At 74.8% G+C, this 55,761-nt stretch carries 52 protein-coding genes (2 of these 52 running past the window's edge); 23 read left to right on the plus strand and 29 right to left on the minus strand.

What is annotated here, in order from left to right:
- Window positions 1-213 carry the 3' end of a papain-like cysteine protease family protein gene (locus tag IE305_RS27785; protein WP_229891610.1) on the plus strand. 648 nt of this gene lie to the left of the window's left edge, so 213 of the gene's 861 nt are visible here — the last part of the coding sequence; its start codon lies off the left edge, out of view; it ends in the stop codon at window positions 211-213.
- Window positions 214-225: 12 nt separating this feature from the next.
- Window positions 226-1,104 (plus strand): hypothetical protein, encoded by an 879-nt coding sequence (locus IE305_RS27790; protein ID WP_190132538.1) that lies wholly within the window; start codon window positions 226-228, stop codon window positions 1,102-1,104.
- A 63-nt stretch (window positions 1,105-1,167) separates the two neighbouring features.
- Here the strand turns inward: IE305_RS27790 and IE305_RS27795 are convergent, their stop codons facing one another.
- The 5 genes from IE305_RS27795 to IE305_RS27815 all read right to left on the minus strand — a co-directional run bounded on the left by IE305_RS27795 (window position 1,168) and on the right by IE305_RS27815 (window position 4,673).
- A complete protein-coding gene (locus IE305_RS27795; RefSeq protein ID WP_190132539.1) occupies window positions 1,168-1,404 on the minus strand; it encodes a hypothetical protein in 237 nt (78 codons plus the stop codon).
- A gap of 137 nt (window positions 1,405-1,541) precedes the next feature.
- On the minus strand, window positions 1,542-2,309 hold the full coding sequence (locus tag IE305_RS27800) for a response regulator transcription factor (protein ID WP_190132540.1): 768 nt from the start codon (window positions 2,307-2,309) through the stop codon (window positions 1,542-1,544).
- A gap of 233 nt (window positions 2,310-2,542) precedes the next feature.
- Window positions 2,543-2,779, minus strand: a complete 237-nt coding sequence (locus IE305_RS27805) for a hypothetical protein (RefSeq protein ID WP_190132541.1) — start codon at window positions 2,777-2,779, stop codon at window positions 2,543-2,545.
- A 63-nt stretch (window positions 2,780-2,842) separates the two neighbouring features.
- Entirely contained in the window at window positions 2,843-3,694 is an 852-nt protein-coding gene (locus IE305_RS27810; RefSeq protein WP_190132542.1) for an NAD(P)H-binding protein, read from the minus strand.
- A 109-nt stretch (window positions 3,695-3,803) separates the two neighbouring features.
- Window positions 3,804-4,673: a class I SAM-dependent methyltransferase gene (locus IE305_RS27815; protein ID WP_190132543.1), complete on the minus strand. Its 870-nt coding sequence runs from the start codon at window positions 4,671-4,673 to the stop codon at window positions 3,804-3,806.
- A gap of 183 nt (window positions 4,674-4,856) precedes the next feature.
- Between IE305_RS27815 and IE305_RS27820 the strand changes: the two genes are divergently transcribed.
- Window positions 4,857-5,564, plus strand: coding sequence for a YoaK family protein (locus IE305_RS27820; protein ID WP_190132544.1), 708 nt, complete (start codon window positions 4,857-4,859; stop codon window positions 5,562-5,564).
- Between the two features lie 12 nt (window positions 5,565-5,576).
- Here the strand turns inward: IE305_RS27820 and IE305_RS27825 are convergent, their stop codons facing one another.
- The 3 genes from IE305_RS27825 to IE305_RS27835 form a co-directional block, all read right to left on the minus strand.
- Complete coding sequence (locus tag IE305_RS27825) at window positions 5,577-6,416, minus strand: GNAT family N-acetyltransferase (RefSeq protein ID WP_229891612.1); 840 nt, start codon at window positions 6,414-6,416, stop codon at window positions 5,577-5,579.
- Complete coding sequence (locus IE305_RS27830; protein ID WP_190132545.1) at window positions 6,409-7,761, minus strand: type III PLP-dependent enzyme domain-containing protein; 1,353 nt, start codon at window positions 7,759-7,761, stop codon at window positions 6,409-6,411. The genes IE305_RS27825 and IE305_RS27830 overlap by 8 nt, the downstream gene beginning before the upstream one ends.
- 235 nt (window positions 7,762-7,996) lie before the next feature.
- Window positions 7,997-9,658 carry a PucR family transcriptional regulator gene (locus IE305_RS27835; protein WP_190132546.1) on the minus strand — a complete coding sequence of 554 codons (1,662 nt, stop codon included), beginning with the start codon at window positions 9,656-9,658 and terminating at the stop codon, window positions 7,997-7,999.
- A gap of 232 nt (window positions 9,659-9,890) precedes the next feature.
- Here IE305_RS27835 and IE305_RS27840 point away from each other — a divergent pair, with 232 nt between their 5' ends.
- Window positions 9,891-10,136 (plus strand): DUF5133 domain-containing protein, encoded by a 246-nt coding sequence (locus IE305_RS27840; RefSeq protein ID WP_190132547.1) that lies wholly within the window; start codon window positions 9,891-9,893, stop codon window positions 10,134-10,136.
- A 48-nt stretch (window positions 10,137-10,184) separates the two neighbouring features.
- On the opposite strand, the gene IE305_RS27845 is transcribed toward IE305_RS27840, so the two are convergent.
- Together IE305_RS27845 and IE305_RS27850 are read right to left on the minus strand one after the other, a co-directional pair.
- Window positions 10,185-11,513 (minus strand): sensor histidine kinase, encoded by a 1,329-nt coding sequence (locus tag IE305_RS27845; protein ID WP_190132615.1) that lies wholly within the window; start codon window positions 11,511-11,513, stop codon window positions 10,185-10,187.
- Window positions 11,514-11,572: 59 nt separating this feature from the next.
- Window positions 11,573-12,301 (minus strand): response regulator transcription factor, encoded by a 729-nt coding sequence (locus IE305_RS27850; protein ID WP_190132548.1) that lies wholly within the window; start codon window positions 12,299-12,301, stop codon window positions 11,573-11,575.
- 95 nt (window positions 12,302-12,396) lie between these two features.
- Here IE305_RS27850 and IE305_RS27855 point away from each other — a divergent pair, with 95 nt between their 5' ends.
- Window positions 12,397-12,768: an arsenate reductase family protein gene (locus tag IE305_RS27855; RefSeq protein ID WP_190132549.1), complete on the plus strand. Its 372-nt coding sequence runs from the start codon at window positions 12,397-12,399 to the stop codon at window positions 12,766-12,768.
- Between the two features lie 58 nt (window positions 12,769-12,826).
- On the opposite strand, the gene IE305_RS27860 is transcribed toward IE305_RS27855, so the two are convergent.
- Entirely contained in the window at window positions 12,827-14,857 is a 2,031-nt protein-coding gene (locus tag IE305_RS27860) for a M6 family metalloprotease domain-containing protein (RefSeq protein WP_190132550.1), read from the minus strand.
- A 225-nt stretch (window positions 14,858-15,082) separates the two neighbouring features.
- Window positions 15,083-15,532 (minus strand): lectin, encoded by a 450-nt coding sequence (locus IE305_RS27865; RefSeq protein ID WP_190132551.1) that lies wholly within the window; start codon window positions 15,530-15,532, stop codon window positions 15,083-15,085.
- 231 nt (window positions 15,533-15,763) lie between these two features.
- Here IE305_RS27865 and IE305_RS27870 point away from each other — a divergent pair, with 231 nt between their 5' ends.
- Entirely contained in the window at window positions 15,764-16,153 is a 390-nt protein-coding gene (locus tag IE305_RS27870; protein ID WP_190132552.1) for a hypothetical protein, read from the plus strand.
- Window positions 16,154-16,169: 16 nt separating this feature from the next.
- Entirely contained in the window at window positions 16,170-17,021 is an 852-nt protein-coding gene (locus tag IE305_RS27875) for a DUF5995 family protein (protein ID WP_190132553.1), read from the plus strand.
- Here IE305_RS27875 and IE305_RS27880 read toward each other — a convergent pair.
- A complete protein-coding gene (locus tag IE305_RS27880) occupies window positions 17,018-19,894 on the minus strand; it encodes a patatin-like phospholipase domain-containing protein (RefSeq protein ID WP_190132554.1) in 2,877 nt (958 codons plus the stop codon). The genes IE305_RS27875 and IE305_RS27880 overlap by 4 nt on opposite strands.
- Window positions 19,895-20,073: 179 nt before the next feature.
- Window positions 20,074-21,075 carry a GntR family transcriptional regulator gene (locus IE305_RS27885; protein WP_190132555.1) on the minus strand — a complete coding sequence of 334 codons (1,002 nt, stop codon included), beginning with the start codon at window positions 21,073-21,075 and terminating at the stop codon, window positions 20,074-20,076.
- A gap of 196 nt (window positions 21,076-21,271) precedes the next feature.
- Between IE305_RS27885 and IE305_RS27890 the strand changes: the two genes are divergently transcribed.
- On the plus strand, window positions 21,272-22,396 hold the full coding sequence (locus tag IE305_RS27890; protein ID WP_190132556.1) for an FAD-dependent monooxygenase: 1,125 nt from the start codon (window positions 21,272-21,274) through the stop codon (window positions 22,394-22,396).
- Here the strand turns inward: IE305_RS27890 and IE305_RS27895 are convergent.
- The 8 genes from IE305_RS27895 to IE305_RS27930 all read right to left on the minus strand — a co-directional run bounded on the left by IE305_RS27895 (window position 22,380) and on the right by IE305_RS27930 (window position 31,467).
- Window positions 22,380-23,591, minus strand: coding sequence for a pyridoxal phosphate-dependent aminotransferase (locus IE305_RS27895; protein WP_190132557.1), 1,212 nt, complete (start codon window positions 23,589-23,591; stop codon window positions 22,380-22,382). The two genes, IE305_RS27890 and IE305_RS27895, sit on opposite strands and share 17 nt — an antisense overlap.
- 82 nt (window positions 23,592-23,673) lie before the next feature.
- Window positions 23,674-25,047: an aldehyde dehydrogenase family protein gene (locus tag IE305_RS27900; RefSeq protein ID WP_190132558.1), complete on the minus strand. Its 1,374-nt coding sequence runs from the start codon at window positions 25,045-25,047 to the stop codon at window positions 23,674-23,676.
- Window positions 25,044-26,048, minus strand: a complete 1,005-nt coding sequence (locus IE305_RS27905; protein WP_190132559.1) for a proline racemase family protein — start codon at window positions 26,046-26,048, stop codon at window positions 25,044-25,046. Before IE305_RS27905 ends, IE305_RS27900 begins: the two co-directional genes overlap by 4 nt.
- A gap of 41 nt (window positions 26,049-26,089) precedes the next feature.
- Entirely contained in the window at window positions 26,090-26,998 is a 909-nt protein-coding gene (locus tag IE305_RS27910; RefSeq protein WP_190132560.1) for a dihydrodipicolinate synthase family protein, read from the minus strand.
- A 37-nt stretch (window positions 26,999-27,035) separates the two neighbouring features.
- Window positions 27,036-28,505, minus strand: coding sequence for an FAD/NAD(P)-dependent oxidoreductase (locus IE305_RS27915; protein ID WP_190132561.1), 1,470 nt, complete (start codon window positions 28,503-28,505; stop codon window positions 27,036-27,038).
- Window positions 28,486-28,800: a (2Fe-2S)-binding protein gene (locus IE305_RS27920; RefSeq protein ID WP_190132562.1), complete on the minus strand. Its 315-nt coding sequence runs from the start codon at window positions 28,798-28,800 to the stop codon at window positions 28,486-28,488. The genes IE305_RS27915 and IE305_RS27920 overlap by 20 nt, the downstream gene beginning before the upstream one ends.
- 78 nt (window positions 28,801-28,878) lie before the next feature.
- The gene (locus IE305_RS27925; RefSeq protein WP_190132563.1) at window positions 28,879-30,030 is read right to left on the minus strand and encodes an NAD(P)/FAD-dependent oxidoreductase; all 1,152 of its coding nucleotides are present in this window, start codon (window positions 30,028-30,030) and stop codon (window positions 28,879-28,881) included.
- Window positions 30,031-30,096: 66 nt separating this feature from the next.
- Window positions 30,097-31,467, minus strand: coding sequence for an aminopeptidase P family protein (locus IE305_RS27930; protein ID WP_229891613.1), 1,371 nt, complete (start codon window positions 31,465-31,467; stop codon window positions 30,097-30,099).
- A gap of 145 nt (window positions 31,468-31,612) precedes the next feature.
- On the opposite strand from IE305_RS27930, the gene IE305_RS27935 reads away from it, so the two are divergent.
- The 5 genes from IE305_RS27935 to IE305_RS27955 are packed head-to-tail and all read left to right on the plus strand — an operon-like array spanning window position 31,613 to window position 37,319.
- Complete coding sequence (locus tag IE305_RS27935) at window positions 31,613-33,361, plus strand: ABC transporter substrate-binding protein (protein ID WP_190132564.1); 1,749 nt, start codon at window positions 31,613-31,615, stop codon at window positions 33,359-33,361.
- A 13-nt stretch (window positions 33,362-33,374) separates the two neighbouring features.
- The gene (locus tag IE305_RS27940) at window positions 33,375-34,313 is read left to right on the plus strand and encodes an ABC transporter permease (protein WP_190132565.1); all 939 of its coding nucleotides are present in this window, start codon (window positions 33,375-33,377) and stop codon (window positions 34,311-34,313) included.
- Complete coding sequence (locus IE305_RS27945; RefSeq protein WP_190132566.1) at window positions 34,310-35,296, plus strand: ABC transporter permease; 987 nt, start codon at window positions 34,310-34,312, stop codon at window positions 35,294-35,296. The genes IE305_RS27940 and IE305_RS27945 overlap by 4 nt, the downstream gene beginning before the upstream one ends.
- Entirely contained in the window at window positions 35,296-36,315 is a 1,020-nt protein-coding gene (locus IE305_RS27950; protein WP_190132567.1) for an ABC transporter ATP-binding protein, read from the plus strand. Before IE305_RS27945 ends, IE305_RS27950 begins: the two co-directional genes overlap by 1 nt.
- Window positions 36,312-37,319, plus strand: a complete 1,008-nt coding sequence (locus IE305_RS27955) for an ABC transporter ATP-binding protein (protein WP_190132568.1) — start codon at window positions 36,312-36,314, stop codon at window positions 37,317-37,319. The genes IE305_RS27950 and IE305_RS27955 overlap by 4 nt, the downstream gene beginning before the upstream one ends.
- 78 nt (window positions 37,320-37,397) lie before the next feature.
- On the opposite strand, the gene IE305_RS27960 is transcribed toward IE305_RS27955, so the two are convergent.
- On the minus strand, window positions 37,398-38,603 hold the full coding sequence (locus IE305_RS27960) for a M6 family metalloprotease domain-containing protein (RefSeq protein ID WP_229891614.1): 1,206 nt from the start codon (window positions 38,601-38,603) through the stop codon (window positions 37,398-37,400).
- Window positions 38,604-38,823: 220 nt separating this feature from the next.
- Between IE305_RS27960 and IE305_RS27965 the strand changes: the two genes are divergently transcribed.
- On the plus strand, window positions 38,824-41,211 hold the full coding sequence (locus IE305_RS27965; RefSeq protein WP_190132569.1) for a collagenase: 2,388 nt from the start codon (window positions 38,824-38,826) through the stop codon (window positions 41,209-41,211).
- A 64-nt stretch (window positions 41,212-41,275) separates the two neighbouring features.
- Here IE305_RS27965 and IE305_RS27970 read toward each other — a convergent pair whose 3' ends face one another.
- Both IE305_RS27970 and IE305_RS27975 read right to left on the minus strand, forming a co-directional pair.
- A complete protein-coding gene (locus IE305_RS27970) occupies window positions 41,276-42,439 on the minus strand; it encodes an amidase domain-containing protein (protein ID WP_229891616.1) in 1,164 nt (387 codons plus the stop codon).
- 128 nt (window positions 42,440-42,567) lie between these two features.
- A complete protein-coding gene (locus IE305_RS27975) occupies window positions 42,568-45,435 on the minus strand; it encodes a M4 family metallopeptidase (RefSeq protein ID WP_373311766.1) in 2,868 nt (955 codons plus the stop codon).
- A 195-nt stretch (window positions 45,436-45,630) separates the two neighbouring features.
- Between IE305_RS27975 and IE305_RS27980 the strand changes: the two genes are divergently transcribed.
- The gene (locus IE305_RS27980) at window positions 45,631-46,500 is read left to right on the plus strand and encodes a DMT family transporter (protein ID WP_190132571.1); all 870 of its coding nucleotides are present in this window, start codon (window positions 45,631-45,633) and stop codon (window positions 46,498-46,500) included.
- 28 nt (window positions 46,501-46,528) lie between these two features.
- On the opposite strand, the gene IE305_RS27985 is transcribed toward IE305_RS27980, so the two are convergent.
- Together IE305_RS27985 and IE305_RS27990 are read right to left on the minus strand one after the other, a co-directional pair.
- Complete coding sequence (locus tag IE305_RS27985) at window positions 46,529-47,365, minus strand: maleylpyruvate isomerase family mycothiol-dependent enzyme (RefSeq protein WP_190132572.1); 837 nt, start codon at window positions 47,363-47,365, stop codon at window positions 46,529-46,531.
- An 80-nt stretch (window positions 47,366-47,445) separates the two neighbouring features.
- Window positions 47,446-47,826 carry a peptidase inhibitor family I36 protein gene (locus IE305_RS27990; RefSeq protein WP_190132573.1) on the minus strand — a complete coding sequence of 127 codons (381 nt, stop codon included), beginning with the start codon at window positions 47,824-47,826 and terminating at the stop codon, window positions 47,446-47,448.
- A gap of 524 nt (window positions 47,827-48,350) precedes the next feature.
- On the opposite strand from IE305_RS27990, the gene IE305_RS27995 reads away from it, so the two are divergent.
- The 3 genes from IE305_RS27995 to IE305_RS28005 all read left to right on the plus strand — a co-directional run bounded on the left by IE305_RS27995 (window position 48,351) and on the right by IE305_RS28005 (window position 50,669).
- Window positions 48,351-48,500: a hypothetical protein gene (locus IE305_RS27995; protein WP_190132574.1), complete on the plus strand. Its 150-nt coding sequence runs from the start codon at window positions 48,351-48,353 to the stop codon at window positions 48,498-48,500.
- 151 nt (window positions 48,501-48,651) lie between these two features.
- Window positions 48,652-49,686 (plus strand): helix-turn-helix domain-containing protein, encoded by a 1,035-nt coding sequence (locus tag IE305_RS28000; protein WP_190132575.1) that lies wholly within the window; start codon window positions 48,652-48,654, stop codon window positions 49,684-49,686.
- 158 nt (window positions 49,687-49,844) lie between these two features.
- Window positions 49,845-50,669, plus strand: a complete 825-nt coding sequence (locus IE305_RS28005; protein ID WP_190132576.1) for an SAM-dependent methyltransferase — start codon at window positions 49,845-49,847, stop codon at window positions 50,667-50,669.
- A gap of 20 nt (window positions 50,670-50,689) precedes the next feature.
- On the opposite strand, the gene IE305_RS28010 is transcribed toward IE305_RS28005, so the two are convergent.
- On the minus strand, window positions 50,690-51,595 hold the full coding sequence (locus IE305_RS28010) for a helix-turn-helix domain-containing protein (protein ID WP_190132577.1): 906 nt from the start codon (window positions 51,593-51,595) through the stop codon (window positions 50,690-50,692).
- A 109-nt stretch (window positions 51,596-51,704) separates the two neighbouring features.
- Window positions 51,705-51,941 (minus strand): DUF397 domain-containing protein, encoded by a 237-nt coding sequence (locus IE305_RS28015; RefSeq protein WP_190132578.1) that lies wholly within the window; start codon window positions 51,939-51,941, stop codon window positions 51,705-51,707.
- A 202-nt stretch (window positions 51,942-52,143) separates the two neighbouring features.
- On the opposite strand from IE305_RS28015, the gene IE305_RS28020 reads away from it, so the two are divergent.
- From IE305_RS28020 to IE305_RS28040, 5 genes are all read left to right on the plus strand, one after another.
- Entirely contained in the window at window positions 52,144-52,638 is a 495-nt protein-coding gene (locus IE305_RS28020) for an ATP-binding protein (RefSeq protein WP_190132579.1), read from the plus strand.
- 161 nt (window positions 52,639-52,799) lie between these two features.
- Entirely contained in the window at window positions 52,800-53,681 is an 882-nt protein-coding gene (locus IE305_RS28025; RefSeq protein WP_190132580.1) for a hypothetical protein, read from the plus strand.
- The gene (locus tag IE305_RS28030; protein WP_190132581.1) at window positions 53,674-53,907 is read left to right on the plus strand and encodes a hypothetical protein; all 234 of its coding nucleotides are present in this window, start codon (window positions 53,674-53,676) and stop codon (window positions 53,905-53,907) included. The genes IE305_RS28025 and IE305_RS28030 overlap by 8 nt, the downstream gene beginning before the upstream one ends.
- Window positions 53,908-54,080: 173 nt before the next feature.
- Window positions 54,081-54,968, plus strand: coding sequence for a hypothetical protein (locus IE305_RS28035; RefSeq protein ID WP_190132582.1), 888 nt, complete (start codon window positions 54,081-54,083; stop codon window positions 54,966-54,968).
- A 217-nt stretch (window positions 54,969-55,185) separates the two neighbouring features.
- On the plus strand, window positions 55,186-55,761 hold the 5' portion of the coding sequence (locus tag IE305_RS28040; RefSeq protein ID WP_190132583.1) for an MmyB family transcriptional regulator. 312 nt of this gene lie beyond the right edge of the window; the window shows 576 of its 888 coding nt (coding positions 1-576); it begins with the start codon at window positions 55,186-55,188; its stop codon lies off the right edge, out of view.

Raw genomic sequence — 55,761 nt, forward strand, 5'->3', positions numbered from 1 at the left:
ATCGCCAACGGCCGGCCGTTCGCGGTCCGCATCGGCTGGACCTCCGGCGGCGGCCACATGAACGTCATCTACGGCTACGACAGCTCCAGCAACATGGTCGCCGTCGGCGACCCGTGGCCCAGCACCCAGACCTACACGTGGTGGAACTACTCCACCTACACCGGGAACTCCTCCTTCCGGTGGACCCACTCGCGCATCGGCATCCACGGCTAGGAGACGACCGCCATGTCCCGTTCCCTCACCCGGCGCGCCGCCGCCGTGCTCGCGGCCGCCGCTGCCGTCACCCTCTGCGGAACCGTTTCCGCGCAGGCCGACACCCCCACCGCCCCCGCCTCGGCGGACTACGCCGCCGCCCGGCAGGTGCTGGGCTCCGACCAGGTCCGCACCACCGTCGGACGGTTCCTGACCGCCGCCGGGAACCAGGCCGCGCCCGGCACCGACGGCGGCACGTCCGGTGGCGCCCGGCGCGGCATCGCCCAGACGCCGCAGTCGCCGCAGACGCCGCCGCGGTTCGACGTCAAGCAGCCCGTGCCGATGTACGAGCTCGCGCCCGGCTTCGTCACCGGCAAGGCCCGCCCCACGGCGGACGGCGCGCTGCGGCTGTCGTACCTCGCCGCCCGCGTCTCGGCCGCCGACGGCCACCAGGCCGCCGTACTCCTGGCACCGGGCGGCTCCGGCGGCTCCTGGCAGCTGGCCGGCATCCGTGACGGCGAGGCGGACATCAGCGCCGCCGAGCGCGGCACCGAGCAGGCCCGGACGTTCCTGGAGCCGCAGATCCACGCCTGGTACCGGCTGACCGGCGCGGGCGCGGTGGAGCCCCTCAACAAGGAGGCGTCCACCGCCCTCCAGGGCAGGAAGACCGTCAGCCTGGCCGCCTACCAGCAGCTCGTGACCAAGCGCTACGGCGACAAGCAGCCCGGCTCGGCCTACGACCGCAAGGGCATGGCCGGCGGCTACGCCCTGCCCGAGGACGGCACCAAGGCCACGGCCGCCGCCCCGGCCCGCGAGGCGGACTCCTGGCTCCCGGCCGCGTCCGCCGCGGCAGCCGTCGCCCTCCCGGGCGCGGCGGCGGTGGCCTTCCTCCGCCGCCGCCGGGCGGCCTGACGGGCTCCACACGAACGGCGGCCCGGCACCCCTGCACGAGGGGTGCCGGGCCGCCGTGCGTGGTCACTGGCCGTGCCGGCCGCTGTAGAGCAGGAGGAGGACGAGGACGAGCCCGGCGAGGATTGCTCCGCTGCCGGGCCAGGGTTTGGACTCGTTCGCCTGGATGCCGTCGCCGTCGGGGGCGCCGCCGCCGTGCACCTCGCTGCGGTGTCGTTCGCGCTCCTGCTCGGCCTGTCGCCGGTTGGCCACCTCCTCCCAGGTGATGCCGCAGGCTGCGCACCGGTAGCGGTAGCTGGACATGTCGTTCTCCTCCGGGGTGTCCCGGGCCGGGGTAGGGCCGCGAATCCGTAGGGCTCCCGAACCCTAGTGCGGGCCCGGCGGGCCGGGAGGGCGCTCGGAGGAGAGTTCCCTCCTTCGAGGGAGGAAGGGTGACGGTGTCACGGTGCGCCCGCCGGCGCGGCGGGCTTGATCAGGTAGCCCGCGCCGCGCCGGGTGTGGATCATCGGCGGGCGGCCCGCGTCGATCTTGCGGCGGAGGTAGGAGATGTAGAGCTCGACGACGTTGGCCCGGCCGCCGAAGTCGTAGGACCACACCCGGTCGAGGATCTGCGGCTTGCTGAGGACGCGGCACGGGTTGCGCATGAGGAAGCGCAGCAGCTCGAACTCCGTGGCGGTGAGACGGATCCCGGTGCCGCCGCGGCGGACCTCGTGACTGTCCTCGTCGAGGACGAGGTCGCCGACGGTGAGCACGGAGTCGGCGCGCACGGCGGCGACGGCGCGGGACCGGCGCAGCAGCCCGCGCAGCCGGGCCACGGCCTCCTCCAGGCCGAAGGGCTTGGTGACGTGGTCGTCGCCGCCGGCGGTGAGTCCGGCCACGCGGTCCTGGGCGGAGCCCCTGCCGCAGTCCCTGGCGGTGAGGAACAGCGCGGGCAGGCCCGGGTGGTGCTGCCGGAGCCGGCCGAGCACCGCCAGGCCGTCCGCGTCGGGCAGCGTCGTGCCGAGCACCACGGCGTGGGGCCGCAGCGCGCGGGCGGCCCGCACGGCCGCGGCACCGTCGGCGGCGGTGCGGGCCTCCCAGCCCTCGTGGCGCAGGGCGACGGCGAGCAGCTCGGCGAGCGACGGCTCGTCGTCGACGACGAGGATGCGTACGGGAGTTCCGTCGTCGTGCAGCAGCGGTGAGCGCCCGGCGGGCGCGGCGGTGGTCATGGTGGACGATCGTGGCGGCGGCGGGTGAGAGTCTCCTCTCAGGATTCTGTGAAAACGCTGAGAATTCCGGTGGCTGCGGGCCCGGTCAGTAGTGCCCGGGGCCGTTGGCGTCCGGGCAGACGACGACGCTGCCGTCGTCCTGCGCGATGAGTCCGCTGCCGCCGCACTTCGCACACGGTTGCTGGTTGCCCACGGTGCCCCTCCTGTCGTGTCCGGTCGTGCCCTGTCATGTCCTAGCGCGGGATGGTGAACGTGTGCTCGCATCCCTCGTACGTGAGCTCGCCCCCCTCGAGCGTGCCCGGCTTCAGCAGCACCGACGCACCCAGGCGCCCGCAGTCCGGGCATGCGGGGAATCCCGTCCGGACCGGTACGCACACGGGAACGCCGGAGGTTCCGCACAGCTTGATGCCGTAGTCGGTGATCGCTGCACGGATGCGGGCCAGGTGGGTTTCGCTCAACGTCGGCTGCATGGATCTATGACACCACTTCTCCGGCCCGGGCCGGGCGGCGAACACGAAGGTGACTCCCGCCTCTCAGCGGAAGGCGGCGGCGTGCTCGCGCGCCCACTCCTCGAACGTGCGGGCCGGGACACCGGTGAGCTCCCGGACCGTGTCCCGCACCGCGAGCAGCTCCTCGTTGACGTCACCGCCCATCAGGTCGAGCACGTCGGCGGCGGTCGCGTCGCCGAGGACGGCGGCGAGGTCGCGGTGGGCCTCCTCCCGGCTGATCTCGGTGAAGGTCACCTCCCGGCCCAGGGCAGCGGCCAGGGCCGCGGCCTGGCGCCGGGGCGTGACGGTCTCCGGGCCGGTCAGCGCGTACGTCCGGCCCCGGTGGCCGGGGCCGGTGAGCACGACCCGGGCCACGGCGGCGATGTCGGCCGGGTCGATGACGGGCAGTCCGGTGTCGGCGAAGGGGGCGCGGACCGTGCCGTGTTCGCGGACCGACGGCGCCCACCACAGGGTGTTCGAGGCGAACTGGGTGGGCCGCAGGATCGTCCAGTCCATGCCGCTGTCCCGCACCGCCCGTTCGGCGGCGTGGATCGACGCGTAGCACGCCAGGTGCGGGTGCGTCTGCACGGCGATGCTGGAGACGAGCACCACGTGGTCGACGCCCGCCTCGCGGGCGGCGGTCAGCACGCCGTCCTCGGCGGCGGAGCCGGCCGCGGTGCTCGTGCCGGACAGGAGCACCATGGCGCGGACGCCCTTGAGCGCGGCGTGCAGGGTGTCCGGCCGGGTCAGGTCGCCCTCGACGGCCTCGACGCCGGCGGGGAAGGAGGCCCGGGCCGGGTTGCGGGTCAGGCCGCGGACGGGGCCGGCACCGTGTGCGTGCAGCTGCCGCAGCAGAGCGCTCCCGATGTTGCCGGTCGCGCCGGTCACGAGGATCATCGTCACTCTTCCTGTCATGGGTCGGGACGTGCAGGATCACCGCGGGGCACGCTAGGACCTCGACCGCGGTTGAGGTCAAGGGCCGGGGTCACGGGCGGGTCACGGCCCGTCAGTCGCGCGGGCGGCGGGCGAAGTGCACGGTCCGCGCGGTGAGCAGGAACAGGTCGGGCCGGCGGTCGACGCCCTCGGGGCTGTCCGGGTCCAGCAGGCGGTCCAGCGCGGCCAGGTCGTCCTGGTCCAGCAGCCCGTCGAGGACCGTGCGGTACCGCTCCAGCATCCGGCGCACGGACGCGCGCGGGCCCTCCGCGAGCGGTGCCGGGTGGTCGACGAGGAAGGACGCGCTGTGCGCGTCGGTGAGGCCGGCGGCGCGCAGCATGGCCGGCCAGTCCTCGACCGCCGCGACCGTTCCCGGCAGTTCGGCCCGCATCCGCTCGAACCGCTCCGCCCGCGCCGCGTCCAGGCGTTCCTGGAGCCCGGGCCGGCCGGTGCCGGCGTCGCGCGGCAGGAAGCGCACGGGCAGGCCGCCCTCGGTGACGGCCAGGACGCCGCCGGGGGCGACCAGCCCCGCCAGCCGCTTCAGGCCGCCCTGCTGGTCACCGAGGTGATGGACGACGTTCGCCGCCCACACCAGGTCCGCCTCGCCCAGCCCGCCGAGGTCCTCGGGGAAGCCGGCGGTGCGCGTCCGCAGCCGGACGCCCAGCCGGCGGGCCCGCGCCTCGGCCCGCGCGAGCAGCTCCGGCTCCCCGTCCACGGCCACCACCTCGGCCTGCGGGAACCGCTCGGCCAGCAGGCAGGCGGCCACGCCGGGGCCGCTGCCGACGTCGAGGACGCGCCGCGGCGCCGGGCCGTCCAGCCGCGCCAGGGCGTCGCGCACGTACGAGGCGTGGGTCTCCGCCTCGTTCTCCAGCAGGTCGGCCATCGCCGCCCAGTCGAAGTCGTCGGTTCCGTGATCGTGGGTGCCATGGGTGCCGTGGGTCATCGTCGTTCCTCCAGCGGTACGGGGTCGTGTCGGGCGTGGCACCGACCGTGCCCGCTCCAGGCCGCCTTGGCAAAGATTCTTGCTGTTTCTGCAAAGAACTGGCGGTCCGCAGGGTGAACGCATGCACGGTGCGTGCCCGTCCGCGGTAGGAATCGCGAGGGGACCGGGAGACGAGGAGGCGCCGTGAAACCCGAGGCCGGCGGCGGGCTGACGGCGGCGATGGTCGCGCTCACGGTCACCACGGGCGTGGTGGAGGCCGTCAGCTTCCTGGTGCTGGGGCCGGTGTTCACGGCGGTGCAGACCGGCAACCTGCTCCTCCTCGGCTTCGCGTTCGCCGGGGAGGGCGGCCTGTCGCCGGCGGCCTCGGCGGCCTCCCTCGGCGGGTTCGTGCTGGGCGCGCTGCTGGGCGCCCGCTTCGAGTCGGAGGAGGACGTGCGGGGGCACCGCTGGTTCGTGTCCGGGCTGCTGTGCGAGGCGGCGCTCCTGGGCGGAGCGGCGGCCGTGGCCTGGGGCCGCGTCGAGCAGCACGGCGGTCCGCTCACCACGGCGCAGTACGCCGTCACGGCGACGGTGGCGGCGGCCATGGGCATGCGCAACGTCACCACGCTGCGGGCCGGCGTGCCGGGCATGCCCACCACGGTGGCCACCCGGGCGCTGACGGGTCTCCTCGGCAGCGCGCCCACGGCGCTGGACACCCGTATCCCGGCGGGCCGGGCCAACCAGCTGCACCGCGCCGCGTCGGTCGTGGGCATGTTCGGCGGCGGTCTGCTGGGCGCGTTGCTGCTGCACGCGGCCGTCCGCCCGGCCGTGGTCCTGCTGGCGGTGGCCGCGGCGGTCCTGCTCGTCGCCGCGGCCTACGGCTGCGTCCCCCGGCGGACGGACGTGACATGACGTGACGTGCGGTCAGATGTCGATCGTCGTGTCGAGCGGTTTGCTCATGAACAGCGCCGTCTCGCCCTCGCTCGGCGTGCCGCGGTAGTGGGTGGTGTCCAGGCCGCACAGCGCGAACCCGAGGCGCTGGTAGGCACGGATCGCGGGCACGTTGACGTTGGTCACCTCCAGCCAGGCCGTCCGGGCGCCGTGGCGGCGCCCGTGGGCGAGGGCCCGCCGCAGCAGTGCGCCGCCGATGCCCTGCCCGCGGTGGCCGGGGGCCACCGCGATCTCGTGGACGACCAGGCGGCGGTTCCACTCCTCCACGCCGGCGGCCACGAAACCGCAGACGGTGCCGTCCGCCACCGCGACCTCCACGTGGCGGCCCGGGGCCAGGAGGTCCTCGCCGTCGCCGTCGTCTGCGGGGAACGTCTTGACCAGCGGCGGGTCCACCGCGGTGGGCCGCAGCACGAAGGCGTGGCCGTCCGCGACCACCTCGTAGACCGTGTCGGTGGTGAACGCGTCGTCGATCGCCTCGATCTGCGCGCGGTCGCCCGGTTCCGCCGGCCGGTACTCGATGCGCCGTTCCGTCCCCATCGCCACTCCCCCACCGGCCGTGTCGTCGTTCCCGTGCCCCGAGCATAAGCAGGGGCGCCGGCCGCCGGTGCCGCCGCCCGGCGGCGGGGTCAGCACGCGGCCCGCCATGTTCGCCGCCGCCAGACCCAGTTGCACCACCGTGCCCGGGTCGGTGTCCCCGTCCACCGCCGCCCAGCCCGCCACCGCGGCGCAGGCCGCGGCCAGCGCCACCACGACGGACCGCCGTGCGCGCCCGGCCGCCCGCGGGCCCGGCCGTACGCCCATCACCTCAGTCACCGCTCTGCGCCACGACCTGCTCCAGCGTCTGGGCCGGCCGCAACAGGCTGAACCGCACGGCGCCGGCCGGGTCGACGCGGAAGCCGTGCACCGCCGGGTCGGGGAAGCTGTTGTAGTGGAAGGGCGTGGAGAAGTAGTAGGCGCCCGTGTCGAGCAGCGCGACGATGTCGCCCTGTTCCAGCAGGGGCAGCGGGTGGGCGTGCGCCACGAGGTCCCCGGCGAAGCAGCAGGGGCCCGCGACGTCCTGCGGCACGGGCTCGCCGTGCTTGGCCGTGCCCGTGGGCCCGTACGCGGCGATCCGCAGCGGCCACGTCCCGGGCAGGAACACGGTCCGTACGGCGACCTGGGCGCCGGCGTGCGTGATGGCGACGCGGCGGCCGCCGGCCGTCTTGGTGTACTCGACGTACGCGGCGGTGAAGCCGTTCTTCGCCAGCAGCGCGCGGCCGAACTCCGTGACGACCTCGTACTCCCCGCCGAACAGGTCCGGGGCGCGGTCGCGCAGCCGGGCGGCGTACGCGGCGAAGCCGGGCCGTACGGTGTCGCCGGTGAAGTCCACCGGCAGGCCGCCGCCGATGTCGATGCCGGTGACCTGGCGCCGGCCGAGCGCGGCATTGACCTGCCCGGCGAACTCCACCGCCTTCGCGACGCCCTCGGCGATGAGGTCCAGGGGGCAGCCCTGCGAGCCGACGTGGGCGTGCACCCGGGTGAGCCAGGGGCGGTCCCGGTAGGCGCGCAGCAGCCGGTCGCGGTTGCCGTCGTCCTCCAGGGCGATGCCGAACTTCGAGGTGGCGGTGGCGGTGCTCAGAGCGGCGATGGCGCCCCCGCCGACCTGCGGGTTGACGCGCACCCCGATGCGCGAGGCGGACGGGCGGGCCGCCAGGACGGCGTCGACGCGGGCGAGCTCCTGGAAGTTGTCCACGTTGACGGCGACGCCGAGGGCCAGGGCCTGCTCGAGGTCGGCGCGGGTCCTGGCCGGGGAGTCGAAGACGATCCGGCCGGCCGGGAAGCCGGCGGCCCGGGCCTGGGCGAGCTCGCCGGGGCTGGCCACCTCGCAGCCCATGCCCAGCTCGCGCAGCGCCCGCAACACCGGGACCAGGCAGTTGGCCTTGGCGGCGAACGTGTGCAGGACGGGGACGTCCGCGGGGAAGGCCGCGCGCAGGGCGGCGACGCTCGCGGCCACCCCGTCGAGGTCGACGAAGCCCGCGAGCACCGCCCGCTCGGGGTCGAGGAGCCCCTGCCGCACCGCGGCGCGCACGATCCGCTCACGCCGCTCGGCCGGCGCCTCACCCGCCGTGTCCTCGCCGAGGAGTCCCGTTGCCCGTCCGTCCGCCCGGTAGCCGGTCATGCCGCACCATCCCCGTGGTCGTCGCTCGCGTCCGGCGGGCTGCCGGACGCGTACGACCACCCTGCCGGGGGCCCGGCGCCGTGTCTTCGTACGGGCGCACGGGGTGTCGCGGCGTGTCTGTCGCCCGCGACCAGCGCGGCCGGGGCGGGGGCGGCGCGGGTGGTGGCGGAGGACGAAGACGAGCGGCGGACGTGGTGCGGGCGGCCGAAGGCGCCGGGGCGGCGGCCGGTCCCGCCTAGCCGTCGCGCCGGTCCATCAGGCGCAGCTGGAGGTGGGCGAGGAGCCGGGCGTCCGGGTCGCGCAGGTCGATGCGGCCGACCTCGCGGATGCGGCGGAGGCGGTAGCGGAAGGTGTTGGGGTGCACGCCCAGGGCGTCGGAGGCGCGGGGTACGTCGCCGAAGTGGTCGAGATAGGCGCGCAGGGTGTCGACGAGCGCGGGGTCACGGTGGGCGGCGTCGTACGCGGCCAGGCGGGCCACGGGCGTTCCCGCCGGGGGGTCGACGTGCCGCAGCGCGTCCCGGACCTGGACGAGTGCGACGGCTTCGGCCAGGTCGGCGACGGTCGCGCAGGCGCGGTCCGCGCCGCTGAAGCGCAGGGCCCGCAGGGCGAGTCCGGCGGTGCGCCGGGAGTCCGGGGCCCGGTCGAGACGGGGGGCGACGTCGCCGAGGCCCACGCGGACCCCCGGGCCGACGGTGGTGGACAGCTGCTGGACGAGGGCCTTTCCCAGGCGGGTCACCTGGTCCGCGGCCGTCGCCCGGTCCGCGGCCAGGCCGGCGAGCAGTACGAGGGCGCTGCGGGGGCCGGTGGGTACGACGACGGCCTGCTGTTCCGGGCCGGTGCAGTGCAGGGCGAGCAGGTCCTGGAGGCGGCCGCGTACCGCGTCCGTGCCGTCGCCTGTGCCGTCGCCCGGTTCGGTGTCGAGCGCGAGGACGGCGCAGGGGCGGTCCGGCGGCAGCGCGGTGCGGGTGGCGAGGGCCTCGGCGGAGCCGCGGCCCTCCAGCAGCGCGCGGGCGGCGTCCTGCACCAGGTGCACCTGGCCGGCGCGGTGGAAGCGGTGGTGCATGACGTGCGGGACGGCGGCGCGGGCCGCGGCGCGCAGGGCGTCGGCCGCGGTGGGCGGCAGGGGCCGGCCGCCGGCGGCGGCGACCCAGATGGAGCCGAGGACCTCTCCCCCGGCGCGGACGGCGACGACCAGCCGTTCGGGGATGTCGCCCTCGGCGGGGCGGTGCACGACGTCGCCGGAGCTCCATACGGCCCGGAAGAAGCCGTCCTCGCGCATCGCGGCCACGCGCCACTGGGGGACGCGGCGGCCGAGGATGGTCAGGCGCCGGATCTCGTCCACGGCGCCGTCGGTGGAGGAGTAGGCGAGCACGCGCGACTCGACGTCCTCGATGGTGACGGCGCCGCCCACGAGGGCGGCGATGGCGTCGGCGAGCCCGTCGAGGTCGCCCGGCGGGACGCTGGCGATCCCGGGGTCGGCGGGCACACCGGCGGCGGCGAGGCCGGCCCGCAGGACCCCGACGAGCTGGGCCCAGTTCACCCAGGCGGTGCGTAACAGCACGGCGGTGCCCGATTCGGCGGCGGCCGCGTGCAGGGCGGGCCCCGGGCCGGGGCCGGCCGATCGGTCGTGGCGGAAGACCACGGCGGTCGTCGCGGACTTCCCCGCCTCGCGGACGAGGTCGGCGGCCGCGGCGGAGTGCGGCTCGGTCTCGACGGCGAGCAGCACCTGGCCGGGCGGCAGCCCCGGCTCGCGCGTGTCGAAGATGGTGACGCCGCGCACGGGGACGTCGAGGCCGCGAGGGGCGGTGTACAGCTCCAGGGCACCGCCGCCGACGGTGGCCAGCAGGCGTTCGAGCGTCAACGCCGGTGGGTCCTCGGGGAGTTCGTTCGACGGCATCGGCAGCCCCTCGTGGTGGGATGACGCGTGGGCGGGTGCCCGCCGCAGCCTACTGGCGGGGAAGGCTCAAGACAGGGGCATGAGACGGGTTGGATGGGGCAGGCGCAGGCGCGAAGGTCCCCGCCGCGCGCGGGACCCGGGGCGCGGCCGGGCGTCGCGCCCCGCCCCACGGGTGGCACGGAGGGTGCTGCCCGTGCGTCACCGCGCGCGGCCCGGCAATGGAGGAGTACCTATGCTGCTTGCCCACCCCGCCGTGCTCGACGACCTGGTCCGGCGTTACACCGCCCTGGAGCGGGAGCTGGCCTCGGGCAAGGCCGACCCGACGACGCGTCAGCGGCTGGCCGACGTGGCCTACACGCTGTGCGTGTCGACCGGGACGCGGGACATCGACGCGGCGCTGGTGGCCGCGCGGCACCGGCTGCCGGGGGCGCGGACGGAGGACGACAGCGCGGTGCCGGCCGTCACTCCGGCGACGTGACGGCGGGGCCGCCCCCGGGCGGTGGCGGGACGGGGCGGCGCCGGAACGTCAGTGGGACGGGAACGTCAGCCGGAACAGGGCGCCGGTGCCGGGCGCGTGCTCGGCGGTGAGCGTGGCGCCGTGGGCCCGCGCGATCTGCCGGGCCATGGCCAGGCCCAGCCCGGAGCCGGGGAGGGCGCGGGCCGCGCGGGACCGGTAGAAACGGTCGAAGACGTACGGAAGGTCCTCGTCGGCGATGCCGGGCCCGTGGTCGCGCACCGTCACCTCCTGCGGGGTGACGACGACCTCGACCGGGCGGTCCGGGCTGCCGGGCGTGCTGAACTTGGCGGCGTTGTCCAGCAGGTTCGACAGCAGCCGGGCGAGCCGGGCCGGCACGCCCGGCAGGACCACGTCCCGTGCGCCCGGCGCCTCGGTGAGCGTGAACCGCACGTCCGGCCAGTGGGCCCGGGCCGTCTCCACCACGTGGGCGACGAGCAGGGCGGGCCGGACGTCCTCCAGGAGCTGCTGCGGCTCCTCGTCACGGGCCAGCTCGACGAGGTCGTCGACGAGGGTGGTCACCTCGCGGATCTGCCGGCCCAGCGCCGCCGAGGCCCGTTCGCGCTGTGCGGGGGTGAGCCGGTCGGCGCGGGCCAGCAGCTCGGCGTTGGTGCGCAGGGCGGTGAGGGGGGTGCGCAGTTCGTGGGAGGCGTCGGCCACCAGCCGCCGGCGGGCGGCCACCGACTCCTCCAGTTCGCCGAGCATCGTGTTGAAGCTGACGGCGAGGCGGGTGAGCTCGTCCTCGCGGTCGGGCGGGCCGGGCGGCAGGTCGATGCGGTGGCCGGCGTCGCGGGTGGCGGCGATGCGTTCGGTGGCCTCGGTGAGCCGGGCCACCGGTGCCAGTCCCCTGCGGGAGACCGCGTACCCGCCGGCGGCGGCGAGCAGCACGCCGGCGCCGCCGACCGCGGTGAGCAGGCCCGCGGCCTGCCGTACGCCGTCGCGGACGGTGTCGGCGCGCAGGGCGACCTGGACCGCCCGGCCCTTGCCGAAGGGGGCGGTGAGCATCCGTCCGGGCCGGCCGCCGGGCAGGGTGACGGCGGTGCGGTACCCGGGCCGGGTGCCGGCGGCGACGCGGCGCGTCTCGGGGGTGACGGGCAGGACGTATGGTTCGGCGGGGTCGGCGGCGGGCGCGGCCGGGACGATCTGGGTGCAGGCGGGTGCGGCGAGGAAGCGGCACTCGCCCGCGAGGACGCCGGGGCCGTGGCCGATGTCGCGGTGGCGGGCGAGGGTGGCCGCCTGGGTGAGCTGGAGGTCGAGCTGGTGGCCGAGTTCGTAGCGGATGACGACGTACGCGGCGGCGCACACGCCGACCGCGACCGCGGCGACCGCGGCGGAGGCCATGAGGGCGAGCCGGGTGCGCAGCGGCCGGCGGCGCGGGCGGCCGCCGGGGCGGCGGAGCCTCACGCGTCCCCCAGGCGGTAGCCGACGCCGTGCACGGTGTGCACGAGGCGGGGTTCGCCGCCGGCCTCCAGTTTGCGGCGCAGGTAGCCGATGTAGACGGCGAGGGAGTTGGAGCCGGGGCCGAAGTCGCGGCCCCACACCCTCTCCATGATCATTTCTCGGGGCAGGGCCTGTCCGGCGTTGCGCAGGAGGACCTCCAGCAGCGCGAACTCGGTGCGGCTGAACTCCAGCCGCCGCCCGCCCCGTTCCCCGGTGCGGGTGGCCGGGTCGACCCGGAGGTCGCCGTGGGCCAGGGTGCCGTCGGCCGGGGGCGGGGCGTCGGGGGCGGCGCGGCGCAGCAGGGCGCGGAGGCGGGCGGCGAGCTCGTCGAGCGCGAAGGGCTTGACGAGGTAGTCGTCGGCGCCGGCGTCGAGGCCGTCGACGCGGTCGCTGACGGCGTCCAGGGCGGTGAGCACGAGGATGGGCGTGCGGTCGCCGAGGGAGCGCAGCCGGCGGCAGACCGCCAGGCCGTCCAGGACGGGCATCAGCACGTCGAGGACGACCGCGTCGGGCTGCCAGCGGGCCACCGCGGCGAGCGCCTGCTGGCCGTCGGCGGCGCCGAGGGTGCGGTGGCCCTCGACGGTCAGCGCGTCCTCCACCGCCGCCCGCACCTCGGGGTCGTCGTCGACCACCAGCACTTTCGCGCCCTCCGGCCGGGGGATGCCCGTGCCGCTGCCCGTTCCGTTCATGGCGTCCCAGCTTGCCAGACGGCCGGCCGACGGCCTTGGCGGGGCGCCGTCCTCAGGAGCGAGGGGCGGTTTCCGGCCTGGGTAGGGTGAGGGGCATGGAGATCTGGATCAACCCCGCGTGTTCGAAGTGCCGCTCGGCGCTGCACCTGCTGGACGAGGAGGGCGCCGCCTACACCGTGCGCCGCTACCTGGACGACCCGCCCACGGCGGACGAGCTGCGGGCGGTGCTGGAGCGGCTGGGACTGGAGCCGTGGGACATCACGCGCACCGGGGAGGCCGAGGCCAAGGAGCTGGGGCTCAAGGAGTGGGGGCGGGCCGAGGGCGACCGGGAGCAGTGGATCGAGGCACTCGCCGCGCATCCGAAGCTCATCCAGCGCCCGATCATCACGGCCGACGACGGCAGCGCGCTCGTGGCGCGCAGCGAGGAGACGGTGCGGGAGGCGCTGGCGCGCGGCACCGGGGACTGAGGCCGGCGGCCCGGGTGCCGGTCCCCGGGGCGGGCCCGGGGACCGGCGGCGCGCGGGCTCAGCGGCCGCGCGCGGAAAGCCGGCAGACGGCGGTGGCGGTGCGCGACGGGTCGCTCTCGGAGCGGGCGGTGAGCACGACGCTGCCGGTGCGGTCGGCGCCGGGGCCGGCGGTCACGGCGACGTCGACGGGCACGGAGGTGCCGGCGGCGGCGGTCGTCAGGCGGCTGGGCAGCCAGGCCGCCCAGCCGCGGCCGGTGGCACGCGCCGAGAGCCGGTAGACGTCGGAGTCGCGGGCCGGGTCGCCGGTGCGGGCCGCGCCCGTGTTGGCCAGGCCGAAGGTGCACAGGGCCCGTCCGCCGGCGGGCGTGCCGCGGGACGTGCCGGTGGAGAGGGCGACGCCACGGCGCTGCGGGCCGGCGCCGTCGAGGGACCGGACGCCGACGGTGTAGGAGAGGACGCCTGCGGGGTCGCGCTGCACGCCGACGATGTAGAAGTGCAGCCGGTTGGCCTCGTCGACGTACTCGTAGGAGCTGCCGGAGTCGGCGCCGGCGTGGAAGAGGGCGTCGCTGAGCTGCCGGTAGTCGCCCATGGTGATCTTCTGCGGGGTGCCGTCGGGGCGGACGAAGTCCGTCATGCCGATGTCCTCGGGGTGGGCGTCGATCACCCACGCGAAGGGGGCCTTGTCGGCGTTCTTGGTCTTGCTGAGCAGCACCCCGTGGTCCGGGGTGAAGGAGTCCATGCCCATGCGGTCGACGACCTCGACGGTGTAGTTGTTGTAGCCGCCGCCGTCGCACAGCGGGTCGGTGTCGCGGTCGCAGGCCGGGGACAGGTCGCGGCCGAGGGTGACGTTGATGCCGGCGAGCCCCTTCTCGCCGGGCGGCGCGGACCGGGCGGTGACGCGGGCGACGACCGGGCCGGAGTCCTTCAGGGCGTCGCGGTCGAGGCGCAGCACGTTCTTCTCGTCGACGATGCCCAGTTTGAGCTTGTCGCGCAGCACGTGCTGGGAGCCCATCGAGCCGCCGGCGGTCGCGGGTATCCGCCACCGGGTGTGGGGGCCGCCGGGGCCGTTGAAGGAGCCGCGGGAGAGCATGCTCCAGATGCCGGTGTAGGCACGGCTCAGGGGCGTGCCGTAGGGGTTGTTGTAGTTGTCGCCGATGCCCAGGATGTGGCTGAGCTCGTGGGCGAAGGTGGCCATGCCGGAGCTCTCGGCCTGGGTGGAGGAGCCGTTGGCGGCGTTGGGCCAGATGCGGGCGGCCGCCTGCCAGGAGGTCCAGGGCACGTAGCGGGTGCGGGCGGCGTTGCCGCCGTCGGGTATGGGTGACGGCGGGCCCCACTGCGGTGGTACGTCGGCGGGGCCGGGGAACTTCATCGGCCCGAACTCCTGCCAGGCGGACGACTCGTCGACGCCGGCGGTGAGGTAGAAGACGAAGTCGAAGGCGCGGGTGCGGTCCTCGCCGACGTCGGCGGTCCAGGCCCGTTTCGCGTCGGCGCGGATGTCCTTGCCGCAGGTGTCGCCCTGCGGGCAGGCGCCGGGGTTCATGCCCTTCTCGATGCCGTACTGGTAGGACTTGCCCGGCATGCGGTAGACGCCGAAGGCGGTGAGGTCCACGCCGATGCGGCCGCCGGAGTCCTCCATCCAGTACTCGTTGATGGTGTGGCCGTGGTTGAGGGGGCCCGGCTTGTTGAGGAAGTCCTGGTAGAAGCCGGGCAGCCGGTCGCGCGGTATGCCGGCCGCGGCGGGCTGCGGATTGCCGAACCGGGCGGTGCCGGCCGGCTGCGTGACGGAGAACTCCTCGTCGGGGTAGTCCAGGAGCACCAGCGCGCCCTTGAACATGCGCTTGGTGGGCTTCACGGCGGGATCGGCCCAGCGGGTGCCGGGCACCGCGCGGTACTCGTCCCAGGTCATGTCGTCCGGGTTGCGCCACTGCTGCGGGTCGACGGGCTGCACGAGCGCCGGTCGCGGCCGCTGCGCGGGCGCGGCCCCGGCCGGCACGGCGGCGACCGCGACGGGCGGCAGCACGGCGAGGACCAGGCCGGCGACGCGCCACCGGCGGGACCACCGCCGGGCAGGTCTGTGGTGTGGGGACATGGCTCACCTCTCGCCTGGAGGAGGGCTCGGAGAAGGAGGCGTTCACCTGACACAACGTCAGGTCGGGGTGCGTCGCGGCCACGGTAGGGCGGAGGGAGCGGTGACGCCAGGGTGCCCGCTGACATTCCTGGGGCGGGACGGACCGGTGAATCGGCGGGCCTCGCGGTGCTGCAGAGGCCGGCGGCGGCCTGGGGCCGCCGCCGGGACGTGCGGTGGGTCAGCGGGTCAGTGGTTCGTGCCGGTGGCCCAGATGGCCTGGCTGCCGTCGTAGATCACGACGTTGCCGTCGTCCTGCACGGCCAGCCGGGAGCCCGGGTGGCGGTCCGTGTTGGAGGCCCAGACCGCTCGGCCCGAGGCGGTGTAGACGACGAAGTTGCCGTCCGTCTGGAACACGGCGCGCCAGCCGCGGTTGACCGTGTTCGAGGCCCAGCGGGCCCGGTTGAACTCGTCGTACACGACGAGGTTGCCGTCGGTCTGCATGACCAGGGTGGCGGTCGCCGAGCGCACGGAGTGGCCCCGTTCCAGAGCGAACGGGGCGTACAGGACTCTCGATTCTCTGATGCCGGCCTTCGTGACCGCGGTGTCCTGCGCGGCCGGGGCGGCGCTCGCCTGGCCGGCCAGTGCGAGCGTGGCGAGTGCGGTGGTGGCCAGGAGCGTGCCGATCCTTTTCCTCATGCGAAGTGTCCTTTCGCCGAGTCGGGTCGTCCACCGGGCCCCGGACGGGGCCGCAGCCGGACTCTGGCATCCGGCACGCACCGGAGGAACGCCTCCTGCGCCCCTTGACGCGTTCACACGGCCTCAACGACCGGAATGCCGCCCCGGCCGTATCCACTCACGCGGGTGAAAGGGGACATGTCGCCGTGTCCCACGCCGTACGGGCCTCGTTGAGCGGTGACGACGTCCGACATGGAGTGGAGGAGTGCCGTGCGCCGGATCAGCATTGCCCTGGCCGCCGTCCTGGTGGCCGGTGCGGCGGCCCTGTCACCGGCCGCGGTCGCGCAGGCCGCGCCCTCCGGGCGGGTCCCGGCCGACAATCAGCCGCCGTGGCCCTACGCCGACTGCCTCAAGGCCGCCAAGCAGCACAAGGAAAGCCCCAAGTACGCCCGCTGGCACTGCGACGAGCTGGTGAAGAAGGGCTGGATCAAGCCGCCGCTGCCGTCCGACCGTCTCCAGCCGTCGGAGGCATCGAAGGCGTCGAAGCCGTCCAAGCCGTCGAAGCACGCCAAGGCGGCCAAGCCCGCCAAGCACCACAAGCACCCCCACCGCACCCGGCATTCCAGCACCTCCCGGCACTGACGGGCCGCTCGTGCCGGTGACCGGGGTCCGGAAGGCCGTGGCGGCCGGTGCCACGGCGGCGCTGCTGTGGCTCGGCGGTACGGTGCCGGCGCCGGCCGTGCCCGCGGCCGGCGTTGCGCCGTGCACCGGCCGGGGCTCGCCCGAGGAGTGCGTGGCCGCGCGGGAGGCGCAGCTCGCCGCGCTCCGTGACCGGCTGGGCTGCGACCACCGCGCGCCCTTCGCCGCCATCTACGCCCGGCTGGAGACGACGCTGGGGCAGGTCCTGCGCGAGCGGCCGCCCGTGTTCGCCGAGCCGTCGTGGATCGCGGGGCTCGACGACGCGTTCGCCGACCGCTACCTCGCCGCCTTCCGGGCCGACGAGAGCGGCCGGCCGGTCCCGGAGGCGTGGCGCATCGCCTTCGCGGTGGCCCGTACAGGACGGGCCGACGCCGGGCAGGACGCCCTGCTGGGCGCCAACGCGCACATCCAGCGCGACCTCCCCCACGTCCTCGTCGCGCTCGGGCTCGTCCGGCCCGACGGCACGTCCCGCAAGGGCGACTACGACCGGGCGCAGATCGTCCTGGACCGCGCGTACGGGCCCGTCGTCCGGGAACTGGCGCGGCGCTACGACCCGTTCACCCGGCTGGTGGACGACCGCTGGAACCCCGTCGCCGGGTACACCGCCCACCAGCTCTTCGTGCTGTGGCGGCAGAACGCCTGGGCGCACGCCCGGCGCCTCGCGGCGGCCCGTGGCGCCGCCGAACGGGACGCCGCCGCCCGGGCGATCGAGACGGACGCCGCGACCTGGGCGCGGCTGCTGAGCACGGTGCAGGTGCCGGGGCACCGGGCCGTGCGGGACGCGTACTGCCGGGGCGGGGGCGGCGCCTAGGCCGGGCCCTCTTCGGGCGGGGTGTGCAGGGTCTGCAGGGCCTTGTCCGCCTGTTCGCCGATGAAGCGGCCCAGGCCGAGGTACGAGTCGAACTGCCGGTGGTCGAACCACTGGTCGCTGGTGCTGTCGCGGGGGAAGACGGGCTCGCCCTGGGCGCGGGCCAGCAGGGGGTAGGGCAGGTCGTGGGTGAGTGCCGCCTTGGCGACGACGAGGCGGCCGCGGCGGCCGCAGGGGCGGCCGGCCTCGTCGACCAGGTCGCGCGGGTAGAGAATGGTGCCCGTGACCACCACGCGCGCCGAGAGCCGCCCGTTGAGCCCGGCCAGCGGGTCCTCGGGGTGCAGCGGGCGGGCGCTGCCGGGCACGAGGCGTTCCCAGTCGTCGAGGACGACCTCGACGCCGAGTTCCTCCCGGGCCAGGGCGATGGCCTCGGCGAGGGTGCCGGCCAGCGGCGGCCGGTCCCCGCTGGCGTCGATGCACACGGCGGTGCGCACGCCGTGGCGGAGGAGTTCGACGAGGCCGAGGTTCTCGTAGTGGCCGCCGTCGGTGGTGAGCAGCAGCCGGCCGTCCAGGGGGTAGCGGCCGAAGACCTCGCGCAGGAGGTAGGGCAGGCGCCGGAGGGCGGGTTGCGGCCGGAGGGACCACGCGGGGTCGGTGCTCCACAGGTCCTGGAGGGTGGCCGGGTTGGGCAGCCAGGTGCCCAGGCGGGCGTTGGTGAGGGCGAACAGCATCTGGTAGGGGCGGGCCATGCGGCCCATGGCGGAGGCGAACGCGGCACCGGAGACGGCGACGGCGGACTGCACGGTCAGGTCCCGGTCGATGATGCGGCGTGTCCGCCGTCGCAGGCCGGCGGTACGGACATAGCCGACGTCGGGGCCGCCGACGTAGTCGTGCGAGAGGGTGAAGGACACCGCGCGCCGGCCCGGCGGGGTGCGGTCGCTGCCGGAGAGGTTGGCCGCGGCCGCGAGGATCACCTGCGGGAAGCCCTCGTGCCGGCGGCCGTACGCGTCCAGGGGCGTGGGTTCGGTCGCGAAGTCGTACGGCACGGCGATCTGTTCGCCGTCGGGCGTGGTGGTGCGGCGGACGGCGAACGCCGAGGCGAGGCGCCCCCGGTAGAAGGGGTGCAGGCTCATCCACGTCTGGTCGAGGCCGACGGCGAGCGGCAGCAGGACGGCGGGGACGGCGATCTGCCAGGCCGCGGGCCAGGTGGGGGCGGTGGCCGTGGCCCAGCCGAGGATGACCAGGCAGACGGCGGCGAGCAGCACGAGCACGGCCCACACCAGCAGGTGGGGCGTGAGGCCGTGCGGCACGAGCTGGGTGACCTGGGGTGCGTTGCCCGCCTTGCGCAGCCTGCGCAGTCCGCGCCCGACGGTGCGGCGGCTCCGCCAGAGCGTGCTGACGAGGACGGTCACGTAGGTGAGGAGCGTGGTGAGGCCCAGGCCGAGGCCGGTCTGCGGGCCGGTGGCCTGGAGGCCGGTCAGCAGCCGTACGGCGGCCCAGGCGACGGCCGGTACGACGAGCACCACGACGGCGACGGCGAGGGCGGTGACCACACAGGCCCGGAAGGCGGTGATCGCAGCGGTGCGTACGCCGTCGCGGCTGCTCAGGCAGCAGGCCGCCAGCCAGACCAACCAGCAGGCGGCGGCCGCGAGGAGCAGCGCGGGCACGGTGAGGAGCGCGGCGGTGCGGGGGGCGGGGTACGGCGGGGGCGGGCCGGTCAGGGGCAGGATGTGGCCGGTGGCCGAGGGGTGGGTGAGGTGGGAGAGGTCGGTGACGGGTACGTGGTGGTACGCCTGGCCGAGGGCGATGCCGAGGACGACGAGAGCGGCGGTGAGGATGCCGAGGGAGGCCAGCAGCCCGCGCAGCAGGACGCCGAGGGCGGTGAGCCACTGGCCGGTGCCCTCGGCGATGTACTTGGAGTGGCGGCGCAGGTGGTCCTCCTCCGGCGAGCCCGGCCGGAAGACGTCGGCGGAGCCGCCGGCGGGCGGGGGGATACGGCCGTCGGCGGAGCCGGTGAGGGCGAGCTGGAAGGCGCCGGCGGTGTACGCGCCGCCGGAGACGGCGACGAGGTAGCGGGCCCTGAGCAGGTGCGGGCGGAGCGCCTGGAGGGCGCCGAGGGCGACGCAGGCGGAGCGGATGCCGCCGCCGGAGACGCAGAAGCCCAGGGCGCCCTGCTCCCGGCCGGGCGGGACGCGGCTGCCGTTGAGCCAGCGGGCGGGTCCGGGGCCGGGCGGGTCGGGCCGGCTGTCCGGGGGCCAGCGGTCGCCGTCGTGGTTCACCACGGGCCAGGGCGGGACGACGTCGGGCGGGCCGTCGGGCGGGCCGGCCGGAGAACCGCCCCGGCGCAGCATCAGGTGACGGACGGCGCGGTTCAGGACGACGCCGAGCAGGACGGCGGCGGGCGGCACGGTCAGGGCGAGCAGCGTCCACTTCACGGTGGCGCAGGCGGTGGCGGCGGCGAAGGGCGCGTCGCCGGCGGCGGGGTGCGTGAGGCCGTGGCGCAGCAGCAGGTTCTCGGCCGTGTCGAAGGCGCCCGCGGCGACGGCGGCGACGACGCCCTGGACGGCCACGTGCCGCTGGCGGGCGTGGTGGGCGACGGTGTGCCGGCCCAGGAGGAAGATGCCGGCCAGGGTGAGGGTGTAGCCGGCGGTGACGGCGTGGTCGTCGGCGAGGGCGCGCAGGTGGGCGCCGGTGCGGTCACCGGTCACGTGATGGGCGGCCTTGGCGGTGCCCGCGAGTTGCAGGCCGATGTGGTCGACCGCCGGGGCGTGCAGCAGGAACCACAGGGCGCCCGCGAGGAGGGGCAGGACGCAGGCGACGGCCAGCAGGGCGGCGCGGCCGGCCCCGGGGCGGCGGAGAGTACGGCCGGGGACCATGGTTCAGCCTCCGGCCGGGCGTGCGGTACGGGGACGGCAGCGGCGGCGGGCGCTGGGCGGAGCCCACAGCGGCCGGGCGCAGGTGACTGGGCGCATCGGGGATCCCCTTCCGACGACGGCACCCCTCCTCGGCGGTCGCCCCTCGTCCCACGGTAGGGGACGCGCGGCGGTCGCGCGCGTCAGCGCGGGGGGCCGCCGGCGTGCTCCCGGACCAGGCGTTCCACGCCGTCGAGCAGGGCGGTGAGGCCGAGCGCGAACAGGTCGTCGAGGCGCAGGTCGTAGCCGTTGTCGCCGATGGCGCCGAGGAGGCGGGTGAACACCGGGTAGCGGCCGGAGGCGAGGACGGCCTCGGTCGCCGGCGCCTGTGCGTCCAGCCATTCCTGGTCGCTGACCCCGGTGGCGCTCTCCTCCTGGGCCTCGCGTTCGAGGTGGGCGGCCATGCCCTGGACGTGGCTGTACAGCAGGACGTTGAGGTCGAGCAGGGTGGTGGGGGCGAAGCCGTGGCCGTCGAGTCCGCCGAGCATCCACTCCGCGTAGGCGATCATGTTGGGGAGCATGAGCGGCCGGTGCAGCGGGCTGACGTGGGCGAGCCACGGGTGGGCGCGGTGCACGGCCCACAGCGCGAGGGCCCCGGTCTCCAGCCGTTCCCGCCAGCCGGCCGGCGCCGGGTCGGGGTAGGCGCACTCGCCGAGGACCGCGTCGGCCATCAGCAGCACGAGGGTGTTCTTGCTGTCGACGTAGCGGTAGGCCGTCATGGCGGAGGTGCCCAGCCGGGCCGCGATGCCGCGCATGGAGAGGGCGTCGAGCCCCTCGGCGTCGGCGAGTTCGACGGCGGCCCGGACGATGCGGTCCCGGGTGAGGTCCTGGCCGGCGGAGGGGCGGGGGCCGGGCGCGGGGGCCGGGGGTTGTGCTGCCGGGGAGGCAGGGGGTGTCGTGCGGCGGGCCGGTGCCACGAGCGTGCCGACTCTGGGCTCGGCCCGGACCAGGCCCTCCTGCCGGAGAACGGTCAGTGCCTTGGTGGCGGTGGCGAGGGCGACCTCCCATTCACGCGCCAATTGCCGGGTGGAGGGCACCCGGTCGCCGGGGCGCAGTTCACCGCGGGCGATGCGCCGCCGGATGTCGGCGACGATGCGCAGGTAGGGCGGTGCGGAACCGCTCGCCGAATTTTTTTCCGCCGTCATCGGGCCCTCCTGATAACTGTACTAGCACAGACCCTACCAGCCACTCCGCCTGCCCACCCCTCCCCCGACCTGCGCATCTGCCCTAGTACAGGGCGCCGTGGAGGGACTTCCACCCGCTGTCGATACGCCGTACATTCAGCTGTGTACAGCGTACGAGGACAGCGCAGGGACAGCGCGCAGAACGCAAGGATTCGCCATGACGAAGAACGCTCCGAGGACCGTGCTCATCTCCGGTGCCGGCATCGCCGGCCTCACCCTCGCCCACTGGATGCGCCGGCACGGCTGGGCGCCCACGGTCGTCGAGCGCGCGCCGGCCCTGCGGCCCGGCGGTCAGGCCGTCGACGTCCGGGGCGTCGCCCTGGACGTCCTGGACCGGACGGGCGTGCTGGAGGCCGCGCGCGGCCTGCGCACCCGGATGCGCGGGATGACGATGCTCGACGGCGACGGCAACGAGCTGTGGCGCTCGGAGGAGATGGCGTTCAGCAGCGGCCGGCTGGACAGCGACGACATCGAGGTGCTGCGCGACGACCTGACGGAGCTGCTGTACGAGCACGTGCGCGAGGAGACGGAGTTCCTCTTCTCCGACTCGGTGACCTCGATGGAACACCACCCCGACCGGGTCGACGTCGCTTTCGAGAGCGGGCTGCGGCGCTCCTTCGACGTGGTGGTCGGGGCCGACGGGCTGCACTCGCGGATACGGCGGCTGGCCTTCGGGCCGGAGGAGGGCTTCGTCCGCCCCTTCGGTCCCTACGTGGCCGTGTTCGGCGCCGCCAACGTCCTGGGGCTGGAGGACTGGCAGGTGTGGTCGCGGGGCGACAACGGCACGTACTGCGTCTACCCGGTGCGGGACAACACCGAGAGCCGGGTGACGCTGGGCTTCGTCCCGCCGGAGCCGCTGGAGTTCGGCCACCGCGACACCGCCCGGCAGAAGGAGCTCGTCGCCGCCGGCCTGGCCCACCTCGGCGGGGACACGCCGCGCCTGCTGGAGGCCATGGCGGAGGCGGAGCACTTCTACTTCGACGCGATGGCGCAGGTCCACATGGACCGCTGGACGGACGGCAGGGTGGCGCTGCTCGGCGACGCCGGCTACTGCCCCTCCCCGCTCTCCGGCCAGGGCAGCAGCCTCGCGCTCGTCGGCGCGTACGTGCTCGCCGACGAGCTGGGCGCGGCGGCGGACCACCGCACCGCCTTCGCCCGCTACGAGGAGCGGATGCGCCCGTTCGTCGCGCTCAACCAGGCGCTCGCCACGGAGAACCCGGACGGCCCGGCGCCCGAGGAGTCCATGGAGCGGGCCAAGAACGCGATCAGTCTCGACGCGTGAGGGCCGTCGCCGGGTCCGTGGCACGGGCCCGGCCGGCCAGCCGGGCCGTCGCCGTGGCCAGCAGGGACTCGTCCTTGCAGAACGCGAGGCGGACGAGGTGGCGGCCGGCCTTCTTGTCGTCGTACAGGGCGACGCTGGGGATGGCCGCCACGCCGGCGGAGGCGGGCAGGTCGCGGCAGAGTGCGTCGCCGTCGTCGGTGCCGAAGGACCGGGCGTCGACCTGCACGAAGTACGTGGCGTTGCCGGCGAGGACGGTGATGCCGGCCTCGCGCAGGCCGGTGACCAGCAGGTCGCGGCGGCGCTCCAGGGTGGCGCGCAGGTTCTCCACCCAGGGCATGCACTCCGTGAGGCCGGTCGCGACGGCCGCCTGGAAGGGGGTGCCGGAGGCGAAGGTCAGGTACTGCTTGACGGTGCGGACGGCGGTGACCAGGCGGGCGGGGCCGCAGGCCCAGCCGACCTTCCAGCCGGTGGTGCTGAAGGTCTTGCCGGCCGAGGAGATGGTCAGGGTGCGCTCGCGCATGCCGGGCAGGGCGGCCAGGGGAAGGTGGCGCAGGCCGTCGTAGACGAGGTACTCGTACACCTCGTCGGTGACGGCGATCAGGTCGTGCTCGATGCACAACCCGGCGATCAGGGCGAGTTCGTCGGCGTCGAAGACCTTGCCGGTGGGGTTGTGCGGGGTGTTGAGGAGGATCATCCGCGTGCGGGGCCCGACGGCGGCACGCAGCGCGTCCGGGTCGAAGGTGAAGCGGGTGCCGTCGTGCTCCAGCAGCACGGGGACCCGGCGCAGCCCGGCCATGGCCAGGCAGGCGCCGTACGAGTCGTAGAGGGGGTCGAAGACGACGACCTCGTCGCCGGGCTCGCACAGGCCGAGCAGGGCCGCCGCGATGGCTTCGGTGGCGCCGGCGGTCACCACGACCTCGGTGTCGGGGTCGTAGGCGACGCCGTGGTCGGTGGCGCGCCGTTCGGCGACGGCCCGGCGCAGGACGGGCAGGCCGGTGGCCGGCGGGTACTGGTTGAGCCCTTGGGCGATGGCCTCGCGCGCCGCTTCGAGCACCTCGGGCGGGCCGTCGCTGTCGGGGAAGCCCTGCCCCAGGTTGACGGCCCCGGCCGCCTGGGCGAGGGCGGTCATCTCGCTGAAGATCGTGAGCCCCGTGTAGGCGCGGAGGCGGGCGGCGATGAGCGCGTCGTTCACCATGGCCAGGACGATAGCAGCGGGCCGGCGAAGCGGACCGGCCGGTCGGCCGGGCGCGGGGTCGCCGCGCCCGGTCGGCGGGTTGTCAGGGCGTCAGGGTGTAGGTGCGGCTGGAGGTGTAGAACTCCAGCGCGGCGCGGCCCTGTTCGCGCGGGCCATGGCTGGACGCCTTGGTGCCGCCGAAGGGCAGGTGGAAGTCGACGCCCGTGGAGGGGGCGTTGACGCGGATCATGCCGGTGTCCAGGTGGTCCAGGCCGTGCAGGACGCTCTCCAGGCCGGCGGTGTGCACGGAGGTGACGAGCCCGTGCGGCACGCTGTTGGCGAGGCGGACGGCGCCGGCCAGGTCGTCGGCGTGCAGCAGGGCCGCGAGGGGGGCGAACACCTCCTCGTGCAGCAGCGGGTGGTCCGCCGGTACGTCCTCCACGACGGTCGGGGCCGCGTACCAGCCGGGGCCGTCGGGGCTCTTGCCGGTGGCCAGGACGGACAGCCCGGCACGGGCCCGGTCGAAGCGGTCGCGGGCCGGGCCGGAGATCACCGGGCCGCAGACCGTGGCCGCGTCGGCCGGGTCGCCGACGGGCAGGGCGCGCACGGCCTCGGCGAGAGCCTCGCGCAGGGGTTCGCGGGCCGCGCCGACGGCGATGACGCGGCTGGTGGCGGTGCACTTCTGGCCCGCGTAGCCGGCGACGGCGGCGGCGAGGTGCGCGGCGGCCCGCTCGATGTCGGCGTCCGGGAGGACGAGGGCCGCGTTGAGGCCGCCCATCTCGGCCTGCACCGGGACGCCCCGGGCGGCCGCGGCGCGGGCCACCGAACCGCCGGCGGCGGTGGAGCCGGTGAAGGAGACGACGTCGGCGGTCTCCACCAGGGCCCGCCCCTCGTCGGCACCGCCCGGCACCACGGTGAACACCCCCTCGGGGAGGGCCCCCTGGACCAGTTCGGCCAGGCGCAGGGCGCAGGCGGTGGCCTCCGGGGCGGGCTTGAGCACGACCGTGTTGCCCGTGGCGAGGGCGGGGGCGGCCTTCCAGGCGGGGATGGCGAAGGGGAAGTTCCACGGCGTGATCAGGCCGGCCACGCCGTGCGGCCGGCGGCGCGTCAGGAGCAGGCCGGCGCCGGCGGCCGGCTCGTGGACGGCGCCGGTGGCCTCGTAGGGCGCCTGGGCGTAGTAGCGCCAGATCGCGACGGTGCGGGCGACCTCGGCACGGGCCTCGGCGAGCGGCTTGCCCACCTCGCGCACGGCCAGGGCGGCCAGTTCGCCGGCGGCCTCCTCGACGGCCCCGGCGATGGCGGTGAGGGCGGCGGCCCGGCCGGCGGCGCCGGCGTCCTGCCAGGCCGGCCGGGCCGCGCGGGCCCGCCCGACGGCGGCGTGGACGCCGGCGGCGCCGGCCGCCGGCACCGCGGTGACGACGTCGGCGGGGTCGGCCGGGTTGAGGGAGAGGAGAGGCGCCGTGTCGGGAGCGGTCACAGGAGGAAACCTCCGGGGAAGGGGTCGTCCGGGTCGAGGAAGTACTGGGCGGTGCCGGTGAGCCAGGCCCGCCCGGTGATGGTGGGCAGCACCGCGGGCACGCCGCCGACCTGCGTCTCCCCCACCAGCCGGCCGGTGAACCGGGTGCCGATGAAGGACTCGTTGACGAAGTCGCGGTCCAGCGGCAGCAGGCCGCGGGCGTGCAGCTGGGCCATGCGCGCCGAGGTGCCCGTGCCGCAGGGGGAACGGTCGAACCAGCCGGGGTGGATGGCCATGGCGTGCCGGGAGTGGTGGGCGTCGGAGCCCGGCGCGGCGAGGTAGACGTGCTTGAGGCCGTGGATCTCGGGGTGCTCGGGGTGGACGGGCCGGTCGGGCGAGGCATTGATCGCGTCCATCACGGCGAGCCCGGCGGCCAGCAGCTCGTCCTTGCAGGCCCGGTCGAACGGCAGGCCCAGGGCCTCCAGTTCGACGAAGGCGTAGAAGTTGCCGCCGAAGGCCAGGTCGTAGGTGACGGTGCCCAGGCCGGGCACGTCGGTCTTGAGGTCGAGGCCCATGCAGAAGGCGGGCACGTTGGTGAGGGTGACCGCTCTCGCCGCGCCGTCCTCGACCTGGACGTCGACGGTCACGAGACCGGCGGGGGTGTCCAGGCGCACGGTGGTGACGGGCTCGGTGACGGGCACCATGCCCGTCTCCACCAGGACGGTGGCCACGCCGATGGTGCCGTGGCCGCACATCGGCAGGAGTCCGGACACCTCGATGAACAGCACCCCGTAGTCGGCGTCGGGCCGGGTGGGGGGCTGGAGTACGGCGCCGCTCATCGAGGCGTGGCCGCGCGGCTCGTACATGAGCAGCGTCCGCAGGTGGTCCAGGTGCTCGGTGAAGTGGAGCCGGCGCTCGGCCATGGTGGCTCCGGGGATCACGCCGACGCCGCCGGTGATGACACGCGTGGGCATGCCCTCGGTGTGCGAGTCGACGGCGTGGAAGACATGACGGGTACGCACGGACGTCCTCTCGGTGCGGGTGAAGGCCGGTGGGCGTGCGGTCAGCGGTGGCCGGCGGCCAGCGCCTTCTCGGTCGCGGCGCGCACCGCGGCCTCCACGTCGCCGGTCAGCGGGGAGCGCGGCGGGCGGGTGGGGCCGCCGGGCCGGCCGGCGAGGTCCATGGAGAGCTTGATGGCCTGCACGAACTCGGTGCGGGAGTCCCAGCGCAGCAGGGGGTGCAGCGAGCGGTACAGCGGCAGGGCGGTCTCCAGGTCGCCGGCGACGGCGGCGTGGTAGAGCTCGGCACAGGTGGCGGGCAGGGCGTTGGGGTAGCCGGCGATCCAGCCGACCGCGCCGGCCACGGCGAGCTCCAGCAGGACGTCGTCGGCGCCGATGAGCAGGTCGAGGCCGGGCGCGAGTTCGGCGATCTCGTAGGCGCGCCGGACGTCGCCGCTGAACTCCTTGACGGCCACGACGCTGCCCTCGGCGTGCAGCCGGGCGAGCAGGGCGGGGGTGAGGTCGGTCTTGGTGTCGATGGGGTTGTTGTACGCGACGACGGGCACCCCGGCGGCGGCGACGTGGGCGTAGTGGGCGCGGACGGCCTGCTCGTCGGCGCGGTAGGCGTTGGGGGGCAGCAGCAGCACGGAGCCGCAGCCGGCCTCGGCGGCCTGGTCGGCCCAGCGGCGTGCCTCGGCGCTGCCGTAGGCGGCGACGCCCGGCATGACGCGGGCGCCGTCGCCGGCGGCCTCGACGGCGGTGCGCACGACGCGGGCGCGCTCCTCGTCGGTGAGGGTCTGGTACTCGCCGAGGGAGCCGTTGGGGACGACGCCGTCGCAGCCGTTGTCGAGGAGCCAGCGGACATGGGCGGCGTACGCGTCGTGGTCGACGGAGAGGTCGTCGCGCAGCGGGAGGGCGGTGGCGACCATGATGCCGCGCCAGGGTCGGTCGGGGGTCCAGGTGGTGGCGGTCATGCCGGTAACCCTTCTGTGGTGGTCCGGTGGGGGTGGGTCAGTGGTCTTCGGGGCCGTCGGGGCCGTCGGGGTCCTCGGGCAGCGCGGCGAGGGCGGCCAGCGGCACGGGCACGGCGAGCGGGCGGCGGGCGGGGGACGGCGGTACGGCGCCGTCGGGCCGGCCGGCCGCGGCGAGGGCGGCGACGGCCGCGCCGCACATGCGGCCCTGGCACCAGCCCATGCCTGCGCGGGTGAGGAGCTTGACGGTGCGGGCGTCGCGGGCGCCGAGGTCGTCGACGGCCTCGCGGACGCGGCCGGCGGTCACCTCCTCGCAGCGGCACACCTCGGTGTCGTCGGTGAGCCAGCCGGTCCAGCCGGCGCCGGGGGCGTGGGCGGCGGCCATGGCCTCGGCGAAGGCGCGCATGCGGTCGCGGCGGCGGGCCAGGTCGCGGACGCGCCGGCCGGTGGTGAGGCCGGGCCGGGCGCGGAGCCGGGCGGTGACGGCGACGGCGGCGAGTTCGCCCTCGACGCGGGCGAGTTGCCAGCCGCCGGTGCCGCCGGTCTCGCCCGCGGCCCACAGGCCCGGCACGGTGGTCTCCTGCCAGGCGTCGAGGAGGAGGGCGTCGGTGCCGTCGGGGGTGCGGCGGGTGGCGCAGCCCAGGCCGGTGGCGAGTTCGGTCTGCGGGACGAGGCCGTGGCCGACGGCCAGCGCGTCGCAGGGGACGCGGCGGCCGGTACCGGGCAGCGGCCGCCAGTCGGGGCCGAGCCGGGAGACGGTGACGGCCTCGACGCGGTCGGTGCCGTGCACCGCGGTGACGGCGCTGCGCGGGCGGAGCCGTACCCGGTGGCGGGCGAGGGCGGTGCCGTGCACCGCGGCCTCGACGAGCTTGTGCGGGTTGGTGGCGAGGGCGCGCGGGTGGCGGGCGTAGCCGAGGTAGCCGGCGGCCTCGACGACTTCGGGCACGTGGGCGCCGGCGGCGGTGAGGGAGGAGGCCACGGCGAGCAGCAGGGGGCCGCTGCCGGCGACGACGACGCGCCGGCCGGGCAGGACGAGCCCGGCCTTGAGCATGGCCTGGGCGCCGCCGGCGCCGACGACGCCGGGCAGGGTCCAGCCGGGGAAGGGCAGGTGCCGTTCGTGGGCGCCGGTGGCGAGGAGCACGGCCCGGGCGCGGATGCGGACGGGCTTGCCGTCGTCGCCGTCGGGTCCGGTGAGGGCGTGCACGGTCCAGTCGTCGGCGGCCCGCCGGGTCACGGTCCACACGTGGTGGTGGGCGAGGTGGGTGACGTCGCTCGCGGCGAGGCGGCGGCGGAGCGCGGTGAAGGCGGGCCAGTCGTGGTGGAGGGCGCCGGGGCGGGTGGCGCCGAGGCCGGGGGCGGGGTGGCGGAAGTACTGGCCGCCGGGCCGGCCGGAGGCGTCCAGCAGGACGGTGGACAGGCCGAGTTCGGCGGCGGTGACGGCGCCGGCGAGCCCGGCGGGCCCGGCGCCGACGACCGCGAGGTCGTACGGCTCAGACGGCGAGCCGGTCATGGCCGTGTCCTTCCTGGGTGGTGACGGTGTCGCCGGGCCGGGCGGGGGTGAGGCAGGCCCGGCGGTTGCGTTCGCCGTTGACGGTGGCGAGGCAGTCGAAGCACTGGCCGATGCCGCAGAACGCGCCGCGCGGCCGGCCGGTGCGGCGGGTGGTGCGCCAGGCGAGGATGCCCGCTCCCCACAGGGCGGCGGCGATGGTCTGGCCGGGCAGGGCGGGGACCGGCCGGCCGTCGAAGGTGATCTCGAACGGCGGGTCGGGCTCCGCGCCGGCCAGGTCGGCGGGGGTACGGGCCACTGCGGGCCTCCTCTCGTGGGCAGGGGTGACGTGCGGAGGGCGGGGCCCCGGTCGCGAGCGCGTGGTGGTGAGGGGGCGTCAGGCGGTGACGCCGGTGAAACGGCCGGGGTCGAACGGCCGCAGGTCCAGCGGCGGTTCGTCGCCGGTCAGGACGCGGGCGACGGCCAGGCCGGTGGCGGGGGCGAGGCCGATGCCGGCGCCCTCGTGCCCGCAGGCGTGCAGCAGTCCGGGGACGGACGGGTCCGCGCCGACGGCGGGCAGGTGGTCGGGGAGGTACGGGCGGAAGCCGGCGTAGGTGCGCAGTGCCCGGACGCCCGCCAGCACCGGGAACAGTTCGGTGGCCCCGGCCGCCAGCCGGCGCAGCGCCTCCACCGACAGGGTGCGGTCGAAGCCGACGCGCTCCCGGCTGGCGCCGATGAGGACGGGCCCGGCCGGGGTGCCCTCGACGACGGCGGAGGTCTGGAGGGCGGCCGAGCCGCTGGCCACGTCGGCGACGTAGTCGGCGGCGTAGACCTTGTGCCGGACGACGCGCGGCAGGGGTTCGGTGACGAGCACGAAGCCGCGGCGGGGCAGCACGGGCAGGTGCGCGCCGGCGAGCCGGGCGACCTCGCCGCCCCAGGTGCCGGCGGCGTTGACCACGTAGGGGGCGTGCAGGTCGCCGGCGCGGGTGCGGACGCCGCGCACCTCCCCGGATGCGCCGGTGAGGACGGCGGTCACCTCCTGGCCGGTGCGCACCCGGGCGCCGGAGGCGCGCAGCAGGTGGGCGGCGGCCAGGGCCGGCTGGACCTGGGCGTCCTGCGGGTAGAGGAAGCCGCCGGCGAGGCCGGGCGCCAGGTGGGGTTCGAGGTCGTGGAGCGCGTCGGCGGGGACCTCCTGCGCGGTGACGCCCGCCGCGGTCTGGGACCGGGCGAACGCGCGGAGCGCGGTCATCCGTGCGGCGTCCCGGGCCACCACCAGCCCGCCCTTGGCCTCGTACTCGGCGCCGTCGGGGAGTCCGGCGGCCAGGTCGCGCCAGAGGCGGGTGGAGAGCAGGGCCAGGTCGAGCTCGGGACCGGGTTCCTTGTCGGAGACCAGCAGGTTGCCCTCGCCCGCGCCGGTGGTGCCGCCCGCGACGGGGCCGCGGTCGACGACGGTGACGGAGAGGCCGGAACGGGCGGCGTAGTAGGCGCACGCGGCGCCGACGACACCCGCCCCGACGACGATGACGTCCGGGGAGTTGCTCAGGGGCACAGCAGTAATATTTCACATTGCATTACGGCGTGCCAAGAGCTGGTCCAGACCTGCCTCGTACGGGAGTTACCCCTCCAGCAGCTCGCCCATCCAGGACTCGATGGCGTCCGGCGTGCGCGGCAGGGCGCCCGACATCAGCCGCGCCCCCTCCGCGGTGATGACGAGGTCGTCCTCGATCCGTACGCCGATGCCGCGGAGCTCGGGCGGCAGCGTCTCGTCGTCCGGCTGAAGATAGAGCCCCGGCTCCACGGTGAGCACCTGGCCCGCCTCCAGCACGCCGTCGAGGTAGGCGTCGGCGCGCGCCTGGGCGCAGTCGTGCACGTCCAGGCCGAGCATGTGCCCGCTGCTGCACAGGGTGTAGCGGCGGTGGAAGTCGCCCTCGGCGCTCTTGAGCACGCCCCACTCGGCCAGGCCCTCGGCGATGACGCGCATGGCGGCCCGGTGGAAGTCGCGGAAGCGCGCGCCGGGCCGCAGCGCGGCGATGCCCGCCTCCTGCGCGGCGAGCACGAGGTCGTAGACCTGGCGCTGGACGGGCGAGAAGCGGCCGGACAGGGGCAGGGTGCGGGTGATGTCGGCGGTGTAGAGGGTGTCGGTCTCCACGCCCGCGTCCAGCAGCAGGAGTTCGTCCCGGTTCAGGCGGCCGTCGTTGCGTATCCAGTGCAGCACACAGGCGTGCGCCCCGGAGGCGGCAATGGTCTCGTAGCCGGGGCCGTTGCCCTCCGTGCGGGCGCGCAGCCCGAAGACGCCCTCGATCCACCGCTCGCCGCGCGGGTGGTCCAGGGCGCGCGGCAGGGCCCGGACGACGTCCTCGAAGCCGGCGACGGTGTGGTCCACGGCCAGCTGGAGCTGGCCGACCTCCCAGGCGTCCTTCACCAGGCGCAGCTCGCTGAGGACGGCGGCCAGTTCGGGGTCGCCGGCCGGTTCGCGGCCCGGCGGCAGCTGCCCCGGGTCATCCAGGGCGACGCAGCGGATGCCCGTCATGCGCTCGGCCTCGCCGAGGTCGGGGCGGCGGCCCACCCAGAACTCGCCGTAGCGGCGGTCGCGGTAGAACGCGTCGCCGCTGCGCGGCGAGCGCGGCCGGACGTGCAGGACGGCCTCGTGCCGGCGCGGCCCGTCGGGCTCCAGCACCAGGACGTGGCCGGCCTGCTCCTCGCCGGTGAGGCCGGTGAGCCAGGCGTAGGCGCTGTGCGGGCGGAAGCGGTGGTCCATGTCGTTGGACCGGACCCGGAGCTCACCCGCGGGCACCACGATCCGCTCGCCGGGGAAGCGGGCCGACAGCCGCTCGCGGCGGGCGGCGGTGAGGGCCGCGACGGGCAGCCGGAGGTCGCCGGGCAGCGGGGTGGCCGCCCAGTCGCGCTCCATGAACGCCTGGAACTCGGCGGACACCGGCAGGTCGTGACTGACGGTCCGGATCCCCGGGGCGGTGGGTTCGGTCACGGAGTCCTCCTCGGACACAGCTGGATAACAGGGGGACTGACATCTTGTCAGTGCAATTTCACATTACTATGTTACGGGTCACATTTCAGCCAGGGCTGTTCGCTGTTCCCCTGCTCACGGTTCCCCTGCTCACGGAGTGACCCCTGTGAAGAACCAGCGCACCCGCACCTCCCTCGCCGCCCTCCTGGCGGCCTCCCTCGCCCTCGGAGCGGCCGGCTGCTCCGGCGGGCGGCGCACGGCGCACGGCTCCGGGGGCGGCAACCCCCTGGCCGCCGGCCAGGGCACCACGGTCGGCGGCACGCCCCGCAAGGGCGGCACCCTCACCGTCCTGTCCAACCAGGACTTCTCCCACCTCGACCCGGCCCGCAACTGGGTCATGAGCGACATGGACTTCGGGACCCGGCTGCTCTACCGCACCCTGGTCACGTACAAGGCCGAGCCCGGCGCCGCGGGCAGCACGCTGGTGCCCGACCTCGCCACCGACCTCGGCACCGCCTCCGCCGATGCCCGCACCTGGACCTTCCACCTCAGGCCCGGGGTCGCCTACGAGGACGGCTCCCCCGTCACCGCGCAGGACGTCAAGTACAACGTGGAGCGGTCCTTCTCCCCCGACCTGCCCGGCGGCGCCGACTACGCCGCCCGCTACCTGGAGGGCGCCGAGGGCTACCAGGGTCCCGCGCAGGGCCGGCACCTCGACTCCGTCGAGACGCCCGACGACCGCACCCTCGTCTTCCACCTGCGCAAGCCCTTCGCCGAGTTCCCCTGGGCGACGGTCATGCCCACCTTCGCCCCCGTCCCGCAGAAGCAGGACACGGGCCCGCGGTTCGACAACCGGCCGTTCTCCTCCGGCCCCTACAAGGTGGACTCGTACGCCCGCAACAAGCGGCTCGTCCTCGTCCGCAACGAGCACTGGGACCCCTCGACCGACCCCGTCCGCAAGGCGTACCCCGACCGGATCGTCGTCACCATGGGCCTCAAGGCCAACCAGATCGACGACCGGATGACGGCCAGCCGCGGCGCCGACGCCTCCGCCGTCCCCTGGTCCGCGCTGCGCCCCGAGAGCGCCCCCAAGGTGCTGCCCAACGCCGAGGTGCGGCGACGGCTGCTGTCGGAGTCCACCAACTGCACCGACATGCTGCAGATGCACACCGGACGTGCCCCGTTCGACGACGTCCGGGTCCGCCGGGCCGTGCAGTACGCCCTCGACCGGGACGCCGTGCTCACCGCCTCCGGCGGCCCCGCCCTCAACGAGCCCTCCACCGCGTACATGCCGTCCGGTCTCTTCGGCGGCCGGCAGCCCGACACGCTGAAGATCCCCGCCACGGGCGACCCCGGCAGGGCCAGGCAGCTGCTGAAGGAGGCCGGCAGACCGGACGGCCTCACCACCCGGCTGACCGTCTCCACCGGCGACCGGGGCCGCGCCGAGGCCATCCAGCAGTCCCTCGCCAAGGCCGGCATCAAGGTGGTCATCGAGACCGTGGACCCCTCCGCCTTCTACGCCACCATCGGCGACACCCGCAACCGCACCGACCTCGTGTACACCGGCTGGTGCCCCGACTACCCCTCCGGCTCCACCTTCCTGCCCTTCGTCTTCGACGCCCGCTTCATCAAGGAGAAGGGCAACTCCGGCAACCACTCGCTCTTCCGCGACGAGCAGGTCATGCGGCGCATGGACGAGATCGCCGCCATGACCGACACCGCGCAGGCCGACAGGGCCTGGCAGCAGCTGGACGGCACCATCCTCGCCAAGGCGCCGGCCGTGCCGGTGCTCGTCCGCCGCTGGCCGCTGGTCGTGGGCACCAACATCGCCGGCGCGCACGGCCACCCGTCGTTCGGCGGCCAGCTCGACTACGCCACCGTCGGGCTCAAGGACCCCGCCAAGGCCCGGGGCTGAGGGGACAGCGACCATGACCACCACCGCCCCGACCCCCGCCGCGGCCGCCGCACCCGCCGCCGGACCCTGGCGGCTCGCCCGCGCCGAGCTGCGCCGCCGCGCCTCCGTGAAGATCTCCCTCGCCGTCGTCGTCCTCTTCCTCCTCATGGCCGCCGCCGCACCGCTGCTCAGCGCCCTCTGCGGCTGGTCGCCCGAGGAGTTCGACAAGAGCGCCGTCGACCCCTACCTCGGCGGCCAGCCCGTCGGCCCGTTCGGCGGCATCTCGGCCGAGCACTGGCTCGGCGTCGAACCCGTCACCGGCCGCGACCTGTTCGCCCGCCTCGTGCACGGCGCGCGGGTCTCCCTGCTGATCGCCCTCGCCGCCACCGCGATCGTCGTCGTCGCCGGCACGGCGGCCGGCATCGCCGCCGGCTACTTCGGCGGCCGCACCGACGCCCTGCTCTCCCGGCTGATGGACCTCACCATGTCCTTCCCCTCCCTCATCTTCATGATCGCGATGATGTCGGTGGCCCGGGACGTCAACCGCATCCTGCTGATGACCGCGGTGATCGGCCTGTTCGGCTGGCCCGGCGTCGCCCGCGTCGTCCGCGGCCAGACCCTCTCCCTCAAGCACCGCGAATACGTCGACGCCGCCCGCGTCGGTGGCTCCGGCCCCTGGCGCATCCTCACCCGCGCCGTGCTGCCCGGCGTCGCCGGGCCCGTCATCGCCTGCACCACCCTGCTCGTCCCCGGCATGATCGCCACCGAGGCGGCCCTGAGCTACCTCGGCGTGGGCGTCCGCCCGCCCACCCCCTCCTGGGGCCAGATGATCGCCGAGAGCGTCGCCTTCTACGACACCGATCCCCTGTACTTCGCCGTCCCCAGCACCTGTCTCTTCCTGACCGTGCTCGCCTTCACCCTCCTCGGCGACGCCCTCCGCGACGTCCTCGACCCCCGGAGCGGCCGCGCATGATCCTCTACATCGGGCGCCGGCTCCTCGCCGCCGCCGGGGTGCTCCTGGCCATCGCGGCCGTCACCTTCACCATCTTCTACGTCCTGCCCTCCGACCCCGCGGCCGCCGCCTGCGGCAAATCCTGCAGCACCGAACGGCTGGAGGCCATCCGCGCCCACATGGGCCTGGACCGGCCGCTGTGGCAGCAGTTCACGGACTTCGTCACCGGCATCTTCACCGGCCGCACCCTGGGCAGCGGCCGCTACGCCGTGCACTGCTCCTTCCCCTGCCTCGGCTACTCGTACGAGAACTCCGAGGCCGTCTGGGACCTCCTGACCGACCGGATGCCCGTCTCCGCCTCGCTCGCCCTGGGCGCCGCCGCGCTCTGGCTGCTGCTCGGCCTCGCCGCCGGCGTCACCGCGGCTCTGCGCAAGGACACCCTCACCGACCGGGCCCTGATGGTCGGCGCCGTCGCCGCCGCGTCCCTGCCCGTCTACTTCACCTCGATGATGCTCATCCACGGCGTCGTACGGCTCACCGGTCTGCTGCCCTACCCGCAGTACGTCCCGTTCGGCGAGGACCCCGCCCACTGGGCGTCCAACCTGCTCCTCCCCTGGACCGCGCTGGCCCTGCTGTACGCCGCCATGTACGCACGGCAGAGCCGGGGTTCGATGATCGAGGCCATGGCCGAGCCCTACGTCCGCACCGCCCGCGCCAAGGGCCTGCCGCGCCGCACCGTCGTCGTCAAGCACGGACTGCGCACCGGCATGACACCGGTCCTCACCCTCTTCGGCATGGACCTCGGCGGACTGCTCGCCGGCGCCGTCATCACCGAGTCCCTCTTCGGCCTCCCCGGCGTCGGGCGCCTCTTCTACGGCGCGCTGACCACCGGCGACCAGCCGGTCGTGCTCGGCGTCACGCTGCTGTCGGCCGCCTTCATCGTCGTCGCCAACCTGGCCGTCGACCTGCTCTACGCCGTCGCCGACCCGCGAGTGAGGTACTGATGGCCGCCGAACCGCCCCTGCTCACCGTCACCGGCCTGACCGTCACCTTCCCCACCCCGCGCGGCGACGTCCGGGCCGTGGACTCCCTGGGCTTCACGGTGCACCGCGGACGGACCCTGGGCATCGTCGGCGAGTCCGGCTCCGGCAAGTCCGTCACCTCCCTCGCCGTGATGGGCCTGCACACCGGCGCCCGGGTCACCGGCTCCGTCGTCCTCGACGGCCGGGAACTCACCGGCCTGCCCGAACGCGACCTCAACCGGCTGCGCGGCCGCCGCATGGCCATGATCTTCCAGGACCCGCTCTCCAGCCTCCACCCCTCCTACACGGTCGGCGAACAGATCGCCGAACACCACCGCGTCCACTTCGGCTCCCGCCGTGCCGCCGCCCGCCGGCGGGCCGTCGAGATGCTCGGCGAGGTCGGCATCCCCGAACCGGCGCGCCGCGCCGGCGAGTACCCGCACCAGTTCTCCGGCGGCATGCGCCAGCGCGTGATGATCGCCATGGCGCTCGCCTGCGAACCCGACCTGCTCATCGCCGACGAACCCACCACCGCCCTCGACGTCACCGTCCAGGCCCAGATCCTCGAACTCCTCGCCCGCCTCCAGCAGGAACGCGGCCTCGCCGTCGTCCTCATCACCCACGACCTGGGGGTCGTCGCCCGCGTCGCCCACGACGTCCTCGTGATGTACGGCGGCCGCGCCGCCGAACAGGCGCCCGTGGACGCCCTGTTCACCGTCCCGGCGCACCCCTACACCCGGGGCCTGCTCGACTCCCTCCCCCGCCTCGACGACCCCGACGACGCGCCGCTGCGCGCCATCCCCGGCAGCCCGCCCTCCCTGCTGGCCCCCACCCCCGGCTGCGCCTTCGCGCCGCGCTGCCCCCGGGCCGCCGCCGCGCCGGCGGCCGAACGGGCCCGCTGCGAGGACACCGGCCCAGCCCTCACGGCCTCCCAGGGGCACCTCGTCGCCTGCCACCTCCCCCTGCACACCGACGCCCCAGCCCCCGGAGGCCCCCGATGACCGCGACCACCGGACCGAAAACCGGACCGGACGCCGGGCCCCTGCTCGCCGTCCGGGACCTGACGATGACCTTCCCCGGCCGGCGCGGCCGCCGGCGGGCCGCCGTCCGCGCCGTCGACGGCGTCTCCTTCGACCTGGCACCGGGCGAGACCCTGGGCCTGGTCGGCGAGTCCGGCTGCGGCAAGTCCACCACCGGCCGCATGATCGTACGGCTGCTGGAGCCCACCGCCGGCTCCGTCGTCTACGCCGGACGGGACATCAGCCGGCTGTCGCAGCGGGCCCTGAAGCCGCTCCGCCGCGAGCTCCAGATGGTCTTCCAGGACCCGCACTCCTCCCTCAACCCGCACCAGACCGTGGCCCGCATCGTCGCCGACCCCCTGCTGGTGCAGGGCGTCCCCGCGGCCGAGGCCCGCGAGCGGGCCGCCGGGCTGATGGAGCTGGTCGGCCTCGTCCCCGAACACCTCGACCGCTTCCCGCACGCCTTCTCCGGCGGCCAGGCGCAGCGCATCGGCATCGCCCGCGCGCTGGCCACCGGCCCGCGGCTGATCGTGGCGGACGAGCCGGTGTCGGCGCTGGACGTCTCGGTGCAGGCCCAGATCGTGGGCCTGCTGGACCGGCTGCGCCGCGAACTGGGCCTGGCGTGCCTGTTCATCGCCCACGACCTGGCGGTGGTCAAGCGGGTGTGCGACCGGGTGGCGGTGATGTACCTGGGCCGGATCGTGGAGATCGGCGACAAGGACCGCGTGTACGCGGCCCCGGCCCACCCCTACACCCGGGCCCTGCTGTCGGCCGTGCCGTTGCCGGACCCGGCGGCGGAGCGCGCCCGGGAACGCATCGTCCTGGCCGGCGACCCGCCGAGCCCGGCGGCCCCGCCCCCGGGCTGCACCTTCCATCCCCGCTGCCCGAAGGCCCAGGACGTGTGCCGCCGGGAGGCACCGCTGCTGCGGGTGCCGGTCCCGGGTGAACGCCGGGAAGTGGCCTGCCACTTCCCGGAGACCGGCTGAGCGACGGCCGGTGCGGCGGCCCGGGCCCTGGTTCCGTGGGGGGATCCAGGGCCCGGGCGCCGGGCTTTCCCCGGGCGTTCAGTTCTTGGTGATGCGCACGGTGTCGCCGAGGGCGCCGGCGGCCAGGACGTCGATGCGGACGCCCGCGGCGGGGTCGGTGAAGGACTCCCCGGGGCGGTAGGGCGCGTCGTCCAGCGGACGGCAGCCGGCCGGCGGGGTGCTGCCGGGGTGGGCGTCCAGCACCCGGACCGGGCCCTGCCCCGTGGGGACCGAGGAGTCCACCCGGTAGACGAGAGCACCGCTCGCGCACGCCCCGGCGTCGTTGCGCACCGCCCGGCGGGACTCGACGACGTACGCGGTCGTGGGCCCGGTGCGGACCACGGCCGCCTTGGTGCCCTCGGCGTACTCGACCGCGGTCAGGCGCACGGTGTCGCCGCCGCGCGAGGCGCGGCACCGGATCTGGCCGTCGGTGGTCCATCCGAGCTTCCAGGAGTGCCAGGCCAGGTACTGCGAACCGGCCCCGGCGATCAGCCCCATGACGTCCCAGCCGCCGGTGAAGCGGTGGGGGTCGGTGCCGGCCTCGAAGGCGTAGAGGTCGGGCAGGCCGAAGGTGTGGCTCGTCTCGTGGGCGGCCAGCCGCCGGTCCCAGCGCCACATGTCCTGGCCGAAGGTGACCGCCCACCGCACGCGCCTGCCGTCGGCGACGATCCCGGGCGTCCCGGGCTCGTACAGGTAGGTGGGGGTGAAGGAGATGGCCGGGGCGGTGCGGGTGGCGACGACGTACACCATGTCGTAGCGGGAGAAGTCGACGCCGGGGTCGGCGGCGGTGACGGCGTCCCGCAGGTAGGCCTCGTGCGCCTCGTGGGTGAGGCCGCGGGCGAACCCGTAGGCGGTGGAGGGGCGCGGCATGCGCACCCAGTGGGGGTGGGCGGTGACGGCGGGCCAGACCTTGCCGTAGGAGGCGTACCAGAGCCAGTCGGCGCCGGCGGTGACGCGGGCGCCGTGGGTGGCGGGCGGCTCGGTGGCGGGGGCGTCGGGGAAGTCGACGAAGACCATGGCGACCTGGAGCGTGCCGGCCGGGCGCTGGAAGACGGAGTGGTCGGTGTCGTGGCCTTCGTCGGTCCAGCCGGTGGCGCCGGGCAGGGCGCACGCTGCCGGATCGTCGCGGGGCGGGCCGGTCCGGTCCGCGGCGTGGACGGCCGGTGGCCACAGGAGCAGGAGGGCGGCGAGGGCCGCCGAGAGCAGGGCCGGGAGTGCTGGGCGGGGTTGAACGATTCTTCGCACGGGCCCCTCCACGGAGTTCCTTGAGGATTCAAACGCAGTTAAGGGGTTGTCAGTAACATTTCACATTACTACCTTACGCATCACATGGTTCCGGCTCGGCGCCCCCACTCCTGCCGTCCCCCACGCGGCAGTTGACGCCCCGTCGGCCCCATGAACCCCCGGGGTGCGCACCGTTCGACGTGCGCACCCCCCTCACACCTCCCACATCTGGAGTTCATCGGTGTTCCACTCCACCACCGTGCGCAGATCCCTGCGCGCCTCCCTCCTCACCACCTCCATAGCCGTGACCCTGTGCGCCACCGCCGCCCAGCCCGGCTTCGCGGCCCCCTCCCCCGAGCGGCCCGCCGCCCCCGCCACCGCGCCCTCGGCCGTACGGGCCGACACGCCCACGGCCAACCCCTTCGACGAGGTCACCCGGCTCGCCAAGGCGCCGAAGCCGGCCGAGCAGTCCGCCAGCGCCCCCGGCGGCCTGACCGGCGGCAGCGTGCCCGGGCCGGCCAAGGCCAAGGACGGCAAGGCAGGCAAGGACGCCAAGGCCAAGGGCCTGGCCCAGGCCGCCCCGCGCGTCACCGTCGGCGGCACCACCGTGACCTGCACCGTCGACGGCATCTCCCGGCTCTCCCCCGAGCAGTTCGCCGACTTCCTCCAGGACCCGGCCGTCACCGCCGACGGCTGCCTGCGCGACGTCCTGTGGACCTGGGACTCACGGATGACCCGCGTCTTCTCCCGGGAGAACGTCCGGGCCGTCGCCCAGCGCGCCGAGCGCTACGGCTACTGGCACGACGGGAAAAACACCGCCCACCTGCTGGAGCTGTTCACCTACCTGCACGCCGCGGCCTACCACGACTTCTCGCACGACGAGATCGACCTGACCGACGCACAGACCGTGGAGGCCGTGCGCCGCGCCGTCTACTACTTCGGCCTCGGCTCGCACACCTTCGACGCGACGAACACCAACGGGCTCACCCTGCGCGAGGCGTTCTTCGCCGCCAGCACCCCCCAGCTGCGCCAGTACCAGCTGCCGCTGATGAAGCGCGTGCTCGGCATGATGGACGCCTCCCACCCCGACACCGCCAAGGACCCGGGCTGGGGCGGCGCCGCGTGGGGCGCGCTGTCCGTGGGCTACCTCGGCGTCTACAACCGGGACCCCGGATTCCTCGCGGCCGCGGCCGCCGACCCCGCGTACCGCGCCGCCCTGAAGGCGTTCGCGGGCTACGGCCACCTCAAGAGCACGGACAACGCCTGGGTGGCGCGCGACGCGGTCAACGAGTACGCCCGGCTCAGCCAGATCGACGCGCTGAAGAGCGAGATCACCTCCTCGCTCGGCGGCGTGCTCGACACCGTCGTCCGCACCTTCGGCCAGGGCAGCGAAGCGTGGGGCAAGGTCGTCGGCTGGCTGAACGACCTGGGGATGTGCAAGCAGTACGGCGTGTGCAAGGAGGACATCGAGCGCCGCCTCTTCCCCAGCACGTACACGTACGACAACGGCGGCATCAAGGTCCGCACCGCCCTGCCCCGGGAGACCGTCGACCGGCTCTACTACGCCAGCAAGCAGGTCAAGGCGCAGTACCACCGGGTGCTCGGCACCGACAAGCCGCTGGCGGGCGACCCCAACGCCACGCTCAACATCGTCCTGTACGCCTCGCGCCAGGACTACGAGATCTACCACCCGCTGCTGACGGGCATGGACACCAAGAACGGCGGCATCTACATCGAGAACGGCGCCACGTTCTACACGTACGAGCGGCGCGTCCCGCAGGACTCCACGCTGACGCTGGAGGAGCTGTTCCGCCACGAGTACACGCACTACCTCAACGGCCGCTGGGCCGTGCCGGGCGTCTTCGGCGAGGGCCCCTGGTACCAGGGCGACCGGACGACGGCGATGGACGAGGGCACGGCGGAGTTCTTCGCCGGCTCCACCCGCGACGACGGCATCCGGGTGCGCAAGTCGCTGGTGCAGGGCATCATCAACGACACCTCGCGCGGCGGGCCGCGGATGAGCGTCGACCAGCTGCTGCACGCCGAGTACGAGCGCGACGGCTTCCGCTTCTACAACTACGCCGGCACGTTCTTCGAGTTCCTGTGGAGCGAGCGCCCCGCGCAGCTCCGGGAGATGTACGGCTACCTGCGGGCGAACGACGTGGCGGGCTTCGACGCCTGGCGCAGCCGGATGGGCCGTGACACCTCGGTGCAGCGGGCCTACGACGCGTTCCTCGACCGGCAGATCGGCAAGGTCAAGGACCTGTACGTGCCGGCCACCGCGTTCACGCCGGTCAACCGGCTCCAGGACGCGTCGCCCTCGGCGGTGCGCTCGTCCTTCGCCGCCGCCACGGGCCAGGCGCCGGAGGACTGCAAGTCGACCGGTGGTGCGGACCGGCCCCGGTTCACCTGCACGGGCCGCGTCACGGCGAACCTGAGCGCCCCGGGCAACCCGGACCTGGTGTTCAAGGACATGTCCGAGACGGTCGACTACTTCATCCTCGACCGGGCGAAGGCCGGGGCCAACAACTTCGCCGACATGAACTGCTCCTTCGGCAAGGTCGACCTGTGGTCGGGCCGCGCCGCGGGCACGGCGGACTACGTCTGTGAGGGGCCGCTGCGCGGCTGACGGTCCACGGGGGGAGGGCGTGGGGCCCGGTCACCGCCGGGCCCCACGCCTCACCGGCCCGCCGTCAGGTGCGGTAGGCGTAGTACACCGCGTCCGGGTACGACGCGATGATGCTGGCCACCGACTTCCGGTAGGTGTTGGTGGAGTGGTACGTCAGGTACGGGACGCCGGCGCGGCTCCGGTACGTGGTGATCATCGAGTGGTCCTTCGAGCCGTCGCGGTCGAAGTCCATCTGCAGGATGTCGCCGACGTCCAGCTGGTAGACGTTGGCGAGGCTGGTGACGCGCTTGGAGGACAGCGCGTACCACGACCACTCGTTGGCGCCCACCCAGGAGTCGCTCTGGCCGGAGCTCTTGTACCACCAGCTCGTGTAGTCCGAGGTGGACCCGGGCTGGTCCTTCCAGCCGCCGGCCCGCAGGGCCTGGCTGATGAAGTTGGTGCAGTCGCCGCCCTCGTGGTTGAACTGCCGGTAGGACGGGTTGTAGTTCCACCAGTACTTCTCGGCGTACGCGGCCATGGCCCGGTAGTCGTAGCCACCGGTCTTCAGCGTGTTCACCGCCTTGGGCGCCGGGCGCGCCGGCCAGGTGGTGGCAGCCGGGACGGCCTTGGGGTGGCCGGAGGAGGGGGTGGTCGACGGCGTGGGCGCGGGCTGGTTGACGGGCCGGAGGCCGTCGTCCTTGGCGCGGATGCCGGACAGCTCCCACGTGCCGTTCTTCGACCGGACGAAGCTCAGCTCGTGGTGGGCCTGGAAGCCGGTGGTGTCCGGCTCGTCGCCGTGCACCTTCTTGTACTTCAGGGTGGTGGTCTCGGTGACCTCCACCGTGGCCCTGCCGTCCTTGACGGCCACCCGGTCGGTGCTGACCTTCGTGTCGGCCGCGGTGTACGCCTCGCCGAGGGAGGCGAGGCGCTTCTTGCGGCTCTGGAGCGAGGAGAGGCCGTTGTCCTCGGTCTTCTCCAGACCGGCGGACAGGCGGACCTTCTTCTCCTTCGGCACCGTCACGTGCCGGGCACCGCTGCCGTCGACGACGGCCGAGGTGCGCTCCTTCAGGACGGCTCCGGCGAGCCGGCCGAAGGCGTCGGCGGTGGCCTGGTCCACCTTGTTGGCCTTGCCGGAACTGTCGGACTTGCCGCTCTCCGTGGTGCCCATGGCCGCGGCCGGCAGGAGCACCGCCGTCGCGGCCACGACCACAGCCGCGCCGATGGCGGGTCTGAGTATCTTTTTTCTCACGAAGTTTCCCCTTGTCACCCGATCAGACGACCGGGAAACGGAATCTTCGCACACACTTTTCGCCCGCCGAATGGGTCTCCCGACCCTCGGTGCCCGCCCCGCCGGAGGGCGGGGCGGGCGGGTGCCGGTCAGGTGCAGCGGCCCGCCGGGCGGGCGCGGGTGACGAGGTCGGTGTAGCCGGTGGTGGCGTCCATCCACACGACCTGCCGGCCGCCCGCGGCGGCGGCCTGCGACTGCTCGCCACGGTTGCAGGAGACGCGGTCCCGGCGGCTGCCGTCGGTGGAGAACTGCCACAGTTTGGGAAGGATGTCGTTCCGGTACTGGCTGCCGGGCGCGGGCCAGGCCCAGTCCCGGTGGTACGCCGTGACGGTCACGGCGTCGTCGGAGGCGGTGAGGGCGCCGGCGAAGAGCGCGTCGGGGCCGGTCTCCTTGCTGATGTCGGTCATGCCGGTGCCGTCGAGGTTCGCCCGGCGCACCGCGCGCCGGGCCTGGTCGTCGCCCTCGCGCGCGATCCAGAAGACGTACCGGTCGGTGAGGGCGGTGGGCCCGAGGTACTGCGGCGTGCCGGCCTGCGGCAGCACGGTGGTCCGGCCGGTCGCGATGTCGAGGAGCTCGGTGCTGTACCGGTAGCCGGTGGGCCGGCTGTAGGTGCGCTGGATGTAGGAGAGCTTCCCGTTGCGCAGGGACTGGAAGGCGGTGCTGTCGCGGCGGCTGTGCCGGCCGACCCAGGTCGGCTCGGTCTCGCCCAGGCGCAGGTAGCCCACCTGAACGGGGACGCCGGGGCGGAAGGTGTGCGAGAAGGAGACGAGGGTGCCCTCGACCTGGAGGCCGTGCCAGCCGCGCCGTCCGGACAGCAGCTTCTTGACCGGGCCGCCCGCCAGCGGCCGGGCGAGCAGGTCGACGCTGCCGGGCCCGTACGCCTCCCAGACGACGGTCCTGCCGTCGGTGGCCGGGTTGACGTGGTAGCGGCCGTCATTGGGGCTGACGAGCTTCAGCGCCCCGGTGCCGTCGGTGCGCCCGGCCCACACGGAGTACGGCTCGCTGCCGCTGTCGTTGGACTTGGCGGTGACCCACCAGCCGCCACCGGCGCCGACGGAGCTGTCGGTGGTGTTGAGCCTGCCGAGCAGCAGGTCGCTGTCGACGCCCATGGCCAGTTCCCAGTCGGGGACGATGCCGTGGGCGTTGAAGGCGCGCTCGGCGGCGCGGAGGCCGGTGGCCGGCACGCCGAGGGCGCGGGCGGCGGCCAGGACGGCGTTACGGCCCTCGGTGAACCCGTCGAGCGGGGTGAGGTACTCGGTGAGCGCCTTGTAGACGACCTTGTCGGCGAGGGTGCGGCCGAGATCCTTGCGCAGGTCCCACAGGGCGCCGGAGAAGATCGTGGAGTTCAGGTGGACGCCGCCGTTGTCGGTGCCGAAGGCCACCCCGAGGAAGGACGCGGAGGTGGTCCTGCCGTCGTTGAGGTCGCGCAGCGCACAGGCGCGCGGCGTCTTCGTGCGGCACAGGGTCTCGCCCAGCAGGCCGGAGTCCGGGCTGTCCATGGCGATGCCGTAGGCGTCGGTCTTGATGGCGTTCCCGAAGTAGTCGGCGATCGCCTCGTTGAGGGCGCCGGACTGGCCCGCGTAGACGAGATTGGCCGAATTCTCCACGACGCCGTGGGTCATCTCGTGGCCGACGACGTCGAGGCCGGCGGAGAGCGGCCGGTACTCGGCGTCGCCGCTGCCGTAGACCATCTTGGTGCCGTCCCAGAAGGCGTTGACGTACGGCGTGCCGAACCAGGTGACGCCCACCAGCGAGTTCACCGTCGTGCCGCGGCCGTCGAGGCTGTCGCGACCGTGCACCGTGCGGTAGTAGTCGTGGACCTTGCCGGCCGCCCAGTGGGCGTCGACGGCGCCGGCCTCGGTGGCGTCCTTGCCGAAGCCGGGCGTGGGCGAGCCGAACTCCTTGATGCCGTCGGGCCAGCGCCCGGACACGTCGGAGACGTCCTTGCCGCGCGCGTCCCAGGTGGACAGCTGGTTGTCGTCGCCGGTGCCGCGGGTGCGCGTGCGGTCGCGCATCACGTAGCCGCCGCTGTCGTCCCGGACGAGCTGGAGCTCGACCGTCCTGCCGTCCTGCTTCACGCCGGAGCCGGTCACCCGCTGTTCCTCGCCGGCTGCCGCCGCGGCGGCAGCCGTGGCCCCGCCCCGCCGGGCGGCGGTGGCCGGCGCCGCACCGGCGGGCGTGAAGGTCTTGATGCCGCTGTACTGGAGCACCGGGTAGCCGGACCGGGCGTCGACGTACACCTCCTGCAGCACGGGTTCGCCGGTGGCCGGGTGCGTGCCCCGTACGGTGACGTGCCGGGTGAGGACGCCCTCCCCCATGGGCAGGACGACCAGGCCGCGGGCGGTGCCGGTGAGCGGTGGCACGTCCTCGGCGTCGTCGCGCGGCCCGGTCGTGCCGGCCCGCTCCAGCCGCCGCTCGGCCGCCTCGACGGCGCGCTCGACGGCCAGGGCCTCGTCGGCCCCGGGCGTGACGGCGGTCTTCAGGCCCGTGAAGTACCGGCCGGAGGTGCCGGTGACGGTCCGCTTGCCGCCCTTGCGCTCCATGCGCACCACGTACTGGCCGCCCAGCACCTCCACGCCCCGGTGGCGCTGCTGGAGCCGTACGGTCTCGGTGCCGCCGGCCGCGACGGTCTGCCGGGGGCTCAGGTCCCGGGCGGGATCGGCGATGTGGTAGCGGTCGCGCCGGGCCGCGAGGTGGGCGAGCGCGGCGTCCGCCGCGCTGCCGCCGCCCCCGGCCTCCTCGTGGAGGCCGTCGACCAGCGCGGGCGTGGCGGTGTGCCGGCCGGGCAGCACCTGCTGCGGGCCGGAGCCGGGCGCCGGCGGGCCGGCCGCACCGGCGGGCGCGGCGGCCGGAACGACAAGTGCGGCGGCGCTGATCAGCGCCGCCGCACCACCGGTGGTCCCCCATGCTCTGCGTCTTGCCGTACGTCTTGCCGTGCGTGCTCGGGGCTCGCGCAAGACTTCCCCTCCCTCGTCCACGACGAACGGCCCACGGTCGTGGGCAGGGCCATGCAAGCCGTGATCCCGCCACCGGACAACAGGGGCCCGCCCTCCCCCGCGGGCCCCTCGGTGCTTTTCGGCCGGGCGGAACCGGAACCCCCGCCCCCGTCGCGGCGCCCCGCCCCGGCACCGGGCCGGGCGTACCATCCCTGCGTGTCCGCCGTCCTCTCCGCCCTGTTCGCCTTCCTGACCGCCGTGGCCAACGCCACCGGCACGGTCCTGCAACGGGTGGCCGCCCGGACCGTGCCGCCCGGCGACGCCTTCAGCCCACGGCTGCTCCGGCACCTGATGCGCAGCCCGGCATGGCTCGGCGGGATCGCCGTCATCGTCGGCGCGGCGGCCTGCCAGGCGCTGGCCCTGCACCTCGGGTCGCTCTCGCTGGTACAGCCGGTGCTGGTCCTGGAGTTGCCGGTGGCCCTGCTGGTGGCCTGCGCGGTGTTCCGGCGGCGGCTGCCGGCCCGGGGCTGGGCCGCCTCCGTCATGATCGCGGCGGGGCTCGGGGTGGCACTGGCGGCCGCGTCGCCCTCCGGCGGGCGCTCGACCGCCTCCGCCGGCCTGTGGACAGTGACCCTGGTCAGCACTCTGGGCGCCGTCACCCTCTGCGTGACCGCCGCTCTCCCCCGGCCCCGGGGCGCGGCCCGCGCGGCCCTGTTCGCCTTCGGGTCCGCGATCGGCTACGCCCTGACCGCCACGCTGATGAAGGCCGCGACCGGCGTCCTCGGCCAGGACGGCGTGGGCGCGTTCGTACGGTGCTGGCAGACGTACGGGTTCGTCGCCGCCGGCGCGGTGTCGCTGTTCCTGCTGGCCAATGCGATGGAGTCCGGCCCGCTGGTGGCCTCGCAGCCGGCCCTGACCCTCGGCGAGGCGCTCATCAGCCTCGCCCTGGGCATGCTGGTGTACGGCGAACGGGCCCGCACCGGCTGGTGGTTGCTCCCCGAGGCCCTCGGCGCCCTGGTGGTCACCTGGGGCGTGCTGCTGCTCCCCAAGGTGCAGGCGGAGACGGCGACGGCACCGGCGCCCTGACGCCGCCCATCCCCTTCTTCACGGCCCGTCACACCGGGGGTACGAGCACGGGGTAGCGGGCGAGCAGCGCGGTCTCGCCGCGGGCGGTGCCGGCGCGGTCGGCCGGGAGCCGGTTCCAGAGGAAGAGCAGGAGGTCCGAGGCGGTGCCGGCGAGTTCCACGGCGCAGTCGGCGGCCGGTACGTCCCGCACCACGTCCGCGCCGTCGAACCGCACCGTCCAGTCGCCGCCGTCGCCGTCGGTCCGCCGGAAGCGGTAGCTCTCGCCGGAGCCGGGTGGCGCCTCGCGCCAGGCGCGGCGGGCGGGGACCATGACGTCGAGGTGGTGGGCGACGCCGTCCGCGGCGAGCGCGGGGTCGAAGGGCGCGGGGGTGCCGGTGGCGCCCTCGGCGTCCCAGCGGTGCAGGGCGGCCTCGACCGTCTGGACGCGCCGCCAGAACCCGACGGTCTGCTCCTGTCCCCAGGTCCACACGTGGACGTCCGGGGCGGTGCGGAGCGCGTCCTCCAGGGCGGCGGCGCCCTCCGCGTACCAGTCGACGAGGCTGGGCGGGAGGGGGCCGAGGTGCGGGGTGTCCTCGGGCGGGTCCGGCCAGCCGGTGCGGTCGGCGGGGAGGTGGAGGAAGGACAGGTCGAGGCCGGGGGACGGGGTGCGGTTGATGAGGTTGGCGAGGGTGTCGGGGGGCTCGGTGAGGCGTTCCCGGACGATGTGGGTGACGAGTCTCTGCACGGCACCCAGGTGCGCCACCAGGTCGGTGACGGACCAGCCGGGGCAGCCGGGCACGAGCGGGGCGCCGCCGGCCGTGGCCGCGCGGCGGGCGGCGGCCTCGAAGGCCCGGGTCTCACGGTGCAGGTGCGGGAGGTGGTCCATGGACGGAACCTTCCCGCCGGCCGGCCCCGGCATGTGCGGGCCGGGGCGGCCCGCCCGGGGCCGCCCCGGTGGGGCCGGTGTCAGCAGGTGCCGCCGTTGACGCCGTCGATGCGGCCGCCGAAGTCGCTGCCGTAGGCGCGCCGCCAGTCGCCGTTGCGCACCTGGCGCGTCTCCTTGGGGGACCAGTTGATGAAGCAGGCGTCGGTGCTCGCGACGAACGAGCCCACGTTGTCGTGGAGGGCGGGCGGCATGTCGCGGTAGCCGCTGTTCGCGGCCCATTCCCAGCTGGTGCCGTGGTAGTCGGTGCCGCTCCAGAAGCACACCGAGCCGTTGGGGCAGCCCGGGTGGTCCTGGGCCGGTGCCGCCGCGGCCTGCGAGGCGGGCACGAGCAGGGCGGTGAGGGACAGCGCGGCGACGAGCGGGCGGACGTGCCGACGGAGTACGCGGCGGATGGGGCCCATGGTGGTCTTCCTTTCCTCGGTGCCGGGCCGGGGCGTGGCCGGAAATCCTTGGCCGGAAATCTCCGCCCCGCCTCGGCGGACGGCGACATCCTGGCCGGGCCGGGCGCGTTCCCGCGAGGGATTCGACCGTCCTCGAAGGGCGGTCCCGGAGTGAACGGACGGCATTCCCCGCGTGATCGGCGGACGCCCGTTCTCTTTCATTTCCGACTGCGTTCCGGCGGCACGAAGAACCGGTGCGAAGGCCCCGTAGCGTATTTGCTGTCCGCTCCGGCTGATGTTCTTCATTAATTGCCGCAACGTTGGCGCGACGCCTGACGCAGGCGCTACGTTCGCCTTGACGCAGAGGACCCCGGACGGGCGACGCCCCCGTCCGGGGTCCGTGTTCATACCGGTACCAGCCGCTGGCGGAAGGATTTTCGATGCGCGGCCTTTCCCGACCGTCCCGGACGCGAGAGCTCCGGGACGCCCCCGACGCTAACAGCAGCCCGCTGCACGTGCACCGTGCAATTTCCTGGAGTGTCACCGTGGAGGTGAGTGCGTTCCTCGCCGTCTTAGTGCTGCCCGTCCTCCTGGTGTCCGGCCTCCGTCCCGTGGCCGCCCCGGTGGCCGCGGCGGCGGTCCTCGCCGGGGCGTGCCGCCTGACGTGGCACGCCCGGGGCGTGCGCCTCGGCTGAGCCGTCCCGGGGGCGGGGCGCCGGCCGGCGCCCCGCCCCCTCGGCAGCCCGTCTCCGTGCCGTGGCCCCGCCCCCGGCGGACAGGCGCCGGCGGGCAAGAAGCCGCCCCACGGAGAGAGAAACCACGAGACGCGCACCGCAGGAGGAACGCGTGGCCGACCCGTCCCTGAGCACCTGTCCCGTCTGTGCCAGGCGGTTCCCCCAGACGCCCGGCCCGGGCCGCCGGAAGGTCTACTGCTGCCCGGCCTGCCGGCGCCGGGCCCAGCGGGTCCGCGACGGCCGGGCCGAACCGCCCGCCGCGCACAGCTCGCGCCCGCTCGCGCTGCGGCTGGCGGAGGACCTCCAGCGGTGCGCCGCCCGGCTGCTGGAGGCCGAGCACGCGGGCCGCGACCTGGCGGTCCTGCTGCGGGCGGCCGACGAGCTGATGGGCGAGGTGGAGTGCTACAAGGCGGCGGCCGTGCACGACGCCCGGCTGCGCGGCGCCGGCTGGCGCGACGTGAGCCGCGCCGCCTGCGTCAGCGAGGTGACGGCCCGTCAGCGCTGGGGCGAGGCGGCGATACGGCGGCGGCTCCAGCGCCGGGACGCCGAACGGGCCGCGCAGGCGGCCGGCGAGGACATACCGGCCGCGTGGGAGGCCGCGGCCGGACGGGAGGAGCTGACCGGCGACCCCGCGGCGCGCCGGCTCGCCGCGGTGCTCTCCGAGCTCCGCCGGCGCAGCGGCCTCACCCTCCGCGACGTGGCCACCGGCAACGACCTGTCCCCCTCCTACGTCTCCCGCATCCTGGCCGGCGAGCGGCTGCCCACGTGGCCGGTGGTGCGGACGCTGGCCACCGCGCTGGGCGGCGACCCGGCCGAGCTGCGGGTGCTGTGGGAGGCCGGGCACGGCCTGGCCCCGGCGCCCCGGGACTCCATCGACGCGGCGGCCGGCCGGCTGCGGGCGGCGCTGCGCGGGCTGTACCTGGCCGCGGGCAGCCCCCCGTACGCCGAGCTGTGCCGGGCCGCCGGCGACCGGCTGACCGGTGACGCGGTGCACGACCTGCTGCACGGCGCGACCGTGCCCGAGTGGGAGTCGACCAGCCTGCTCGTCTCCGCGCTGGGCGGCCTGCCCGCCGAGATCCGGCCGCTGTGGGAAGCGTTCCACTACGGCTTCCTCGCCACCATCGACGGGCCGCCGGCGGGCGGCTGACCCGCGCGGCGCCGCACCGGGCGCGGGGCCGGGTGACGTGATCGGCACCCTCCCGCACCGTTCACCCGGCCGTGGTCTCGTGATCCGTCTTTTCTCTCCCTACGATGGCAACTCCGGCGCTCGGCGGGCGATTTCGCCGGCTTGCGCGAGGGGGAGGCATGGACGGGCAGGACACGGGCTTACCCGGCGGGGTCGACGTCACCGTGGCCAGCGTGGCGCGGATGCACGACTACTACCTGGGCGGCAAGGACAACTACCCCGCGGACCGGGAGGCGTGCGCGCACCTGCTGACGAGGGCGCCGAGCACGGCCGTCCTCGCCCGCAACAACCGGCGGTTCCTGCGCCGGGTGGTCCGGCTGCTGGCGGAGGAGCAGGGGATCCGCCAGTTCCTCGACCACGGCTCGGGACTGCCGGCGCAGGACAACGTCCACCAGGTGGCCCGGCGGGTCCACCCGGACGCGCGCGTGGTGTACGTCGACCACGACCCCATGGTGGCGGCGTACGGGCGGGTACTGCTGGAGGAGGACGACCGCACCGCGGTCGTCCGGGCCGACCTGCGGGACACCGCCGCCGTCCTCGGCCACCCCCGGGTGGCCGGGCTCCTCGACCTCCGCGAGCCGGTCGCGGCGCTCTTCGTGTCCGTACTGCACTGCGTCCCCGACGAGGACGACCCGTGGGCGGTCGTACGGCGGGTCGCCGGGCGGCTGGCGCCGGGCAGCTGCCTGGTGGTGTGCCAGCTGGTCAGCGACGACCCGGCGACCCGCGACTCCGTCACCGGCTTCATGCGCGAGGCCACGCGCGGCGGCTGGGGCCGGGTCCGGGCGCGGCACGACGTCGACCGGTACTTCGACGGGCTGGAGGTCCTGCCGCCGGGTGTGGTGGAGGTGGCGCAGTGGCGGCCGGACTCGGAGGTCCATCCCCGGCAGCCGGGCCGGGAGCTGCTGGAGTACGGGGGCGTCGGGCGCGTGCCGGACGACCGGTGAGGCGGCCGGGCGCCGGCGGTTCAGCGGTGGCGGTCGAGGGCGTCGCGGATGGCCTTCCGGCTGCGCGCCGGGGGCAGGGCCAGGGTGCCGAGCCTGTCCAGGACCGACCGGTACGTCTCGACGTCGCTGTCCTTGTCGAGGTACACGGCGTCGGTCATGTGCTCCAGGTAGACGATGTCCGGCAGGGCCGGCGAGTCGAACCGCAGCAGGGTCACCGGCACCCCGAGCGCGATCTGCGCCACGGCCTCGAACGGCGCCACCTGGATGTGCACGCCCGGCCGGTCGGTGGCCGCCAGGAGATGCTCCAGCTGTTCGCGCATCACGTCCTTGCCACCCACCGGGCGCATCAGCACGGCCTCGTCGATCACCGCCCAGAGGACCGGCGGGCGCACGCCCCGGAACATCTCCTGCCGGGCCAGGCGCAGTTCCACCCGGTGTCGGACGCCCTCGCCCGGCAGGAGTCCGTCACCGCTGCGGACGACGGCGTCGGCGTAGGCCCGGGTCTGCAACAGGCCGGGCACGAACTGCACTTCATAGGTGCGGATCAGCCGGGCGTCGCGCTCCAGGCCCACCAGGGTCTGGAGCCACTGGGGCAGGGCGGTGCTGTTGTACCGCTGCCACCAGCCGGGCTCGTTGACCAGGCGCACCATGAGCAGCGCCTCGGCGCACTCCGTTTCCGGGGCGCCGTAGAGGCGGAGCAGGTCGGCGACGTCCCGTTCCTTGAGGGGGCTGCTCGCCGTCTCCATCCGGCTGATCTTGGAGACGCTGCCGCGGATGTGACGGGCCGCCTCGGCGGGCGTGACACCCGCCTCCTCGCGCCGCAGACGCAGCCACCGGGCGAGCAGCACGGCCCGCACGGTCGTTCCCCAGCGGGGGTCCCGCAGGCAGCGCTGCACCGACTCCGATGAATGCGGCTGGGCATGCATGCGAACTCCTACACGACGGTACGCGGAGGTCACAGTATGTCCCGCGAGGATCCGCACGCATGCCCAACGGAGGTGCCTTTCGGACGACTTCAGACGATGCCGGCCGGCGTCATCCGACGAGGAAGTCGAAGTCACCGTCCTTGGCGCCGCCGATGAACGCCTCGATCTCGGCCCGCGTATATACCAGAGCCGGCCCCTGCGGGTGCCGGGAATTACGGATCGCCACCCCTCCGCCGGGCAGTTCGGCCACCTCGACGCAGTTGCCCGCGGCGTTGCTCCGCCGGCTCTTGGTCCACACCGCTCCCGGAATCGAATGGGCCGGCATCCCGTTGACGACCTGCTGCATTCGCCGCCACCTCTCTTTTGTTGTTCGATATTCACCGTTGTTCGCACATGAGAACGACACCCCAGGGGCGCACACACGTTCCCATAATGTGCCGCCCGCGCAATTCCATCTGCAATTGCATCGGCGGCGGCGATGAGCATACTGGTCGGACGGGCGGGGCCCGCCGCCTTTCAACCCACGTCCCTCGGGGGGATGAATCCTGGTGACCACCACCCTGAAATCGCTTCTCCATTCGAGCCATCACGACTGGGGGGTGGCCCTGGGCCTGAGCACCTCGCACTTCGCCGCGGTACGGTTCGGCGCCGACCCGCAGAGCCCGGCCCGCACCCGCCGCTTCCTGCACCGCACGTTGCGCGAGTGGGAACTGGACCGCTACGTCGAGGTGGCCACCGCGGTCTCGGCCGAGCTCGTCGCCAACGCCATCCAGCACGCGTTACGCGACGGCGGACCGCCCGGGGAGGCCTGCCCGCCCAGAGCCTGGCTGGCCCTCATCGGCAAGGAGCACGGCCTCGTCTGCGCCGTGGCCGACCCCAGCCCCGTACCCCCGGTGTGCGCCGCGCCACGGGACCTGGCCGAGAGCGGCCGCGGCCTGCACATCGTGGCCGCGCTCAGCGAGACGTGGGGCTTCTCCCCTCCGTCGCGGCAGGCGGGCAAGACGGTCTGGGCCCGGCTGGCGGCCCACCTCGTACCGCTGTGACGACGGCCCGTGCCCGCGCCGGGCACGAATGGGCTCCCTGCTCCATCCGGTCGGTTGTCCCCGGTGGCCGGTCACATGGGGTGACGGGACGGGAACCTCGCACCTGCCCGTCCTCGTACCCGGCTCGTGCGCCGGCCCCACCCCCCGGAGGAAGCCACGTCATGCTCGTCACCCAGCTCGCCCTGGTCTCGGAGACCGACCGGATCACACCGTCCCAGCTCACCCGGGTCGCCGCCGCCCTGCAGAAGCAGGCGACCCGCGATTTCTTCCCCGTGTGGCAGATCCAGGCCACCGTGGACGCCTTCGAGAAGGTCGAGGACGTCCCCGTCGGCTACTGGCCAATGATCATCAAGGACGACATCGGGGAGCCCGGCGCGGCGGGCGTGCACATGGACAAGGACGGCCAGCCGTTCTCCCTCATCCAGTACAGCGAGTCCTGGTCGCTGACGGCCAGTCACGAAATGCTGGAGATGCTGGGCGACCCGTGGGGAAACCGCCTGGTGTCCGGCCAGTCCCCCAAGCCCGACCAGGGCGTGGTGCAATTCCTGGTCGAGGTGGCCGATCCGCCGGAGGATGCCAAGTACGGCTACACGGTGAACGGGATGCTGGTCTCCGACTTCATCACCCCGCACTTCTACGATCCGGTCACCGCGCCCGGCGTGCGGTACAGCTTCGGCGGCAACCTGCCGGGGCCGCGGCAGATCCTGCCCGGCGGCTACCTCAGCTGGCTGGACCCCAAGAGCAGGCACTGGTGGCAGCAGGTGTGGTTCGGCACGGACCAGCCGCGCTTCCGCGACCTGGGGGTGCTGACGGAGCGCACCGGCAGCCTCCGTTCGGCGATCGACTCCCGGACGAAGACAGTGGCCCGTATCGCGTCGTCGGGGCCGGAGTCGGAGCGGTTCTCCGCCGCCCGGACCGTGAACGCCCAGCTGAAGGAGTCCGCCGGCTCGCGCGCCGGAGTCCTCCAGCAGCACATCCAGCAGGTGCAGACGGGTGCGGTGGGGGAGGCCACGTGGGAGGGCGGGGCGGAGGGCGATGACTGACCCCGACGAGGACCGCGAGGCACGCGAGGCCCGCGCCGACCGGCTGCACCGGCTCATCGACCAGCTGGGCGTGGGTGGTACGCCGCCCTCTCCCCCGCCCGGCGGCGGTCCCCCCGGACCGGGCGGCCCCGACCTGCGGGCCGCGATCCACCGCCGGATGCGCGAACTGGACGCGCAGGAGAAGGAACGGCAGAAGAAAGAGGGCGAGGAGGGCGGCGGCGCCTAGCCACGGGCGGCGCACGGGGACCGAGGAGGGCGCGTGGAAGCACTCGTCGGGCGGGTCCTTGCGGAGGGGTTCCCGCCTCCGGGACGGTAACGGGATTCACCCGCCCGCGCCGTCCCGCGGTGCGACACGTTCTCCGCCGGCCCGTTCGCCGCGGAGGGGAGTCCGAGGCAGCCATGAGCCACGACCAGCCGGGGTCCGGCGACGTATCTCCGCAGCCGCCCCAGCACCAGCCGCCGTACCAGCAGGGCCCGGGGTACCCCACGCAGCCCGGACTGCCGCCCCCGTACGGCGGGCCGCCGGGGCCGCCGTACGGGGGCCCGCGGCGGGGGCGCGCCGTGGGGATCACGGTGGGGGTCGTCCTGCTGGCGGGCGTGCTGGTGGCCGGGGGGCTGTTGCTGCTGCGGGACAAGGAGGACCCCAAGCCCGGCGTCATACCCGGTCCGACGGCGCACTCCCCCTCGTCCGGCGGTCCGGCCCCGTCGCTGCCGCCGGAGCGGCGCTTCCGCCTCACCACGCCGGAGACCCTGGTGCAGGGCCGGTTCGTGGCCGATCCCGGGCAGACGGACGGCGGCTACTTCGGCGACGAGGACCAGTCGCGGCTGGCGGGGCTGGGTGTCGCGGACGCCACGAAGACGGCGCGGGCGTACGAGTCGGCCCCCGCCGTCACGCCCCTCGCGGTGCTGCGGTTCAGCGGCATGTGGGGAAAGGTCCAGGACCCGGCCAACACGGTGGAGAACGTGCTGCGGTTCGTGGCGTCCTCCAACAGCAATGCCTCGGCGAGCCCGAAGCCCGGGTTCGAGGGGTCGGCGGAGAAGGAGACCCCGGCGGGTGTGGACGCCGACACGGTGGTGAAGTGCCAGAAGTGGAACACCCGCAAGAAGTCGAAGGACGAGAGCGACGAGGTCCGGATCCCGGTGTGCGTGTGGGCGGACCACAGCACCGTGGGCGTGGTGCAGTACCTCGACGGCAACGTGGCGGCGTACGGCTACCAGCCCTCCCTGCCCCAGACGGCGGACGTGCTGGCGCAGGTCTACCACGACACCCGCACGCCGGCCGGATGAGCCGGCGCGGACGGTGGTCCCCACCCCCGTGGAGGACCACCGTCCACGCACCTTTCCCGCAGGTCCGCGGTGCGGCCGGTCGGTGAAGGCGGCCGGACCTCCATCCTGGACGACCTGCTCTACCCTTATCCACGGCTGTTTTTTCCAGGTAATTTCCCTGCCTGGAATAAAAGGGGGCGGCACAGGACACAAGGGACCGGAGAAGGACGGCACGACGATGGACGCCACGGCGATCCGCCTGATGCTCAGCGCCCGGCGGGCGGCGATCAGCCCGGAGAGCCTGGGTTTCGAGCGCGGCGACCCCCGGGGCCGCAAGTCGCCGGGCCTGTCCCAGGCGCACATGGACCAGTTGCTCTGCCGGGCCCCGGGCACGTACGGCCGGCTGGAGCGCGGCGTGCTCGACAACCCGGCGCCGGAGTACCTGCGCGACGTGGCCGTCCTGCTGCGGTTCACCGAGCCGGAGTGGGTCGCCTTCTACGGGTTCGTGCACGGCGAACAGCCGCCGTTCCCGCTCGACCGGGACCCGGGCGTGGCGCTCGGGCACTCCTGGACGCACGTGGTCGAGTGCTTCGCGGAGGCCGCGTACGTGTGCGACTACGCCGGCAACATCCTCACGTACAACGCGGCGTTCTCCTCGCTGTTCCCGGGCCGGCGGGTGCCGGCGAACACGTTCTGGTGGATCCTGTTCAGCGAGGACGCCCGGGAACGGGTGCTGGTCGACTGGGAGACGTCGTGGGCGCCGGTCATCGTGCCGGAGCTGCGGGCCGCGGTGGCCCGGAAGCCCGACAGCCCG

The sequence above is a fragment of the Streptomyces mashuensis genome (assembly GCF_014654785.1).
GTDB classification, from domain to species: domain Bacteria; phylum Actinomycetota; class Actinomycetes; order Streptomycetales; family Streptomycetaceae; genus Streptomyces; species Streptomyces mashuensis.

Excerpts from the sequence above, each read along its gene's own strand:
- IE305_RS28010 (WP_190132577.1), bottom strand. The coding sequence starts at position 51,595 with ATGCATGCCCAGCCGCATTCATCGGAGTCGGTGCAGCGCTGCCTGCGG.
- IE305_RS27850 (WP_190132548.1), bottom strand. The coding sequence starts at position 12,301 with ATGAACGGAACGGGCAGCGGCACGGGCATCCCCCGGCCGGAGGGCGCG.
- IE305_RS28025 (WP_190132580.1), top strand. The coding sequence starts at position 52,800 with ATGCTCGTCACCCAGCTCGCCCTGGTCTCGGAGACCGACCGGATCACA.
- IE305_RS27855 (WP_190132549.1), top strand. The coding sequence starts at position 12,397 with ATGGAGATCTGGATCAACCCCGCGTGTTCGAAGTGCCGCTCGGCGCTG.
- IE305_RS27790 (WP_190132538.1), top strand. The coding sequence starts at position 226 with ATGTCCCGTTCCCTCACCCGGCGCGCCGCCGCCGTGCTCGCGGCCGCC.
- IE305_RS27895 (WP_190132557.1), bottom strand. The coding sequence starts at position 23,591 with ATGGTGAACGACGCGCTCATCGCCGCCCGCCTCCGCGCCTACACGGGG.
- IE305_RS28015 (WP_190132578.1), bottom strand. The coding sequence starts at position 51,941 with ATGCAGCAGGTCGTCAACGGGATGCCGGCCCATTCGATTCCGGGAGCG.
- IE305_RS27985 (WP_190132572.1), bottom strand. The coding sequence starts at position 47,365 with ATGGACCACCTCCCGCACCTGCACCGTGAGACCCGGGCCTTCGAGGCC.
- IE305_RS27950 (WP_190132567.1), top strand. The coding sequence starts at position 35,296 with ATGGCCGCCGAACCGCCCCTGCTCACCGTCACCGGCCTGACCGTCACC.
- IE305_RS27860 (WP_190132550.1), bottom strand. The coding sequence starts at position 14,857 with ATGTCCCCACACCACAGACCTGCCCGGCGGTGGTCCCGCCGGTGGCGC.
- IE305_RS27815 (WP_190132543.1), bottom strand. The coding sequence starts at position 4,673 with ATGACCCACGGCACCCATGGCACCCACGATCACGGAACCGACGACTTC.
- IE305_RS27910 (WP_190132560.1), bottom strand. The coding sequence starts at position 26,998 with ATGACCGCCACCACCTGGACCCCCGACCGACCCTGGCGCGGCATCATG.
- IE305_RS27940 (WP_190132565.1), top strand. The coding sequence starts at position 33,375 with ATGACCACCACCGCCCCGACCCCCGCCGCGGCCGCCGCACCCGCCGCC.
- IE305_RS28035 (WP_190132582.1), top strand. The coding sequence starts at position 54,081 with ATGAGCCACGACCAGCCGGGGTCCGGCGACGTATCTCCGCAGCCGCCC.
- IE305_RS27945 (WP_190132566.1), top strand. The coding sequence starts at position 34,310 with ATGATCCTCTACATCGGGCGCCGGCTCCTCGCCGCCGCCGGGGTGCTC.
- IE305_RS27840 (WP_190132547.1), top strand. The coding sequence starts at position 9,891 with ATGCTGCTTGCCCACCCCGCCGTGCTCGACGACCTGGTCCGGCGTTAC.
- IE305_RS27810 (WP_190132542.1), bottom strand. The coding sequence starts at position 3,694 with ATGATCCTCGTGACCGGCGCGACCGGCAACATCGGGAGCGCTCTGCTG.
- IE305_RS27845 (WP_190132615.1), bottom strand. The coding sequence starts at position 11,513 with ATGGCCTCCGCCGCGGTCGCCGCGGTCGCGGTCGGCGTGTGCGCCGCC.
- IE305_RS28030 (WP_190132581.1), top strand. The coding sequence starts at position 53,674 with ATGACTGACCCCGACGAGGACCGCGAGGCACGCGAGGCCCGCGCCGAC.
- IE305_RS27805 (WP_190132541.1), bottom strand. The coding sequence starts at position 2,779 with ATGCAGCCGACGTTGAGCGAAACCCACCTGGCCCGCATCCGTGCAGCG.
- IE305_RS27870 (WP_190132552.1), top strand. The coding sequence starts at position 15,764 with ATGGAGTGGAGGAGTGCCGTGCGCCGGATCAGCATTGCCCTGGCCGCC.
- IE305_RS27865 (WP_190132551.1), bottom strand. The coding sequence starts at position 15,532 with ATGAGGAAAAGGATCGGCACGCTCCTGGCCACCACCGCACTCGCCACG.
- IE305_RS27835 (WP_190132546.1), bottom strand. The coding sequence starts at position 9,658 with ATGCCGTCGAACGAACTCCCCGAGGACCCACCGGCGTTGACGCTCGAA.
- IE305_RS28005 (WP_190132576.1), top strand. The coding sequence starts at position 49,845 with ATGGACGGGCAGGACACGGGCTTACCCGGCGGGGTCGACGTCACCGTG.
- IE305_RS27955 (WP_190132568.1), top strand. The coding sequence starts at position 36,312 with ATGACCGCGACCACCGGACCGAAAACCGGACCGGACGCCGGGCCCCTG.
- IE305_RS27800 (WP_190132540.1), bottom strand. The coding sequence starts at position 2,309 with ATGACCACCGCCGCGCCCGCCGGGCGCTCACCGCTGCTGCACGACGAC.
- IE305_RS27990 (WP_190132573.1), bottom strand. The coding sequence starts at position 47,826 with ATGGGCCCCATCCGCCGCGTACTCCGTCGGCACGTCCGCCCGCTCGTC.
- IE305_RS27795 (WP_190132539.1), bottom strand. The coding sequence starts at position 1,404 with ATGTCCAGCTACCGCTACCGGTGCGCAGCCTGCGGCATCACCTGGGAG.
- IE305_RS27885 (WP_190132555.1), bottom strand. The coding sequence starts at position 21,075 with ATGACGGCGGAAAAAAATTCGGCGAGCGGTTCCGCACCGCCCTACCTG.
- IE305_RS27890 (WP_190132556.1), top strand. The coding sequence starts at position 21,272 with ATGACGAAGAACGCTCCGAGGACCGTGCTCATCTCCGGTGCCGGCATC.
- IE305_RS27915 (WP_190132561.1), bottom strand. The coding sequence starts at position 28,505 with ATGACCGGCTCGCCGTCTGAGCCGTACGACCTCGCGGTCGTCGGCGCC.
- IE305_RS27880 (WP_190132554.1), bottom strand. The coding sequence starts at position 19,894 with ATGGTCCCCGGCCGTACTCTCCGCCGCCCCGGGGCCGGCCGCGCCGCC.
- IE305_RS27830 (WP_190132545.1), bottom strand. The coding sequence starts at position 7,761 with ATGACCGGCTACCGGGCGGACGGACGGGCAACGGGACTCCTCGGCGAG.